At 73.7% G+C, this 57,671-nt stretch carries 12 protein-coding genes (2 of these 12 running past the window's edge); 3 read left to right on the forward strand and 9 right to left on the reverse strand.

Going from position 1 to position 57,671, the window contains the following annotated elements; translation table 11 throughout:
- From AW274_RS42515 to AW274_RS00710, 4 genes are all read right to left on the reverse strand, one after another.
- Nucleotides 1-12,794, reverse strand: the 5' portion of a protein-coding gene (locus tag AW274_RS42515; RefSeq protein ID WP_269750539.1) for a non-ribosomal peptide synthase/polyketide synthase. 12,748 nt of this gene lie to the left of the window's left edge; 12,794 of the gene's 25,542 nt are visible here — the first part of the coding sequence; it begins with the start codon at nt 12,792-12,794; its stop codon lies beyond the left edge, outside the window.
- A complete protein-coding gene (locus AW274_RS00700) occupies nt 12,794-46,789 on the reverse strand; it encodes a non-ribosomal peptide synthetase (protein WP_062428309.1) in 33,996 nt (11,331 codons plus the stop codon). The genes AW274_RS42515 and AW274_RS00700 overlap by 1 nt, the downstream gene beginning before the upstream one ends.
- Before the next feature lie 183 nt (nt 46,790-46,972).
- Complete coding sequence (locus AW274_RS00705; RefSeq protein ID WP_062428310.1) at nt 46,973-49,270, reverse strand: ABC transporter permease; 2,298 nt, start codon at nt 49,268-49,270, stop codon at nt 46,973-46,975.
- The gene (locus AW274_RS00710; protein WP_198168961.1) at nt 49,255-49,968 is read right to left on the reverse strand and encodes an ABC transporter ATP-binding protein; all 714 of its coding nucleotides are present in this window, start codon (nt 49,966-49,968) and stop codon (nt 49,255-49,257) included. Before AW274_RS00710 ends, AW274_RS00705 begins: the two co-directional genes overlap by 16 nt.
- Nucleotides 49,969-50,068: 100 nt before the next feature.
- Between AW274_RS00710 and AW274_RS00715 the strand changes: the two genes are divergently transcribed.
- Nucleotides 50,069-50,863, forward strand: coding sequence for a sulfotransferase domain-containing protein (locus AW274_RS00715; protein ID WP_062428312.1), 795 nt, complete (start codon nt 50,069-50,071; stop codon nt 50,861-50,863).
- Complete coding sequence (locus AW274_RS00720) at nt 50,860-51,678, forward strand: sulfotransferase domain-containing protein (protein ID WP_062428313.1); 819 nt, start codon at nt 50,860-50,862, stop codon at nt 51,676-51,678. Before AW274_RS00715 ends, AW274_RS00720 begins: the two co-directional genes overlap by 4 nt.
- Here AW274_RS00720 and AW274_RS00725 read toward each other — a convergent pair.
- From AW274_RS00725 to AW274_RS00745, 5 genes are all read right to left on the reverse strand, one after another.
- Nucleotides 51,675-52,868 (reverse strand): ABC transporter permease, encoded by a 1,194-nt coding sequence (locus tag AW274_RS00725; RefSeq protein WP_062428314.1) that lies wholly within the window; start codon nt 52,866-52,868, stop codon nt 51,675-51,677. The two genes, AW274_RS00720 and AW274_RS00725, sit on opposite strands and share 4 nt — an antisense overlap.
- Nucleotides 52,865-53,566, reverse strand: coding sequence for an ABC transporter ATP-binding protein (locus tag AW274_RS00730; protein ID WP_062428315.1), 702 nt, complete (start codon nt 53,564-53,566; stop codon nt 52,865-52,867). The genes AW274_RS00725 and AW274_RS00730 overlap by 4 nt, the downstream gene beginning before the upstream one ends.
- Entirely contained in the window at nt 53,563-54,705 is a 1,143-nt protein-coding gene (locus AW274_RS00735) for a peptidoglycan-binding protein (protein ID WP_198168962.1), read from the reverse strand. The genes AW274_RS00730 and AW274_RS00735 overlap by 4 nt, the downstream gene beginning before the upstream one ends.
- Nucleotides 54,706-54,864: 159 nt before the next feature.
- Complete coding sequence (locus AW274_RS00740) at nt 54,865-55,665, reverse strand: alpha/beta fold hydrolase (RefSeq protein WP_062428320.1); 801 nt, start codon at nt 55,663-55,665, stop codon at nt 54,865-54,867.
- Nucleotides 55,666-55,671: 6 nt separating this feature from the next.
- The gene (locus AW274_RS00745) at nt 55,672-57,264 is read right to left on the reverse strand and encodes an MBL fold metallo-hydrolase (protein ID WP_062430059.1); all 1,593 of its coding nucleotides are present in this window, start codon (nt 57,262-57,264) and stop codon (nt 55,672-55,674) included.
- 201 nt (nt 57,265-57,465) lie between these two features.
- On the opposite strand from AW274_RS00745, the gene AW274_RS00750 reads away from it, so the two are divergent.
- Nucleotides 57,466-57,671, forward strand: partial view of an MbtH family protein gene (locus tag AW274_RS00750; RefSeq protein WP_030455519.1) — the 5' portion only. The gene runs 7 nt beyond the window's last position; only the first 206 of its 213 coding nucleotides appear in the window; its start codon is at nt 57,466-57,468; the stop codon falls past the right edge of the window.

Below are 57,671 nucleotides of genomic sequence, written 5' to 3' on the forward strand. Positions count from 1 at the left end.
AGGTCGCGGGCCAGCGGGCGCATCGACCAGCCGTCGGCGGCGATGTGATGCAGCACCAGCACCAGCGTGTGCTCCCCGTCGCCGGTGAACAGCGACGCCCTGATGGGGATCTCGGCCGACAGGTCGAAGGCGTGCTCGCGGGCCGCCGCGACCGCCCCGGGGTCGAAGGGCTCCACGTGCAGCGCCCAGTCGAGCTCCGCCGGGTCGAGGATGTGCTGATACGGCTCGCCGTCGACCGCCGGGAAGACCGTCCGGAGCGACTCGTGGCGGGTGACGACGTCGCGCAGGGCGGCGTCCAAGGCGGCCACGTCCAGGTCACCGGCCATGGGGATGGTCGTGGGCATGTTGTACGTCGGGCTCGGCCCGTCGAGCTGCGCGAGGAACCACAACCGGCGCTGGGCGAACGACAGCGGCACGCGCTCCGGCCGCGTCCTCGCCCGCAGCGGTGTCCGGGCCGGTTCGGCCTCGGCCAGGTGGGCGGCCAGTTCGGCCACCGTGGGGGCCTCGAAGACCGCGTGGAGGGGGATCTCCGCGCCCAGCACCACCCGGACGCGTGACACCAGCCGCACGGCGAGCAGCGAGTGGCCGCCGAGGGCGAAGAAGTCGTCGTCGACGCCGACCGACTCCAGCCCGAGGACGTGGCAGAAGGCGCCGCAGAGCAGCTCCTCCCTGACGCCGGCGGGCGCGCGGCCCTCCCGGGGCGCGGTTCCGGGCGCGGGGAGCGCGCGGCGGTCGAGCTTGCCGTTCGGGGTGAGCGGCAGCGCGTCGAGGGTGACGAAGGCGGCGGGCACCATGTAGTCGGGCAGCCGCCGTGCGGCGAACTCGCGCAGGCCGTCGGTCTCGCCGACGACGTAGGCGACGAGCCGCTCGCCGTGGGCGGCCACGGCGGCCTGCACCACCGCGGGCGAGGCCAGGAGCACGGCCTCGACCTCGCCGGGCTCCACCCGGAAACCGCGGATCTTGACCTGCTCGTCGACCCGGCCGGCGAACACGAGCCGCCCGTCGGGGGTCCACTTCGCCAGGTCGCCGGTACGGTACATGCGCTGCCCGGCGTCGAAGGGCGAGGCGGTGAACCGCTCCGCGGTCAGCCCGGGGCGGCCGACGTAACCCCGCGCGAGGGGTGTGCCGGCGACGTACAGCTCGCCGGCGACGCCGGGCGGGACCGGCCGCAGGTCCTCGTCCAGCACGTACGAGCGGCTGTTGGCGATCGGCGTGCCGATGACCGGTTCGGCGCCGGGTTCGAGCGGCGGCGACATCGACGCGCACACCGTCGTCTCGGTCGGACCGTAGGCGTTCACGAACCGGCGTCCCGCCGACCACCTGGCCGCCAGACCAGCGTCGATCGCCTCTCCGGCCGAGACGAGGGTGGTCACCGAGGCGAGGTCCTCCTCTCGGAGGGTGCCGAGCACGGCCGGCGGCAGGGTCGCGTGCGTCACCCCCGACAGATCACCGGTCAGCACCTCGTCGGTGGACGTCATGACCAGCGTCGCGCCCGAGCACAAGGCCATCACGATCTCGGATACCGCCGCGTCGAACCCGATCGACGCGAACTGCAGCACCCGCGAACCCGGCGTCACCGCGAAATGGTCCATCTGCGCGACGGCCAGGTTCACCAGCCCGGAGTGCTGGACTGACACGCCCTTGGGCGTCCCGGTCGAGCCCGAGGTGTAGATCACGTACGCCGCCGACGCGGGCAGCGGCCCGCCCAGGTCGGCCGAGGCGTCGCCGATCTCGTCGAACCAGACGACGGGGCCGGTCAGGGCCGCGCCGGTGTCCCTGGCCGCGACGACCAGCGACGCCCTGCTGTCGGCCAGCATGAACCCGATCCGCTCGGGCGGCAGATCCGGGCCGATCGGCAGATAGGCCGCGCCCGCCTTCCACACGCCCAGGATCGCGGTGACCAGGTCGAGGCCGCGCGGCAGGCACAGGCCCACCACCGTTTCGGGGCCCGCGCCCGCGGCGCGCAGGTGCCGGCCGACGCGGTCGGCCGCGGCGTCGAGTTCGGCGTAGGTCAGCGTGGCGTCTCCGGCGGCGACCGCGACCGCCTCGGGGACGGCCGCCACCCGCCGGGCGAACAGGTCGAGGACGGTCCCGGCCGGGAGCGTGGTCCCGGGGCCGTTCCAGGCGCGCAGCAGCAGGTCGCGGTCGGTGTCGTCGAGGACGTCCACGGTCCGGAGTTCGCGGTCGCCTGGCAGCGCGGCGAGGAGGTTCTCCAGCGTGACGAGGACCAGCCGGGTGACCATGTCGGCCGCGACGTGGCCGCCGGCGTTGACGTTGACGCTCAGGTCGCCGGTGCCGGGGTCGTTGACGGCCACGCTCAGCGGATAGTTGGTGTGCTCGTGGGTGCTGAGGGTGCGGACGCCGGTGACCTCCCCGCCCTCGGCGCGCTCGGTCCGCCCGCCGCCGGTGTGGCGGTAGTTGAACAACGACGTGAAAAGAGGGGTTCCGCCCTCGAGTCCGGCCGCCTGCTGCGCGAGGGCGAGGGGCGCGTGCTCGTGTTCGAGCAGGGCCGCGAGTTGGGCCCGCATGTTCTCCACGGCCTGTTTCGTTCCGGTACGGCCGGATCGCACCCGTACCGGAAGGGTGTTGATGAACGGGCCGACCACCCGATCGGAGCCCGCGCCCGCGTTCATGCGCCCGAAGAGCACCGTGCCGAAGACGACGTCGTCGCGGCCGGAGACGGCGGCCAGCACCCGCGCCCAGACGACGTGCATGATCGTCGCCGTCGTCACGCCGAGCCGCCGCGCCGCCTCCCGCAGCGCGGCGGCCGTCTCGCGCGGCACGGGGACCAGCGAGGTGGTCATGCCGCTGCCGTCGCCGTGCACGTTCATCAGGCCGAACGGCGCGGTCGGCTCCGTCACGCCGTCGAGCAGCGCGGCGAAGAACTCCTCGTGCGCCGCCCGCGAGACACCGCCACGCGCCTGCGCGACGAAGTCGCGGAACGGCGGGGCGGGGGCCGGTTCCCCGCCCCCGAGGACCGTCCGCAGATCCCTGACCAGCACGTCCATGCCCTGGTGGTCGGAGACCATGTGGTGCATCCGCAGTACCCCCAGCCAGCGGCCGTCGGCGGCGGGGGCGACGTGCAGGTCGGTCAGCGGAGCCCGGCTCAGGTTCATGGCGGTGCCGACGAGCTGGGCCAACGCCTCGCCCGACTCCTGTGGCGCGTGTTCGGCGACCGGCAGGTCGGCGTGCCGCCACACGACCTGGACGGGCTCGCCCAGACCGTCCCAGACGACGCCGGTGCGGTAGATGTCGTACCGGTCCACGACCTGGCGCAACGCCGCGGCGAAGGCGTCCACCCTGGTTCTGGAGTCGAACTCCAGAACGTGGACGGTGACGTAGGCGTCGACGCCGTCGCCGGCCAGCAGGTGGTGGAAGAGCATGCCCTCCTGGAGGGGGGCCAGCGGGTAGACGTCCTTGACGTTGGCCGCGCCGCCGTCGACCGAGGCGACGACCCGGGCGAGTTCGGCCTCGGTGAGGTCGACCAGCGGGAGCATGTCCGGGGTGATGTGCTCCGCGTCCTCGGGGATGCGGTTCGGGGGAACCTCGATCGCGGCGCTGCCGGTGGTCAGGGCCAGGCGGGCGGGGGTGGAGGCTTCGAAGAGCGCCCGGACGAGGACCTCGACGCCGCGCTGCCTCAGGAGTTCGACGAGGCGGACCGCCAGCAGGGAGTGCCCGCCCAGGCGGAAGAAGTCGTCGTCGACGCCGACCCGCTCCAGGCCCAGGACCTCGGCGAACGCCGCACAGAGGATCTCCTCCCTGAGGGTGGCCGGGGGACGGCCCTGGCCGGGGGCGAACTCGGGGTCGGGCAGGGCGCGGCGGTCGAGCTTGCCGTTGGGAGTGAGGGGGAGCTCGTCGAGCGTGACGAAGGCGGCGGGGACCATGTAGTCGGGCAGCCGCTCGGCGGCGAACTCCCTCAGGCCCTCCGCCTGGCCCACCACATAAGCGACCAAACGGTCGTCGCGGGCGATCACGGCAGCCTGCGCGACCTCCGGATTCTTCAGCAGGACGGCGGCGACCTCGCCCGGTTCGACGCGGAACCCGCGGATCTTCACCTGGTCGTCGGCGCGGCCCTGGAAGACCAGCCGGCCGTCCGGGGTCCATTTCGCCAGGTCGCCGGTGCGGTACATGCGCTGGCCGGCGTCGAAAGGCGAAGCCACGAACCGCTCACCGGTGAGATCAGGGCGGCCGAGATACCCTCGCGCCAGACCGAGCCCGGCGACATAGACCTCACCCGCGACCCCCGGCGGAACCGGCGCGAGCCGGTCATCGAGCAGATAGATCCGCGAGTTGGCGATCGGCCGCCCGAACGAGATCGGCCCCTCCTCATCGGCATCGACCTCCCCGGCCGCGACGATCACCGTGGCCTCAGTCGGGCCATAAGCATGCACCAGCCGCCGACCTTGAGCCCAGCGGCGGGCGACGGACTCGGTGATGCCCTCCGCGCCGACCACGATCGGGCCGATGTGCGAGAAGTCGTCCGGGTCGAGCACGTTGAGCAGCGAGGGGACCACACTGGCCGCCCCGACCCCGGTCAGGTGCTTCAGCGCCTCCGGCTGGCGGCGCTCCTCTTCGCCCGGCACCCACAGGGTCGACCCGGTGCCGAGGGCCACCACCACGTCCAGCACCGAGGCGTCGAACCCGAACGAGGCGAACTGCAACAACCCTGTACCCGGCCCCGCGCCCAGAACCGGCCCGAACACCTCGACCAGATTGACCAGACCGCGGTGACTGACCGCCACCCCCTTCGGAGTGCCGGTCGATCCGGACGTGTAGATCACATACGCCAGCGAATCCGGCTCCACCCGGACACCCGACAACCCGCCGCTGTCCGAAAGGCCCGCCTCATCCCCGCTCCCCGCAAAGGGATCCCTGCTCCCCGCAGAGGAATGCCCGCTTCCCACAGAGGAATCCCCGCTTCCCGCAAAGGGATCCCCGCTCCTCGCAGAGGGATCCCCGCTCCCCGCAGAGGGCGGAGCCGCAGAATCCCCCGTGCTCGTGCCCGCGAGAACGATCTCCACCCCGGCCGGGACCAGATGCCGGGTTTCGGGACAGGCCAGCACGCACGCCACCCCGGCATCGGCCAGCACCGCACCCACCCGCTCAGCCGGATTACCAGGATCAACCGGCAGATAAGCCGCGCCCGCCTTCCAAACCCCCACGATCGCGACGATCACCTCCGCGCCACGCGGCAGGCACACCCCCACGATCGACTCCGGACCCACACCCACAGCGAGCAACCGCCGGGCCAGCCGGTCCGACCGGCGATCCAGCTCCCCATAGGTCAGTTCACCCTCGACCGCGAACGCGTCAGGGGCCTGCCGGGAGATCAGGTCCACGATGCTCGAAGAGGGCACCTCGCGGGCCGTGTCGTTCCAGCCCCGCAGGACCCGCTCCCGCTCACCCTCCTCCAGCACGTCCACCGCGTGAACCCGCACGTCAGGGTCGGCCGCCACCCGCGCGAGCACCGCCGCGAAGCGGCGGGCGAGCAGTTCGGCGGAGTCGGTGTCGAACAGGTCCACGGCCGCGTTGACCGCGCCGCGCAGCCCGGCGGGACGGCCGTGCTCGTCGAAGGTCTCCACGAGGGCCACGTCGAGGTCGAACTTGGCGGTCGACGGGCCGCCCACGTCGGTGCGGTCGTCGGCCGGTTCGGCGCGTTCGATGTTCTGCATGGTCAGCATGACCTGGAACAGCGGGTGCCGGGCGAGCGATCGGACCGGCGCCAGGGTCTCCACCAGGCGTTCGAACGGCACGTCCTGGTTCGCGAGCGCCCCCAGGCTCGCCTCCCTGACCCGGCCGAGCACCTCCCGGAACAGCGGATCGCCCGACAGGTCGGTCCGGATGACCAGGGTGTTCACGAAGAAGCCGACCAGGTTGTCGAGCGCCTCGTCGGTCCGGCCGGCCACGGCCGTGCCGATCGGGATGTCGGTCCCGGCGCCGAGACGCGACAGCGTCACCGCCAGCGCCGCCTGGACGACCATGAACACCGTCGCCCCCTCGGCGCGGGCCAGGTCGGCCAGCCGTTCGTGCGCCTCGGCGGGGATCCGCACGGGGGTCGCGTGTCCGGCGTGGGTGGCGACGGGTGGGCGCGGACGGTCGACCGGCAGGGTCAGTTCCTCGGGCGCGCCCGACAGCGCGTCGCGCCAGTAGCCGATCTGGTCGGCCAGCAGCTCGTCGTCGAGGAGTTCCCGCTGCCAGAGGGCGTAGTCGGCGTACTGGACGGGGAGGGGGGTCCATTCGGGGGCCCGGCCTTGGAGGCGGGCGGCGTAGGCGGTGGCGACGTCGCGGCTCAGCGGGCCCATCGACCAGCCGTCGCCCGCGATGTGGTGGATCACCACGACCAGGGTCCGGCCGCCGAACAACCACGCCCGGATCGGGATCTCGTCCGCCAGGTCGAAGGTGTGGGAGGTCGCCAGGGCCACGTCCTGCGAGTCCTCCCGTTCAAGGGCCCAGTCCAGGTCGTCGAGGTCGAGGACGCGCTGGTAGGGCTCGCCGTCCACCGACGGGAAGACGGTGCGCAGCGACTCGTGCCGGCCGATCACGTCGCGCAGGGCCGCGTTCAGCGCGGTGACGTCGGCGTCGGCGGGGAGGCGGACCGGGATCGGGATGTTGTACATCGTGTTCGGCCCGTTGAGCTGGGTGAGGAACCACAGGCGCCGCTGCGCAGGCGAGAGCGGGACCCGCTCGGGGCGGTGTCCCGCCCGTACCAGCGGCCGGGCCGCTCCGGCGCGCGGCAGCCGCACGGCGAGCTCGGCCGCGGTCGGCGACTCGAACAGGGTGCGCAGCGGCAGTTCCACGCCGAGTGTGGCGCGGATGCGCGACACCAGCCGCACGGCGAGCAGCGAGTGCCCGCCCAGATCGAAGAACCCGTCGTCGACCCCGACGCTCTCCAGGCCGAGGACGTGCGCGAACGCGGCGCAGAGCAGCTCCTCCGTGAGCGTCGCCGGCGCCCGGCCCGTCCCGGCCGCGAACTCGGGGGCGGGCAGGGCGCGGCGGTCGAGCTTGCCGTTCGGGGTGAGCGGCAACTCGTCGAGCACGACGAACGCCGCCGGCACCATGTAGTCGGGCAGCCGCTCGGCCGTGAAATCCCGCAGGCCCTCGGTCTCGCCGACGACATAGGCGACCAGGCTGTCGTTCCGGGCCACGACCGCCGCCTGCGAAACACCCGGAGATCTCAGGACGACGGCGGCGACCTCGCCGGGCTCGACCCGGAACCCGCGCACCTTGACCTGCTCGTCGGCCCGGCCCAGGAAGACGAGCTGACCGTCGGGGGTCCACTTCGCCAGGTCGCCGGTACGGTACATGCGCTGCCCGGCGTCGAAGGGCGAGGCCACGAACCGTTCGGCGGTCAGAGCGGCCCGGGAGACATACCCCCGCGCCAGACCGGCCCCCGCCACGTACAGCTCCCCGGTCACGCCGGGCGGAAGCGGCTGAAGGTCCTCACCCAGGACATAGGCGCGGCCGTTGGCGATCGGCGTGCCGATGACCGGCTCGTCTCCCGGTTCGAGCGGCGGCGACATCGACGCGCACACCGTGGTCTCGGTCGGACCGTAGGCGTTGACGAACCGCCGTCCCGCCGACCACCTGGCCGCCAGACCCGCGTCGATCGCCTCACCGGCCGAGACGAGGGTGGTCACCGAGGCCAGATCCTCCTCCCGGAGGGTGCCGAGCACGGCCGGCGGCAGCGTCGCGTGCGTCACCCCCGACAGATCACCCGCCAGCACCTCGTCGGTCGACGTCATGACCAGCGTCGCGCCCGAGCACACCGCCATCACGATCTCCGACACCGCCGCGTCGAACCCGATCGAGGCGAACTGCAACACCCGCGAACCCGGCCTGACGGCGAAGTGCGCCATCTGGGCCACGGCCAGGTTGACCAGACCCCCGTGCTGAACCGCGACGCCCTTGGGCGTCCCGGTCGAACCCGAGGTGTAGATCACATACGCCAGCCCATCAGGAACAGGGTCGCCGTCGACCGGCGTGTCCGGGCTCATGGCCACCAAGGGATGGTCGATGGCCACCAGCCTGACCCGGCCCGCCGGAAGGTCCCCGAGCACCTCGTCGGTGCCCAACACCAGCTGGGCTCGGCTGTCGGCCAGCATGAACGCGATCCGCTCCACCGGCAGCCGCACGTCCAGCGGCAGGAACGCCGCACCCGCCTTCCAGACGCCGAGGATCGCCGCCACCAGATCGGCGCCACGCGGGAAACACAACCCGACCACCGACTCCGCGCCCACCCCCGCACCACGCAGATAATTCGCCACCCGGTTCGCGCGGGCGTCCAGCTCGGCATAGGTGAGCGAACCGGCCACCGCGACCGCGCCGGGAGCCTCGACCACCCGGCGCTCGAACAACTCGACCACCGTCGAGGCCGGGACCTCGGCCGCCGTGGAGTTCCAGCCGGTGACGACGTGCTCGCGTTCACCGGCGTCCAGCAGGTCGACGGCGTGCAGGCGGGTCGCCGGGGACGCGGTCACCTGTTCGAGCACGCGCCCGAACCAGCCCATGAGCCGTGCCACGGTCGCGGCCTCGAAGAGGTCGGCCGAGCCGGTCAGCGTGCCGCGCAGCCCGGCCGGACGCCCCTGCTCGTCGAACGTCTCCCCGATCATCACCTCGAGGTCGCACTTGACCGGCGCGAGCCCCGCCCCGTCCGCCGCGGGCGCCGTCCCCGGCCGCACGCCGGGCATCCCCATCCCCGCCCGCTCGACGTTGTGCAACGTCAGGATCGCCTGGACCAGGGGATGCCGGGCCAGCGACCTGACGGGCGCGAGCTCCTCCACGAGCCGCTCGAACGGCACGTCCTGATGCTCCAGCGCCCCCAGGCTCACCTCACGGACCCGCGCCAGCACCTCGCGGAACTCCGGATCACCCGACAGATCGGTCCGGATGACCAGCGTGTTCACGAAGAACCCGACCAGATCGTCGAGCGCCTCGTCGGTCCGCCCCGCCACCCCCGACCCGATCGCGACGTCGATCCCGGCGCCGAGCCGGGACAGCGTCACCGCCAGCGCCGCCTGCAGCGCCATGAACACCGTCACGCCCTCGGCCCGCGCCACGTCCAGGAGACGCCGGTGGACCTCGGCGGGAACGTGCAGGTCGGTGGCGTGCCCCAGATGACTGGGCGCGGCCGGGCGCGGCCGGTCGACGGGCAGCGCCAGTTCCTCGGGCAGCCCGGCCAGGGTCTCCCGCCAGTAGCCGACCTGCTCCGCCAGCAGTTCCTCACCGAGCAGGTCGCGCTGCCAGAGGGCGTAGTCGGCGTACTGGACCGGCAGCGGCGACCACTCGGGCGCGCGGCCCGCGAGCCGGGCGGTGTACGCCGCCGAGAGGTCCCGGCCGAGAGGCGTCAGCGACCAGCCGTCGCCGGCGATGTGGTGGATGACGACGACGAGGGTCCGCCCGCCCAGGAGCCAGGCCCGGATCGGCACCTCGTTCGCCAAGTCGAAGGTGTACGAGGTCGCCCCGTCCCCCGAGTCCTCCAGCTGGAGCGCCCAGTCGAGGTCGTCCAGGTCGAGCACGTGCTGGTAGGGCTCGCCGTCCACCGACGGGAAGACCGTGCGCAACGCCTCGTGGCGGCCGATCACGTCCCGCAGCGCGGCGTTCAGCGCGGTCGCGTCCACGTCTTCGGCGAGCCGGAGGACGACGGGCACGTTGAACGTCGGGCTGGGCCCTTCGAGCCGCTCCAGGAACCACAACCGCCGCTGGGCGAACGACAGCGGCACCCGCTCCGGCCGCACGGCGGCGCGCAGCGGCGGACGGGCGGGGCCGGCGCCGATCTCGGTGAACCGGGCGGCCAGGCCGGCCGGGGTGGGCGTCTCGAACAGGACCTTCAGCGGCACCTCGACGCCGAGCGCGGCGCGGATGCGGGAGGCCAGCCGGACCGCGAGCAGCGAGTGGCCGCCCAGCCCGAAGAAGTCGTCGTCGGCGCCGACGTGGTCGAGGCCGAGGACACCGGCGAACGCCTCGCAGAGCCGCCTCTCCTGGATGGTGGCGGGGGCGCGCCCGGTCCCCGCGGGGAGCTCAGGATCGGGCAGCGCCCTCCGGTCGAGCTTCCCGTTGGAGGTGAGCGGGAGGGCGTCCAGGGAGACGAAGACGGCCGGGACCATGTAGTCGGGCAGCCGCTCGGCCGCGAACTCCCGCAGGCCCTCGGTCCCGCCGACGACATAGGCGATCAGGCGGTCGTCCCTGGCCAGGACCGCGGCCTGTGAGACGTCCGGGTGTCTCAGGAGAACGGATTCGACCTCGCCGGGCTCGACCCGGAAACCCCGCACCTTCACCTGTTCGTCGGCCCGGCCCAGGTAAACCAGCCGCCCGTCGGCGGTCCATCGGGCCAGGTCGCCGGTACGGTACATGCGCTCCCCCGCCTCGATCGGCGAGGCCGTGAAACGTTCGGCCGTCAGGCCGGGGCGGCCGCTGTAACCGCGGGCGAGTCCGGCCCCGGCGACGTACAACTCCCCGATCACGCCGACGGGGACGGGCTGGAGGGCGTCGTTCAGCACGTACAGGCGGGTGTTGGCGATGGGCCGCCCGATGGGCACCAGACCTTCGAGGGGCTCACCCGCGCGGATCTCATGGACCGCGCAGCCGACCACGGTCTCGGTGGGGCCGTACTCGTTGACGACGACGGTGTCGGGGGCGGCCGTCAGGAGCCGCGCCACGTCGGCCGGGGGCAGCGCCGCGCCGCCGACGATCCAGCGGCGGGCCGCGCCCGCGATCCGGGCTGCGGGCACCGTCTCCGCGAGGATCGGCAGGTGGGCCGGCACGACCTTGACCAGGTCGAATCCCTCGTGCCGGGAAAGCAGACCGGCCAGCCCGTCGGGGCCGCCGGTCGGGTCGGCCACGACGGTCGCCCCGGCCGCGAGCGGCACCAGGAGACTGGTCACGGTCAGGTCGAACGCGGGCGAGGAGAACAGCGGTGCGCCGCCCCGGCCCACCTCGTAGGCGTCGGCGGCCCAGGCCACGTAGTTGGCCAACCCGCCGTGGGTGACCGCGACGCCCTTGGGCGTGCCGGTCGATCCTGAGGTGTACATGACGTAGGCGAGGTCGTGCGGGTGCGCGCGCGGTACGGGCTGATCGTCGACCGGAGGCAGGTCGGCGACGGCCACGCCCCCGTCGCCGAGCAGCACCGAGGCGCCGCTGTCGGCCAGCAGGAACGCGGTTCGCTCAGCCGGGTCGGCGAGGTCGATCGGCAGGTACGCCGCCCGCGCCCGCCACACGCCGAGCACCGCCGCGACGAGGTCGGCCCCGCGCGGCAGGCGGACGCCGACGACGTCGCCCCGGCCCACCCCGAGGCCGGTCAGCAGCCCGGCGACCCGTTCGGCGCGCTCGTCGAGGTCGGCGTAGGTGAGGGTCCGGGTCTCGTGGACGACGGCGGTCGCGTCCGGCGTGCGGACGGCACGGCCCCGGATCATCTCCGGCACGGTGGCGGCGGGCGGCGGGGCGGCCGTGTCGTTCCACGCCCGCAGGACGAGATGCCGCTCGTCCTCCTCGACCACGTCGACCCGGCTCACCCGCAACGCGGGGTCGCCGGCGACCAGGTCCAGGACCCGCCGCCACGCACGTCCGATCCGCCCGGCGGTCGCGGCGTCGAACAGGTCGTCCGAGGCGATCACCGACCCCCGCATTCCCGAGGGCCCCCGCTCGTCGAGCGTCTCGTAGACCGCCACCTCCAGGTCGAACTTCGCGGGCACCATGCTGAGCCTGACTGCGTCGTCGCCGCCCCCGCGCGGGCTCTGCTGCACGCTCAGGGACACCTGGAAGAGCGGGTGCCGCGCCGTCGACCGGGCCGGGGCGAGCTCGGCGACCAGCTTCTCGAACGGCACGTCCTGGTTGTCGAGCGCTTCGAGGGTGCGCTCCCGCACGCGGCGCAGCACCTCGCGGAAGTCGGGGTCGCCGCCCAGGTCGGTGCGGATCACCAGGGTGTTGACGAAGAAGCCGACCATGTCATGGAGCGCCTCGTCGGTCCGGCCCGCGACGACGGCGCCGATCGGCAGGTCGGCGCCGGCGCCGAGCCGCGACAGCGTCACCGCCAGCGCCGCCTGCAGCACCATGAAGGTGGTCGCCCCTTCGGCGCGGGCCAGCTCCGCCAGCCGCCCATGGGTCTCGGCCGGCACGTGGAACGGCACCTCATGGCCGCGGTGCCCGGCCGTCGCCGGGCGCGGCCGGTCGGCGGGCAGCGTCAGCTCCTCGGGAATCCCGGCGAGTGCCCGCCGCCAGTAGCCGACCTGGACCGACAGCAGGCTCTCCGGGTCGGACTCGTCGCCCAGCAGTTCGCGTTGCCAGAGCGCGTAGTCGGAGTAGCGCACCGGCAGCGGCTCCCACTCCGGCGCCCGGCCGCGCGCCCGCGCCGCGTACGCCGCCGACACGTCCCGCGCGAGCGGCGTCAGCGACCACCCGTCGGCGGCGATGTGGTGCACGACGAGCACGAGCACCCGCTCGCCCGACCCGGCCCGCAGCAGCCACGCCCGGAAGGGCGCCTCGGCCGCCACGTCGAAGGTGTGCCACACCAGCCGGTCGGCCGCCGCGGCGAGGTCGCCGTCCGGGACGTCGCGCACCTCCAGCGCCCAGTCCAGGTCCGCCATGTCCAGCACCCGCTGATGGGGCTCGCCGTCCACGGCCGGGAACACCGTGCGCAGCGACTCGTGGCGGGTCATCACGTCGCGCAGGGCGGCGCCGAGGGCCACCGCGTCCACGTCGCCCGGCACCGGCACGATCACCGGGATGTTGTAGGTCGGGCTCGGTCCCTCCATCTGGCCGAGGAACCACAACCGGCTCTGCGCGTACGACAGCGGAATCATCACGGGGTCTCCTTACGCATCGGGCGCAACGCCGGACGTGCCGACTTCTGGGTCCCAAGGGCCGCTGCGAGCAGCGCCGGGGTCGGTGCCTCGAACAGCATTCGGATCTTGACCTCCACGCTGAACTCGGCCCGGATCCGCGACAGCAGCCGGATCGCGAGCAGCGAGTGCCCGCCGAGGTGGAAGAAGTCGTCGTCGACCCCGACCGACTCGCGGCCGAGGACGTGCGCGAACACCGCGCACAGCGCCGCCTCCCGCTCGTCGGCGGGCTCCCTCCGGACGACGGGGCGATCGGGCTCGGGGAGGGCCCGGCGGTCGAGCTTGCCCGAGGCGGTCAACGGGAGCTCGTCCAACGTGACGAAGGCGGCGGGGACCATGTAGGCGGGCAGGCGCTCGGCGGCGAACTCCCGCAGCCCCTCGGTCTGGCCGACGACATAGGCGATCAGGCGGTCATCCCTGGCCAGGACCGCAGCCTGTGAAACATCCGGACATCTCAGCAGAACGGATTCGACCTCACCGGGCTCGACCCGGAACCCGCGCACCTTGACCTGGTCATCGGCCCGGCCCAGGTACACGAGTCGCCCGTCTGGGGTCCACCTCGCCAAGTCGCCGGTACGGTACATGCGCTCCCCCGCCGCAAAGGGCGAGGCCACGAACCGTTCGGCGGTCAGAGCGGGCCGGGAGACATACCCCCGCGCCAGACCGGCCCCCGCCACATAGAGCTCCCCGGCCACCCCGGGCGGGAGCGGGCTGAGAGCCTCATCCAGCACATACAGATGCGTGTTGGCGATCGGGGTGCCAAGCTCGACGTCGGCGGTAAGTTCCGCAGTGGTCACGCCGATGGTCGTCTCGGTCGGCCCGTAGTGGTTGAAGACGCGCCGGCCCGTGGCCACCAGCTCGGCCACCCACTCCGCCGAGGCCGCTTCCCCACCCAGGACCAGCGAATCGGCCGGCATCAACCGCTCGACCCCCACAACCGAGGTCAGCGCCGCCAGATGCGAAGGCACCGCCTTGAACGCGTCGATCCGATGCTCGGCCAGATACGCCGCCACCAGTTCGGGATCGGTGACAGCCTGTTCATCCAAAACGTGCAACACGCCGCCGGTCGCCAGGCTGATGAACACCACCGTGTTCCCCAGATCGGTCACCTGAGGCTGAAGCAGCGCATACCGGGTACCCGGCTCACTCCAACCCAGCCGGGCCGACACCGACGCGACGTAGTTGGCCAACCCCGCCTGAGTGACCGCCACCCCCTTCGGAGTCCCGGTCGAACCAGAAGTGAAGATCACATAAGCCAGATCGCCGTCACCTTCAGTCAGGTCCCCGGCCCCGGCTTCGGCCTCTACCTCAGGAAGGTCGGACAGGTCGTCCAGCACCATCTCCACTCCGGCGTCGGCCAGCATCGCCTCCACCCGCGAGACGGGCAGATCGGGATCGATCGGCAGATACGCGGCGCCGACCTTCCACACACCCAGAATCGCCGCGATCATGTCCGCGCCACGCGGCAACCGCAACCCCACCACCGTCGCACCCGCCACCCGGGCCGCGACCCTCCGGGCGCACTCGTCGAGTTGCCGATAGGTCAGCTCACGGCCGCCGGCGACCACGGCCACCGCGTCCGGACGCAGCGCCACCTGCCGCTCGAACAGCCGCAGCACCGGCTCCGCCGCCACGTCGGACGCGGTGTCGTTCCAGGTGCTCAGGAGCGCACGGACCTCGTCGCCGAGCACGTCCACCGAGCTCAGGGCCGGGTCGGGGGCGCCGTCCAGGGTCTCGGCCAGGGCGGCGGCCACGTTCGCCGCCGCCACGCACATCAGCCGCCCGACCTCGCGCCCGTCCGTCTTCCCCGAGGTCAGGACGCTCAGGCTGAGCCCGGCCGGGCCCCGGTCGTTCACGGACACGGTCAACGGGTAGCTGTTCTGGACCCGCGAGTAGACGTTGCGCACCCCGTCGATCGACACCCGCCGGTCGGCGGCGTCGGCCTCCGTCCCGCCGATGTGCCGGTAGTTGAACAACGAGGTGAACAGCGGCGTGTTGCCCTCCAGGCCCGCCGCCTGCTGAGCCAGGGCCAGCGGCGCGTGCTCGTGTTCCAGCAGACCGGCCAGCTGAGCCCGCATCCCCTCCACGGCCTCCCGGACACCGGCACGACCCGAACGCACCCGCACCGGAAGGGTGTTGATAAAAGGCCCCACCACCCGATCCGAACCCTCACCCGCGTTCATCCGCCCGAACAACACCGTCCCGAACACCACGTCGTCGCGGCCCGACACCACTGACACCACCCGCGCCCACGCCACATGCATGATCGTCGCCACGCTCACGCCGAGGTCCCGCGCCGCAGCGCGGAGCACGGCGGTCGTCTCGGCCGGGATCGGGACCTGTTCGGCGACGACGTCGCCGCCGTCGCCGTGCACGTCGGTCAGGCCGTAGGGGGCCGTGGTCTCGGTGACGCCGTCGAGCAGGTCGGCGAAGAAGCGTTCGTGCTCCTCGCGGGAGACCCCGCCGCGAGCCTGGGCGACGAAGTTGCGGAACGGGAGGGCCGGGGCGAGTTCGCCGCCGCCTTCGAGGACCGTCCAGAGCTCCTGGACCAGCACGTCCATGCCCTGGTGGTCGGAGACCATGTGGTGCATCCTGACCAGCCCCAGCCAGCGGCCGTCGGCCGAGGGTGCGACGTGGAGGTCCATCAGGGGCGCCCGGCTGAGGTCCATGCCCGGCCCGGCCGCCGCGAGCAGGGCCTCCACCGGCTCCCCGGTCAGCGTGTGCTCGGTCACCGGCAGGGAGGCCCGCCGCCACACGACCTGGACCGGCTCACGCAGCCCTTCCCACACCACGCCCGTCCGGTAGACGTCGTGGCGGTCGACGACCTGCTGAAGTGCGGCGGCGAAGGCGTCGAGCCGGGACCGCGTGTCGAACTCCAGCATCTGGACGGTCACGTAGGCGTCCACGCCGTCTCCGGCGAGAAGGTGGTGGAAGAGCATGCCCTCCTGGAGGGGGGCCAGCGGATAGACGTCCTTGACGTTGGCCGCGCCGCCCTCGGCCGAGGCGACGACCCGGTCCAGCTCCGCCTCCGTCAGGTCGACCAGCGGGAGCATGTCGGGCGTGATGGTCTCCGCGCCGTCGGGGATGCGGTTGGCGGGCACCTCGACCGTCTCGGCTCCCGCCGTGCGCGCCAGCCGGGCCGGGGTCGGCGACTCGAACAGCGCCCGGACCGACACCGAGACGCCGTGCGCCCGCAACTCCTCGACGAGGGAGACGGCCAGCAGGGAGTGGCCGCCGAGCTGGAAGAAGTCGTCGTCGACGCCGACCGTCTTCAGGCCCAGGATCCGGGCGAACGCCGCGCACAGCAGCTCTTCCTGCGCGGTCTCCGGGCCGCGTCCCCCGCCTGAGGTGTATTCGGGGGCGGGCAGGGCGCGGCGGTCGAGCTTGCCGTTGGGGGTGAGCGGCAGCTCGTCGAGCACGACGAACGCCGCGGGGACCATGTAGTCGGGCAGCCGCTCGGCCGTGAACTCCCGCAGGCCCTCGGTCTCGCCGATGACATAGGCGACCAGGCTGCTGTCACGGGCGACGACGACGGCCTGCGAAACGGCCGGATGCCTGAGCAGGACGGCGGCGACCTCGCCGGGCTCGACCCGGAACCCGCGCACCTTGACCTGCTCGTCGGCCCGGCCCAGGAAGACAAGCTGACCGTCCCGGGTCCACTTCGCCAGGTCGCCGGTACGGTACATGCGCTCCCCCGCCGCAAAGGGCGAGGCCACGAACCGTTCGGCGGTGAGTGCGGGGCGGCGGAGGTAACCCCGCGCGAGGGGTGTGCCGGCGACGTACAGTTCCCCGGTCACGCCGGGCGGGAGCGGCTGAAGGTCCTCCCCCAGGACGTAGGCGCGGCCGTTGGCGATCGGCGTACCAATGACCGGCTCGTCCCCCGGTTCGAGCGGCGGCGACATCGACGCGCACACCGTGGTCTCGGTCGGGCCGTAGGCGTTGACGAACCGCCGCCCCGCCGACCACCTGGCCGTCAGACCCGCGTCGATCGCCTCACCCGCCGACACGAGGGTGGTCACCGAGGCCAGATCCTCCTCCCGCAGGGTGCCCAGCACCGCGGGCGGCAGCGTCGCGTGCGTCACCCCCGACAGATCACCCGCCAGCACCTCGTCGGTCGACGTCATGACCAGCGTCGCGCCCGAGCACAACGCCATCACGATCTCCGACACCGCCGCGTCGAACCCGATCGACGCGAACTGCAACACCCGCGAACCCGGCGTCACCACGAAATGGTCCATCTGCGCGACAGCCAGGTTGACCAGCCCGGAGTGCTGAACCACGACACCCTTGGGCGTCCCGGTCGAACCCGAGGTGTAGATCACATACGCCGATCCCCGTGGATCGACGTCCCCCTCCACCGGAGTGGCCGGGCCCATGGCCAGCAGAGGATGGTCGATGGCCACCAGCCTGACCCGGCCCGCCGGAAGGTCCCCGAGCACCTCGTCGGTGCCCAACACGAGCTGGGCGCGGCTGTCGGCCAGCATGAACGCGATCCGCTCCACCGGCAGCCCCGCGTCCAGCGGCAGGAACGCCGCACCCGCCTTCCACACGCCGAGGATCGCCGCCACCAGATCGGCCTCACGCGGGAAACACAACCCCACCACCGACTCCGCGCCCACCCCCGCACCACGCAGATAATTCGCCACCTGATTGGCGCGGGCGTCCAGCTCGGCATAGGTGAGCGAACCCGCCACCGCGACCGCGCCGGGAGCCTCGACCACCCGGCGCTCGAACAACTCGACCACCGTCGAGGCCGACACCTCGGCCGCCGTGGAGTTCCAGCCGGTGACGACGTGCTCGCGTTCACCGGCGTCCAGCACGTCCACCTCGTGGAGCCGGACGTCCGGCCGGGAGGTCACCGTGTCGAGCACCCGCCCCCAGCGCCGGATCAGGCTCTCGGCCGTGGCGGCGGAGAACAGGTCGGCGGAGGCCGTCAACGAGCCGCGCAGCCCGGCCGGACGCCCCTGCTCGTCGAACGTTTCCCCGACCATCACTTCGAGATCGGCCTGTATGGGCGCGAGCTCCGCCCCGTCCACGACGATCGCGGACTCCCGCCGGACCCCCGGCAGCTCCAGCCCGGCCCGTTCGGTGTTCTGCAGCGTGAGGATGACCTGGACGAGCGGATGCCGGGCCAGCGACCTGACGGGCGCGAGCTCCTCCACGAGCCGCTCGAACGGCACGTCCTGGTGCCCGAGCGCTTCGAGGCTCACCTCACGGACCCGCGCCAGCACCTCGCGGAACTCCGGATCACCCGACAGATCGGTCCGGATGACCAGCGTGTTCACGAAGAACCCGACCAGATCGTCGAGCGCCTCGTCGGTCCGCCCCGCCACCCCCGACCCGATCGGGATGTCGGTGCCCGCGCCGAGCCGGGACAACGTCACCGCCAGCGCCGCCTGGACGACCATGAACACCGTCACGCCCTCGGCCCGCGCCAGCTCGGTCAGCCGCCGGTGGGTCTCCGCCGGCAGCCTGACCGGGAGCCGGTGCCCGACGTGGCTCAGGGTCGCCGGACGCGGCCGGTCGACCGGAAGCACCAGCTCCTCGGGCAGCCCCGCCAGGGTCTCCCGCCAGTAGCCGACCTGCTCCGCGAGCTCCCCGCCGAGGAGGTCGTGCTGCCAGAGGGCGTAGTCGGCGTACTGGACCGGCAGCGGCGCCCACTCGGGGGCCCGGCCCTCGACGCGGGCCGCGTAGGCCGTGGACAGGTCACGGGCGAGCGGCGCCGACGACCAGCCGTCACCGGCGATGTGGTGGATGACGACGACGAGGGTCCGCCCCTGGAAGAGCCAGGCCCGGATCGGCACCTCGTTCGCCAGGTCGAACGTGCAGGCGTCCGCCAGGGCCGTGTCCTCCGAGTCCTCCAGCTGGAGCGCCCAGTCGAGCTCGTCCAGGTCGAGCACGTGCTGGTAGGGCTCGCCGTCCACCGACGGGAAGACCGTGCGCAACGCCTCATGGCGGCCGATCACGTCCCGCAGCGCCGCGTTCAGCGCGGCCACGTCCAGATCGCCGGCGAGATGGACGGGCATCGGGATGTTGTAGGTCGTGTTCGGCCCCTCAAGCTGATCGAGGAACCACAACCGTCTCTGCGCGAACGACAGCGGCGGCCGCTCGGGCCGCTCCCCCGCCACGAGCGGTGCGCGCGTCCGTCCGGTGGCGGTGGTCACGATCCCCGCCAGCCCGGCCGGGGTCGGCGACTCGAACAGCGCCCGCAGCGGCACCTCGACCCCGAGGACGGTCCTGATGCGGGAGACGAGCCGCGCGGCGAGCAGGGAGTGCCCGCCCAGGTCGAAGAAGCCGTCGTCGACCCCCACGGACTCCAGGCCCAGGACCTGCGCGAACGCGGCGCAGAGAATCTCCTCCTGGACGGTGGCGGGCGCCCTGCCGGAACCGGTGACGTGCTCGGGTTCGGGCAGCGCCCGGCGGTCGAGCTTCCCGTTCGGCGTGAGGGGGAGCTCCTCCAGCGTGACGAAGGCGGCCGGGACCATGTAGTCGGGCAGCCGCTCGGCGGCGAACTCCCGCAGGCCCTCCGCCTGGCCCACCACATAAGCGACCAAACGGTCCTCGCGGGCGACCACGGCAGCTTGCGCGACCTCCGGATGCCTCAGCAGAACAGCGGCGACCTCACCGGGCTCGACGCGGAACCCGCGGATCTTCACCTGGTCGTCGGCGCGACCCTGGAAAACCAGCCGGCCGTCCGGGGTCCACTTCGCCAGGTCGCCGGTGCGGTACATGCGCTGACCGGCGTCGAAAGGCGAAGCCACGAACCGTTCGGCGGTCATACCCGGCCTGGCGACATACCCCCGCGCCAGACCCAGCCCGGCGACATACACCTCTCCCGCCACACCGGGCGGAACCGGCGCGAGCCGGTCATCAAGCAGGTACAGCCGGGAGTTGGCGATCGGCCGCCCGAACGAGATCGGCCCCTCCTCGCCGGCGTCGACCTCACCGGCCGCGACGATCACCGTGGCCTCAGTCGGCCCGTAGGCATGGACCAGCCGCCGGCCCTGAGCCCAGCGGCGGGCGACGGACTCGGTGATGCCTTCCGCGCCGACCACGATCGGGCCGATGTGCGAGAAATCGGCCGGGTCCAGCACGTTCAGCAGGGAGGGAACCACGCTGGCTGCCCCAACCGAGGTCAGCTCCCGTAGCAGCTCGGGCTGGGCCCGCCTGCCCTCATCGGCGACGACCAGCGTCGACCCGGTCGCCAGCGCTACGACGACGTCCAGCACCGAGGCGTCGAACCCGAACGACGCGAACTGCAACAACCCCACACCCGGCCCCGCACCCAGAACCGGCCCGAACACCTCCACCAGGTTGACCAATCCGCGGTGACTGACCGCCACCCCCTTCGGAGCCCCCGTCGAACCCGAGGTATAGATCACATACGCCAGCGAATCCGGCTCCACCCGGACACCCGACAACCCGCCGCCGCCCGAAAGGCCCGCCTCATCCCCGCTCCCCGCAAAGGGATCCCCGCTCCTCGCAGAGGAATCCCCGCTCCCCGCAAAGGGATCCCCGCTCCCCGCAGAGGGCGGAGCCGCGGGATCCCCCGTGCCCGCGAGAACGATCTCCATCCCGGCCGGGACCAGGTGGCGGGTTTCGGGACTGGCCAGCACGCACGCCACCCCGGCGTCGGCCAGCACCGCACCCACCCGCTCAGCCGGATTACCAGGATCAACCGGCAGATACGCCGCACCCGCCTTCCACACCCCCACGATCGCGACGATCACCTCCGCACCACGCGGCAGGCACACACCCACGATCGACTCCGGACCGACACCCACCGCGAGCAACCGCCGGGCCAGCCGGTCCGACCGAAGATCCAGTTCCCCGTAGGTCAGCTCACCGTCCACGGCGAACGCATCAGGGGCCTGCCGGGTGATCAGGTCCACGATGCTCGAAGAGGGCACCTCGCGCGCCGTGTCGTTCCAGCCCCGCAGGACCCGCTCCCGCTCCCCCTCCTCCAGCACGTCCACCGCGTGAACCCGCACGTCAGGGTCGGCCGTCACTCGTTCCAGCACCCGCAGGAACCGGTCGACCAGGCTCTCGGTCGTGGTGGCGTCGAACAGGTCGGTCGCCGCGGTCACCGAGCCGCGCAGGCCGGCGGGCCGTCCCTCGTCGTCGAAGGTCTCCGCCAGGGCCAGGTCCAGGTCGAACTTGGCCGCCGCGACGCCGCCGCCCACACCGGCCCCGCCGACCGTGACGCCCGGGAGCTCCACCCCGGCCCGCTCGACGTTCTGCAACGTCAGCGCGACCTGGAACAGGGGATGCCGCGCCAGCGACCGGGTGGGCGCCAGGCTCTCGACCAGCCGCTCGAAGGGCACGTCCTGGTGCGCCAGCGCTCCCAGGCTCGCCTCCCTGACCCGGTGGAGGACATCCGCGAAGGCGGGGTCGCCCGACAGGTCGGCCCGGACGACCAGGGTGTTCACGAAGAAGCCGACCAGGCCGTCGAGCGCCTCGTCGGTCCGCCCGGCCACGACCGTGCCGATCGGGATGTCGGTCCCGGCGCCCAGACGCGACAACGTCACCGCCAGCGCCGCCTGCAGGGCCATGAACACCGTCGCGCCCTCGGCGCGGGCCAGCGAGGCCAGCCGTTCGTGCACGTCGGCGTGGACGCGCACCGACACCGTGTGACCGGCGTGGCTGCTCACCGGAGGGCGCGGGCGATCCGCGGGCAGGGTCAGCTCCTCGGGGGCGCCGGCCAGGGTCTCGCGCCAGTAGGAGATCTGGGCGGCGAGTTCGGCCTCGCCCAGCAGGTCGTGCTGCCAGAGGGCGTAGTCGGCGTACTGGACGGGGAGCGGTTCGAAACGCGGCGCCACGCCGGTGACACGCGACGCGTAGGCGGTGGACAGGTCGCGGCCGAACGGGCCCATCGACCAGCCGTCGCCCGCGATGTGGTGGATCACCACGACGAGGATCCGGCCGCCGAACAACCACGCCCGGATCGGGACCTCGTCGCCCAGGTCGAAGGTGTGGGAGGTGGCCGCGGCGACGTCCCCCGAATCCGTCGCTTCGAGGGCCCAGTCGAGGTCGCCGAGGTCCAGGACCCGCTGGTACGGCTCGCCGTCCACCGACGGGAAGACGGTGCGCAGCGACTCGTGCCGGCCGATCACGTCGCGCAGGGCCGCGTTCAGCGCGGCCACGTCCAGGTCGCCGGTCAGGCGGGCCACGAGCGGGATGTTGTAGGTCGCGTTCGGGCCCTCGATCTGGTCGAGGAACCAGAGCCGCCGCTGGGCGAACGACAGCGGGATCCGCTCGGGGCGGGCCGCCGCCCGTACGGGCGGGCGGGCGGTGCCCGAACCCGGCAGCCGGGCGGCCAGCCCGGCCGCGGTCGGCGTCTCGAACAGGGCGCGGAGGGGAAGTTCGACGCCGAGCAGGGTCCGGATGCGGGACACCAGGCGTGCGGCGAGGAGCGAGTGGCCGCCGAGCCGGAAGAAGTCGTCGTCGACGCCGACCGACTTGCGGCCGAGGACGTCGGCGAACGCACCGGCCACGATCTCCTCGCCGGGCGTCGCCGGGCGGCGTCCGGCCGTGGTGGTGAACGCGGGCGCGGGCAGGGCGCGGCGGTCGAGCTTGCCGTTGACGGTCAGCGGGAGCCGGTCGAGCAGGACGACGGCCGACGGCACCGCGTAGGCGGGCAGCCTTCCGGCGAGGTGGTCCCGCAGCTCGGAGGGGAGGTCGTCGCGGGGGCTCTCCGGCACCACGTAGGCGACCAGGTGGCCGTCGCGGGCGACGACGGCGGCCGACACGACGTCGGCCGATGTCAGGAGGGCGGCCTCGACCTCGCCGGGCTCGACGCGGAAGCCGCGGATCTTCACCTGGTCGTCCGCGCGCCCGAGGAAGGCGAGCCGGCCGTCGGCGGTCCACTTCACCCGGTCGCCGGTACGGTACATGCGCTCGCCGGGCTCTTCGGGGCAGGCGACGAAGCGTTCGGCGGTGAAGGCCGGGCGGCCGACGTAGCCGCGGGCCAGGCCGGCGCCGGTGACGTAGAGCTCTCCGGGCACGCCGGCCGGGACGGGCCGCAGGTGCCCGTCGAGGACGTGCACGCCGCCGTTGGCGACCGGGCGGCCGATGGAGACGCCGCCGTCGAGACCGTCGGGGCCGACCGGGCCCGTGGTGGTGAAGACGGTGCACTCGGTCGGGCCGTACACGTTGGTGAGCACGGTCCCGGGCAGTTCGGCCAGCACGCGGGCGCAGTGGGCGGGCGACAGCACGTCGCCGCCGGCCCAGATCTCCCGCAGTCCGGCGAGCGCGCCGACGTCCCCGTCGACGACCTCGTGGAACAGGCCGGCGGTCAGCCAGGCGGTGGTGACGCCGAAGGCGCCCATGAAGTCGCGCAGCTCGGCGGGGGACGCCTCGCCGGTCGGCGGGATCGCCAGGGTGGCGCCGTTGAGCAGCGCGCCCCAGACCTCCAGCGTGGCGGCGTCGAACGACACCGAGGCCAGCTGGCTGACGACGTCGCCGGGGGTGACGTCCACGTGCCGGGCGACCCGGTCGACGCCCTGGTGGAGGATGACGGCGCCCTTCGGAACGCCGGTCGAGCCCGAGGTGTAGACGACGTGGGCCGGATGCCCGGGGAGCAGGTTCCGGGCGGGCGGGCCGGCGGGCGCGGCGAGCACGGCCGGATCGCCGAGCGTCACGACCGGCAGCCCGAAGTCCTCTGTGGGCGCGTCGGCGATCACCGCGACCGCGCCGGAGTCGCGCAGCATCAGGGCGACCCGTTCGGCCGGGTAGGCCGTGTTGACGGGCACGTACGCGCCCCCGGCCTTGAGCACCCCGAGCCAGGCCGCCACGACCCCGGGCCCGCCCGCCACCGCCACGCCGACGGCCGACTCCGGCCCCACTCCGAGGCCGACGAGGTGGTGGGCCAGCCGGTTGGCCTGTTCGTCCAGGTCCCGGTACGTCGTCGCGAAGCCCGGCCCGACCAGGGCGAGGGCGTCGGGGGTGCGGGCGGCCTGCGCCTCGAACCGGTCGGGGACCGTCTCCGGACCGCCGGCGAGGGGTCCGCGGCTCCAGTCGCGGGCGATGCGCTCGCGCTCGCCGGGGTCGGCGACGTCGACCCGGCTGAGCCGGACGCCGAGGTCGCCGGTCATCGTCTCCAGCACGTGCAGCCACGCCCGTACGACCCGCTCGACGGTCGCGGGGTCGAACAGGTCGGCCGCGCCCACGATCACCCCGCGCACCCCGGCGGGGGCTCCGCGGGGGTCGGTGACCTCGTCGACGAGCACGTCGAGGTCGAACTTGACCGCCGCAGTGCCGCCGGCGGGCCGGGTCTCCCCCGTGCCGACGACGTTCTGCAGCGCGAACACGATCTGGAACAGCGGATGCCGCGCCGCCGACCGGTCGGGCGCGAGCTCCTCGACGAGCCGCTCGAACGGCACGTCCTGGTGCTCGTACGCCGCCATGCCGGCCGCCCTGACCCGGCCCAGCAGCGTGCCGAGGGTCGGGTCTCCGGTCAGGTCGGCCCGGACGACCAGGGTGTTGACGAAGAACCCGACGAGTTCCTCCAGCGCCTCGTCGGAGCGTCCGGCCACGGCGACGCCGATCGGGACGTCGGTCCCGGCGCCGAGCCGCGACAGGGCCGCGGCGAGGGCGGTGTGCAGGACCATGAACAGGGTCGCGCCCTCGGCCCGCGCCACGTCGATCAGGCGGCGGTGCAGGTCGGCCGGGATGTCCACGGGCACGCCGTGCCCCTTGTGGCCGGGCTCGGCGGGACGCGGCCGGTCGTAGGGCAGGTCGAGCTCCTGCGGGACGCCGGCGAGCGCCTCCCGCCAGTGGGCGACCTGCGCGGCGAGGGTCTCCTCGCCGAGCGTCTCGCGCTGCCAGAGGGCGTAGTCGGCGTACTGGACGGGCAGCGGCGCCCACTCGGGGGCGCGGCCCTCGACGCGGGCGGCGTAGGCGGTGGCCAGGTCGCGGGAGAAGGGGGCGTTCGACCAGCCGTCGGTGGCGATGTGGTGGGTCAGCACGACGAGGGTCCGCCCCCGCAGCAGCCACGCCCGGATCGGGATCTCGGCGACCAGGTCGAACGTGTGGGCGGTGATCTCGTCGACGTCGTCCGAGTCCTCCAGCCGCAGGGCCCAGTCGAGCTCGCCGACGTCGAGGATGCGCTGGTAGGGCTCCCCGTCGACCGAGGGGAAGACGGTGCGGAGCGACTCGTGGCGTCCGATGACGTCGAGGAGCGCGGCGTTCAGCGCGGTGGCGTCGACCTCGCCGTCGAGCTGGGTGACCAGCGGGATGTTGTACGTCGTGTTCGGCCCGTCGAGCTGCCCCAGGAACCAGAGCCGTCGCTGCGCGAACGACAGCGGGATGCGGCCGGGCCTGGCGACCGGCCGGATCGGCGGGCGGGCCGTCCCGGTGTCGGCCAGCCGCGCCGCCAGCGCGGCCACGCTCGGCGCCTCGAAGAGGGTCCGCAGCGGCACCTCCACGCCCATCACCGTGCGCAGGCGCGACAGCAGCCGGACGGCCAGCAGCGAGTGGCCGCCGAGGTCGAAGAACCCGTCGTCGACGCCGACCGGCTCGCGGCCGAGGACCTGGGCGAAGATCCCCGCCAGCACCTCCTCGCGGGGCGTCGAGGGCGCCCGGCCGCCGCCTGCCGGGGTGCCGGGGGCGGGCAGCGCGCGGCGGTCGAGCTTCCCGTTCGGGGTCAGCGGCAGCGCGCCGAGCGGCACGACGCCGGCCGGGACGAGGTGCGCGGGCAACCGCGCGGCGGCGAACCGGCGAAGGCCGCCGGTCTCTCCCACGACGTAGGCGATCAGCCGCTCGTCGCGCACGGCCACCGCCGCCGCGGTCACTCCGGGCGCCGTCAGCAGGACGGCCTCCACCTCGCCGGGCTCGATCCGGAACCCGCGCAGTTTCACCTGGTCGTCGGCCCGTCCCGCGAACACCAGCTCGCCTTCGGGCGTCCACCACGCCAGGTCGCCCGTCCGGTACATCCGCTGGCCGGGGTCGAACGGGGAGGCGGTGAACCGCTCGGCGGTCATACCGGGACGGCCGGCGTAGCCCCGGGCCAGGCCCGGTCCGGTCGTGTAGAGCTCGCCGGTCACCCCGGGCGGGACCGGGTTGAGCGCGGCGTCCAGCACGTAGGCGCGGGTGTTGGCGACGGGGGTGCCGATCGGCACGACGGCGGAGCCGGCGTCCAGGGGGCGGCTGATCGTGGCGTCGACGGTCATCTCCGTGGGCCCGTAGGCGTTGACCAGACGCCGGCCGGGCGCCCAGCGGGCCACCAGCGCGGGCGGGAGCGCCTCGCCGCCGACCACGACGGTCTCCACCGTGGCGGGCAGGTCGTCGAGGCCGGCCAGCACGGCGGGCGGCAGCGTCACGTGCGTCACCGCCCGGCCGGCGATCAGGTCGGGCAGCCCGTCGAGCCGTCCGCCGGCCGGCACGAGGACGGCCCCGGCGGTCAGCGCCATCAGGACCTCGGAGACGGCCGCGTCGAACCCGAACGAGGCGAACTGGAGCACCCGCGATTCCGCGCCGACCGCGAACCGCTCGCGCTGCGCGGCGATCGTGTTCACCAGTCCGCCGTGGGTGACGGCCACGCCCTTGGGCGTGCCGGTGGAGCCGGAGGTGTAGATCACGTAGGCCAGCCCGGCCCGCCCGACGGGCACGTCCGGCGCGGCCGCCGGTTCGTCGCCGAGGTCGGGCAGGGTGGTGAGCACCGGCGACGCGCCGCTGTCGGCGACCAGGAAGGAGACCCGCGCCTCCGGCAGCGCCGGGTCGATCGGCAGGTAGGCCGCGCCGGCCTTCCACACGCCGAGCATCGCGGTGACCATGTCGGCGGCGTCGGGGAGCGACAGCCCGACCACCGACTCCGGGCCGGCCCCTTGGGCGCGCAGGTGGCGGGCCAGCCGGTCGGCCCGTTCGTGCAGTTCCCGGTACGTGATCCGGGCGTCGCCCGTGTCGACGGCGACGGCGTCGGTGCGCGGGATCAGGTCGAGCACCGTGGCGGGTCCGGCCGGTGCGCCGGTGGCGTTCCAGCGGCGCACGACCGTGTCCTGGCCGTCGGCGTCGAGGACCCTCACCCGGCTCAGCGGGGTGTCCGGAGCCGCGGCGAGGAGGTCGCCGAGGGCGGTGACGAGCAGGCGGCCGATCAGGCCGGGGTCGATGGCGGCGACGGTCTCGACGCTGAGGCTGAGCCCGGCCGCGCCGAGGTCGTTGACGGACACCGACACCGGGTAGTTGGTGCGCTCGCGGATGTAGGCGGTCCGCACCCCTTCCAGCGTCTGCCGGGGCCCGCCCTGCCGCGCCATGTGCCGGTAGTTGAACAACGAGGTGAACAGCGGGGTGTTGCCCTCCAGGCCGGCGGCCCGCTGAGCGAGGGCCAGCGGCGCGTGCTCGTGTTCGAGCAGACCGGCCAGTTGCGCCCGCATCCCCTCCACGGCCTCCCGGACACCGGCACGGCCCGAACGCACCCGCACCGGAAGGGTGTTGATGAACGGCCCCACCACCCGATCCGAACCCTCACCCGCGTTCATCCGCCCGAACAACACCGTGCCGAACACCACGTCATCGCGGCCCGACACCACCGACACCACCCGCGCCCACGCCACATGCATGATCGTCGCCACGCTCACGCCGAGGTCACGGGCCCTCTCGCGGAGCGCCGCGACGGTCTCGCCGGGCACCGGGACCAGCGCGGAGACCGCGTCGCCGCCGTCGCCGTGCACGTCGAGCACGCCGAAGGGGGCGGTCGGCTCGGTGACGTCGCCGAGCAGGTCGGCGAAGAAGCGTTCGTGCTCCTCGCGGGAGATCCCGCCGCGGGCCTGGGCGACGAAGTCGCGGAACGGCGGCGCGGGGGGCGGCTCCTCGCCGTCGATGATGGCCCGCAACTCACTGACCAGCACGTCCGTGCCCTGGTGGTCGGCGATCATGTGGTGCATCCGGAGCAGGCCCAGCCAGTGCCCGCCGGGCGCGGGGGCGACGTGCAGGTCCATCAGGGGCGCCCGGCCGAGGTCCATCACGGCGCCGACGGCGCGGGCGAACGCGGCGCCCGACTCCTGGGGCCCGTGCTCGACGACCGGCAGGTCGGCGTGCCGCCACACGGCCTGGACGGGTTCGCGCAGCCCCTCCCAGACGACGGCGGTCCGGTAGATGTCGTGCCGGGCCACGACCTGCCGCAGCGCGCCGGCGAAGGCGTCGAGGCGGGCGCGGCCGTCGAAGTCGAGCACGTGCATGGTGACGTAGGCGTCGGCGCCGTCGCCGGCGAGGAGGTGGTGGAAGAGCAGGCCCTCCTGGAGCGGGGCGAGCGGGTAGACGTCGGCCAGGTTGGCCGCGCCGCCCTCGACCGTGGCGACGACCCGTTCCCGTTCGGCCTCGGTCAGGTCGGCGAGCGGGGCCGTCGCCTCCGGCCGGACGGGGGCGGCGGCGCGGGCCAGGCCCGCCGGGGTCGGCGACTCGAACAGCGCCCGGACCGACACCGGGACGCCATGCGCCCGCAGCGTCTCCACCAGCCGGACCGCCAGCAGGGAGTGCCCCCCGAGGCGGAAGAAGTCGTCGTCGACGCCGACCGTCTCCAGGCCCAGCACCTCGGCGAACGCGGCGCAGAGCCGCTCCTCGCGGGCCGACTCGGGGGCCCGGCCCGATCCGGCGGCGAACGTGGGTTCCGGCAGGGCGCGGCGGTCGAGCTTGCCGTTCGGGGTGAGCGGCAGCGCGTCGAGCACGACGAACGCCGCCGGGACCATGTAGTCGGGCAGCCGCTCGGCGGCGAACTCCCGCAGGCCCTCGGTCTCGCCGACGACATAGGCGACCAGGGCGCCGTCACGGGCGACGACGGCGGCCTGCGAGACGCCCGGATGACCCTGCAGGACGGCGGCGACCTCGCCGGGCTCGACCCGGAACCCGCGCACCTTCACCTGGTCGTCGGCCCGGCCCAGGAAGACGAGCTGGCCGTCCCGGGTCCACTTCGCCAGGTCGCCGGTACGGTACATGCGCCCGCCCGCGCCGAACGGGCAGGCCACGAAGCGCTCCGCCGTCAGCCCCGGCCGCCCGGCGTACCCGCGCGCCAGTTGCACCCCGGCGACGTACACCTCACCCGCGACCCCGGCCGGGACGGGCCCGAGCCCGTCGTCCAGCACGAACAGCCGGGTGTTGGCGATCGGGCGGCCGAACGGCACCGGGCCGGGACGGTCGGGGTCGACCGGGGAGGCCGCCACCATGACCGTGGCCTCCGTCGGGCCGTAGGTGTTGATCAGCGCCCGGCCCCGCGACCACGCCCGCGCGGTCTCCGTGCCGATCGCCTCGGCGCCCACCAGGATGGTCTCGACGTGCGGCAGCCGATCCGGGTCGAGCACGCCGAGCAGCGACGGCACCACGCTCGCGGCGGTCACCCCGGTCAGCTCGCCGAGCCGTTCGGGCTGGCGGCGCCGGGGCTCGTCGGCCACCCACAACGCCGCGCCGTGGGTGAGCGCCACCGCGACGTCGAGCACGGAGGCGTCGAACCCGAACGAGGCGAACTGCAGCATGCCGGCGCCGGGCTCGACACCGAGGATCGGCCCGAAGACCGACACCAGGTTCACCAGGCCCCGGTGGGCGACCGCGACGCCCTTCGGCGTCCCCGTCGACCCCGAGGTGTAGATCACGTACGCGAGCCCGCGCGGGTCGATCGCCACGTCCGGCCGGGTGTCGTCCAGGGGCAGATCCCGCAGGTCGGCCGGGGTGAGCACGCAGGCGGGCGCCGCGTCGGCCAGCACCGCCGCCACCCGTTCGGCCGGGTTGGCGGGGTCGATCGGCAGGTACGCCGCCCCGGCCTTCCAGACGCCCAGGATCGCCACGACCATGTCGGCGCCGCGCGGCAGCCGCAGCGCGACCAGCGACTCGGCGCCCACGCCCTGGCCGCGCAGCCGGTTGGCCAGGCGGTTGGCCCGCGCGTCGAGGTCGGCGTAGGTCAGGCTCTCGCCGTCGGCGACCACGGCGACCGCGCCGGGGACCAGCGCGGCCTGCCGCTCGGCCATCGCCACCACGTCGGTGTCCGGGACGTCGGCGGCGGTGTCGTTCCAGACGTGCAGGACCTGGTCGCGTTCCCGCTCGTCGAGCACGTCGACCGCGTGGAGCCGCACGTCGGGGTCGCCGGTCACCTGCTCGATCACCCGGGTCAGCCGGCGGGCGAACACCGCGACCGACTCGGCGTCGAAGAGGTCGGCCGAGCCGATCACCGATCCGCGCAGCCCGGCCGGACGGCCCCGGTCGTCGAACGTCTCCGACAGCGTCACGTCGAGGTCGAACCGGGCCGTGGTCGTGCCGGTGAGGTCGGCGGCGCCGTCACGCACGGCCGTGCCGGGCAGCGCGAGCCCGGCCCTGGCGGTGTTCTGCAGCGTCAGCATGACCTGGAACAGCGGGTGGCGGGCCAGCGAGCGCTGCGGGGCGAGCTCCTCGACCAGCCGCTCGAACGGCACGTCCTGGTTGGCCAGCGCGCCGAGGCTCGCCTCCCTGACCCGGCCGAGCACCTGCCGGAACCGCGGGTCGCGGGCCAGGTCGGTCCGGACGACCAGCGTGTTCACGAAGAACCCGACCAGGTCGTCGAGGGCCGCGTCGGTCCGTCCCGCGACCGCCGAACCGATCGGGACGTCGGTCCCGGCGCCGGTCCGCGACAGGGTCACCGCGAGCGCGGCCTGCAGCGCCATGAAGACGGTGACGCCCTCGGCCCGCGCGAGGTCGGCCAGCCGCTTGTGCGTCTCGGCCGGGATCCAGGCGGCCACCCGGTGCCCGGTGTGCCCGGCGACGGCGGGCCGGGGCCGGTCGGCGGGCAGCGTGAGCTCCTCGGGTATCCCGGCCAGGGCCCTCCTCCAGTAGCCGACCTGCTCGGTCAGCAGGTCGCCGGAGAGGAGGTCGCGCTGCCAGAGGGTGTAGTCGGCGTACTGGACCGGCAGCGGCGCCCACTCGGGGGCCCGGCCCTCGACGCGGGCCGCGTAGGCCGTGGACAGGTCGCGGGCGAGCGGGCCCGACGACCAGCCGTCGCCCGCGATGTGGTGGAGGGTCACGACGAGAACGTGGTCGGCCGGCCCGTTCGTGAAGAGGGCCGCCCTGATCGGCACCTCATTGGTCAGGTCGAACGGCTCGTTCCCGGTCCCGGCGGGATCGACGGACAGGGCCCAATCGAGCTCCTCCGGTTCGACGACCCGCTGGTAGGGCTCCCCGTCCACCGACGGGAAGACGGTCCGCAGCGACTCGTGCCGGACGATCACGTCGCGCAGCGCCGCGTCGAGCGCCTCGACGTCGAGCGGCCCGGACAACCGGACCGTGGTCGGCACGTTGTAGACCGTGTTCGGCCCGTCGAGCCGTGACAGGAACCACAGACGCCGCTGCGCGAACGACAGCGGAACCCGCTCCGGCCGGGGTCGAGGAGCGAGCTGCTCCCTGGCCCGCCCCGTCTCGGCCAGCCGCGCGGCCAGCCCCGCCACCGTGGGCGCCTCGAACACCATCCACAACGGCACCTCGACACCCAGGACGACCCGGATCCGCGACACCAGGCGCGCCACGAGCAGCGAGTGCCCGCCGAACTCGAAGAAGTCGTCGTCGACCCCGACCGACTCCAGTCCCAGGAGCTGGGCGAACTCCCCGCAGAGGATCTCCTCCTGGACGGTGGCCGGCGGCCTCCCCGCGCTCGCGAACTCGGGGTCGGGCAGGGCGCGGCGGTCGAGCTTGCCGTTCGGGGTGAGGGGCAGTTCGTCCAGCCTGACGAAAGCCGCGGGGACCATGTAGTCGGGCAGCCGCTCGGCGGCGAACTCCCTGAGCCCGTCGACCCGGCCCACCACATAGGCAACCAGCTGGTCGTCACGGGCGATCACGGCGGCCTGCGCGACCTCCGGATGCCTCAGCAGGACGGCGGCGACCTCACCGGGCTCGATGCGGAACCCGCGGATCTTCACCTGGTCGTCGGCGCGGCCCTGGAAGACCAGCCGGCCGTCCGGGGTCCACTTCGCCAGGTCACCGGTGCGGTACATGCGCTGCCCGGCGTCGAAAGGCGAGGCCACGAACCGTTCGGCGGTCATGCCTGACCTGGCGACATACCCCCGCGCCAGACCTAGCCCGGCGACATACACCTCCCCCGCCACACCGGGCGGAACCGGCGCGAGCCGGTCATCGAGCAGATAAAGCCGAGAGTTGGCGATCGGCCGCCCGAACGAGATCGGCCCCTCCTCATCGGCATCGACCTCACCGGCCGCGACGATCACCGTGGCCTCAGTCGGCCCATAAGCATGGACCAGTCGCCGGCCCTGAGCCCACCGCCGGGCGACGGACTCGGTGATGCCCTCCGCGCCGACCACGATCGGGCCGACATGCGAGAAATCAGCCGGGTCCAGCACGTTCAGCAGCGAGGGAACCACACTGGCCGCCCCCACCCCGGTCAACTCCCGCAACAGCTCAGGCTGAGCCCGCCTGCCCTCATCCGCGACGACCAGCGTCGACCCGGTCGCCAGCGCCACCACCACATCCAGCACCGAGGCGTCGAACCCGAACGAAGCGAACTGCAACAACCCCACACCCGGCCCCGCACCCAGAACCGGCCCGAACACCTCCACCAGATTGACTAGACCCCGGTGACTGACCGCCACCCCCTTCGGAGCCCCCGTCGAACCCGAGGTATAGATCACATAAGCCAGCGAATCCGGCTCCACCCGGACACCCGACAACCCGCCGCTGTCCGAAAGGCCCGCCTCGTCCCCGCTCCCCGCAGAGGAATCCCCGCTCTCCGCTGAGGAATCCCCGCTCCCCGCAGACGAATCCCCACTCCCCGCAGAGGGATCGCCGCTCCTCGCAGAGGGATCCCCGCTCCCCGCAGAAGGCGGAGCCGCGGAATCCCCCACGCCCGCGAGAACGATCTCCACCCCAGCCGGGACCAGATGCCGAGTTTCGGAACACGCCAGCACGCACGCCACCCTGGCATCGGCCAGCACCGCACCCACCCGCTCAGCCGGATTACCGGGATCGATCGGCAGGTAGGCCGCACCCGCCTTCCACACACCCACGATCGCGGTGATCATCTCCGCCCCACGGGGCAGGCAGACTCCCACGATCGACTCCGGACCCACGCCCAAGGTCTGAAGACGCCGCCCCAGCCGGTCCGACCGGCGATCCAGTTCCCCATAGGTCAGTTCACCCTCGACCGCGAACGCATCAGGGGACTGCCGGGTGATCAGGTCCACGATGCTCGAAGAGGGCACCTCACGGGCCGTGTCGTTCCAGCCCCGCAGGACCCGCTCCCGCTCCCCCTCCTCCAGCACGTCCACCTCTGAGAGGGCGACGTCGTCGCAGGTCAGCGCCGTGACCAGGTTCTCCAGTGCGGTCCGCATGAGCACGGTCACGCCGGTCGCGCTCACCGAGCCCGCGGCGCGCACGTTGAGGCTGAGGCCGCCCCCGCCCCAGTCGGTCACCGTCATCGTCAGCGGGTAGTTGGTCCGCTCGTGGATGCCCGCCGCCCTGATGCCCTCGACCTCCCGGCCACCGGTCGTGGCGGCATACCGGTAGTTGAGCAGGGACGTGAAGAGGGGGGTGTTGCCCTCCAGGCGGCTGGCCCGCTGGGCCAGCGCCAGGGGCGCGTGCTCGTGCTGGAGGAGGGCGGCGAGCTGGGAGCGCATCTCCGCGACCGCCGTCCGCACGCCCATCTGGCCGGTCCGCACCCGGACCGGGAGGGTGTTGATGAACGGGCCGAGCACCCGGTCGGAGCCGGCGCCGGCGTTCATCCGGCCGAACAGGAGCGTGCCGAACACCACGTCGTCGCGGCGCGAGACCACCGACAACACGCGGGCCCAGGCCACGTGCATGAGCGTCGCCGGGCTGACCCCCAGCGTGCGGGCGGCGTCCCGCAGCCCGTCCACGAGGTCGCCGGGCAGGGGCAGCACGGCCGAGCCGACGTCGCCGCCGTCGCCGTGCACGTTCATCAGGCCGAACGGCGCCGTCGGTTCGGTCACGTCGCCGAGCAGGTCGGCGAAGAAGCGCTCGTGGTGCTCGCGGGGCACGCCGAGCCGGGCCTGGGCGACGAAGTCGCGGAACGGGAGGGCGGGCGCGAGGTCACGGCCGTCGAGGACCGCTCGCAGCTCCTCGACCAGGACGTCCATGCCCTGGTGGTCGGAGACCATGTGGTGCATCCGGATCAGGCCCCGCCACCGGCCGTCCTCCGCCGGGGCGGTGTGCAGGTCCATGAGCGGGGCCCGGCCCAGGTCCATCGCCGAGCCGACGGCCCGGACGAACGCGGCCTCGGACTCCTGCGGACCGTGCTCGACGACCGGCAGGTTTGCCTGCCGCCACACGACCTGGACGGGTTCGCGCAGCCCGTCCCAGACGATGCCGGTCCGGTAGATGTCGTGCCGGGCCACGACCTGCCGCAGCGCGCCGGCGAACGCGTCGAGGCGGTCGCGGGAGTCGAACTCCAGCGCGTGCATGGTCACGTAGGCGTCGACTCCGTCGCCGGCGAGGAGGTGGTGGAAGAGCATGCCCTCCTGGAGCGGGGCGAGCGGATAGACGTCGGCCACGTTCGCCGCGCCGCCCTCCACGGAGGCCACGACCCGGTCGAGTTCGGCCTGGGTCAGGTCGGCCAGCGGCAGCATGCCGGGGGTGAGGCGCTCGGCGCCCTCGGGGATCGCGGTGGGCGGGACCTCAACCGGTTCGACCCCGGCCGTCCGGGCGAGGCCGCCCGGGGTCGGCGACTCGAACAGCGCCCTGACCGACACCGAGACGCCGCGGGCCCGCAGCACCTCCACCAGCCGGACCGCCATCAGCGAGTGCCCGCCCAGCCGGAAGAAGTCGTCGTCGACGCCGATCAGCGGCCGGTCGAGCACCTCCGCGAACGCGGCGCAGAGGATCTCCTCCTGGACGGTCGCGGGCGCCCGCCCGGAGCCGCTCGCGAACTCCGGCTCGGGCAGGGCCCGCCGGTCGAGCTTGCCGTTGGGGGTCAGCGGCAGCTCGTCGAGCGCTACGAAGGCCGCCGGGACCATGTAGTCGGGCAGCCGGGCGGCGGCGAACTCGCGCAGCCCGTCGGTCTCGCCGACGACGTAGGCGACCAGGCTGTCGTGCCGGGCCACGATCGCCGCCTGCGAGACACCCGGAGATCTCAGGACGACGGCCGCGACCTCGCCGGGCTCCACCCGGAAGCCGCGGATCTTGACCTGGTCATCGGCCCGGCCGTGGAAGACCAGCCGGCCGTCCGGGGTCCACCTCGCCAGGTCGCCGGTACGGTACATGCGCTCCCCCGCCGCGAACGGCGAGGCCACGAAGCGCTCCGCGGTGAGGTCCGGCCGCCCGAGATACCCCCGCGCCAGGCCCAGACCGGAGACGTACACCTCGCCCGCGACCCCGGGCGGAACCGGAGAGAGCCGGTCGTCGAGCAGATACAGCCGCGAGTTGGCGATCGGCCGCCCGAACGAGATCGGCCCCTCGTCGTCGGCGCCGACCTCACCGGCCGCAACGATGACGGTCGCCTCGGTCGGGCCGTAGGCGTGCACCAGCCGCCGGCCCCGGGCCCACCGCCGGGCGACGCCCTCGCCGATGCCCTCGGCGCCCACCACGATCGGCCCGATGTGCGAGAAGTCGTCCGGGTCGAGCACGTTGAGCAGCGAGGGGACCACACTGGCCGCCCCGACCCCGGTCAGCTCCCGCAGCGCCCGGGGCTGCAGCCGCTCCTGCTCTCCGGGCACCCACAACGTCGACCCGGTCGCCAGCGCGACCACCACGTCCAGCACCGAGGCGTCGAACCCGAACGAGGCGAACTGCAACAACCCCGCACCCGGCCCCGCACCGAGAACGGGCCCGAACACCCCGACGAGGTTGACCAGCCCGCGATGGCTGACCGCGACGCCCTTCGGAGTGCCGGTCGACCCGGACGTGTAGATCACGTACGCGAGGGAGTCGGGGTCGATCTCGATCCCGGGTGCGGTCGCCCGCAGGTCGTCCAGGAGCAGCAGGTCGAGCACGACCACCCGGTCGGCCGTCACCTGGTCGCGGAGCTCGTCGGCGGTCAGCACGCACGCCACGCCCGCGTCGGCGAACACCGCCGCGATCCGCGTGGCCGGGTTGGCCGGGTCGACCGGCAGATAGGCCGCCCCCGCCTTCCACACGCCCATGATCGCCACGATCATGTCGGCGCCGCGCGGCAGGCAGACGCCCACGACCGACTCGGGCCCGACGCCCAGGCGGCCCAGGTGGCGGGCCAGCTGGTTGGCGCGCCGGTCGAGTTCGGCGTAGGTCAGTTCGTCCCCCACGGCGAACGCGCCGGGGGCGGCGGCGGCCTGCCGCTCGAACAGGGCGACGACGTCGCCGTCGGGCAGGTCGGCGGCGGTGTCGTTCCATTCGCGCAGGAGCCGGTCGCGTCCGGCGGCGTCGAGCACGCCGACCGCGCCGAGTGCCCGGCCGGGCTCGTCGTCGAGGGCCTCCACCAGGTTGGCCACGGCGGTCCGGAGCAGGCGGCCGACGGCGGCCGGGTCGATGGGGCTGACCGCGTCGACCTTGAAGGCCAGGTCGTCGGGCCCGGCGTCGTTGACGGCCACGTTCAGCGGATAGTTGGTGTGCTCGTGCACCCGGACGGTCCGGATGCCGGCGAACGACCCGGTCTCCTCGTCGCCCGGCAGGACGTGCCGGTAGTTGAACAGCGAGGTGAACAGCGGCGCGCCGCCCTCCAGCCCGGCCGCCCGCTGGGCCACGGCCAGGGACGCGTGCTCGTGTTCGAGCAGCGCGGCCAGCTGCGACCGCATCCCCTCCACGGCGGCCCCGACCCCCTGGCGGGCGTCGCGGACCCGTACGGGAAGGGTGTTGATGAAGGGGCCGACCACGCGGTCGGAACCCTCGCCGGCGTTCATCCGCCCGAACAGCACGGTTCCGAACACCACGTCGTCCCGGCCGGAGACCGCGGAGAGCACCCGCGCCCACGCGACGTGCGTGATCGTCGCCGCGCTGACCCCCAGCCGCCGTGAGGTCTCCCGCAGCGCGCGGGCCGTGTCCACCGGGAGGGCCACGAGGGCGGTCCGCACGCCGGAGCCGTCGCCGTGCACGTCGAGCAGCCCGTAGGGCGCGGTCGGCTCGGTCACGTCGCCGAGCAGGTCGGCGAAGAAGTCCTCGTGCCCGGCCGGGTCGAGGGTGCGCGCGACGAAGTTGCGGAACGGCGCGACCGGCGCCAGGTCGGCGGGCCCGCCCGACAGGAGCGTGCGCAGCTCGTCGACCAGCACGTTCATGCCGTGGCGGTCGGAGACCATGTGGTGCATCCGGAGCAGCCCGAACCAGCGGCCGCCGGTCCCCTCGGCGATGTGCAGGTCCATCAGGGGCGCCCGCGCCAGATCCATGGCCGGGCCCGCCGCCGCCAGGAGCCCGTCGGCGGGGTCGCCGTCGAGCACGTGCGCGGTCACCGGCATGACGGCGTGCCGCCACACCACCTGCACGGGTTCCCGCAGGCCGCGCCAGACGATCGCGGTGCGGTAGATGTCGTGCCGGTCGACGACCCGCTGGAGCGTCGAGACGACGGCGTCGAGCAGGTCCCGCGACGCGAACTCCAGCACCCGCGCGGTCACGTAGACGTCCGCGCCGTCGCCGGCCAGCAGGTGGTGGAAGAGCATGCCCTGCTGGAGCGGGGTCAGCGGATAGACGTCGGCCACGTTGGCGGCGCCGCCGTCGACCGACGAGACGACGGTCGCGATCTCCTCCTCGGTCAGGGCGGCGAGCGGCACCATGTCCGGTGTGATCTCCCGCGCGCCGTCGGGGATCAGGTTCGCCGGCGCCTCCGGGGCCGCGGCGCCGGCCGCGCGGGCGAGCCCGGCGGGGGTGGGCGACTCGAACAGCGCCCGCACCGGCACCGGCAGCCCGCGCGCCCGCAGCCGCTCCACCAGCCGGACGGCCAGCAGCGAGTGCCCGCCGAGCCGGAAGAAGTCGTCGTCGACGCCGACCGACTCCAGGCCCAGGACCTGCCCGAACACCTCGCACAGCAGCTCTTCCCGCACGTTCTGGGGCGCCCGCCCCTCCCCCGTCCGGTAGACCGGGTCGGGCAGCGCGCGGCGGTCGAGCTTGCCGTTCGGGTTCAGCGGCAGCGCGTCGAGCGTGACGAACGCGGCCGGGACCATGTACTCGGGCAGGCGGGCGGCGGCGTACTCGTGGAGGCCGTCGGCGCCGCCGACGACGTAGGCGACGAGCCGGTCGTCCCGGGCGATCACCGCGACCTGGGCGACGCCGTCGTGCCCCGACAGGACCGCCTCGACCTCGGCGGGCTCGATCCGGAAGCCGCGGATCTTCACCTGGTCGTCGACCCGGCCGCCGTACAGGACCTGTCCGTCGGCGGTCCATCTGGCCAGGTCGCCGGTACGGTACATGCGCTCGCCGGTCTGGAAGGGCGAGGCGACGAAGCGTTCGGAGGTGAGCGCGGGGCGGCCCGCGTAGCCGCGGGCGAGCTGCACTCCGCCCAGGTAGAGCTCCCCGGTGACGCCGGGGGGCACCGGAGCGAGCCGGTCGTCCAGCACGTAGAGGCGGGTGTTGGCGACGGGCGCGCCGATCGGCACCGGGCCCTCCGTCTGGGCGGGGTCGCAGCGCCAAGCGGAGACGTCGACGGCGGCCTCGGTCGGGCCGTAGAGGTTGTGCAGCTCCGCGCCGGGGAGCACGGCGGTGAAGCGGGCCTGGGTCGCCAGCGGCAGCGCCTCACCGCTGCTGACCACGAGCCGGAGCCCGGTGAGCCCGGCGGCCGCGGGGTCGAGCAGGAAGGCGTCCAGCATCGACGGCACGAAGTGGGCGATCGTGACACCGGCCTCGCGCACCAGCCCGGCGAGGTAGGCGGGGTCGCGGTGCCCGCCGGGACGGGCCACCACCAGCGTCGCGCCCGCGACGAGCGGGCAGAACAGCTCCCACACCGAGACGTCGAACACCGTCGGCGTCTTCTGGGCGACCCGGTCGTCCGGCCCGATGCCGAAGTGGCGGCGCATCCACTCCAGCCGGTTGACGATGCTCCGGTGGGAGACGACGACGCCCTTGGGCCGCCCCGTGGATCCGGAGGTGTAGATCAGGTACGCGGCGGAGTCGGCGGCGGCCCGGCGTACGGCCACGCCGCCGTCGGTCGTGGCGAGCCGGGCGACCTCGGCGGGGTCGTCCAGCACGACGACCGGCGCCGCGTCGGCGAGCAGCAGCGCGATCCGGTCGGCCGGGTTGCCGGGGTCGACCGGGAGATAGGCGGCCCCGGCCTTGAGCACGGCCCAGAGGGCGACGAGGAGCTCGATCCCCCGGTCGAGCACGACCGCGACGACCGTGTCGGGGCCGGCGCCCCGCGCGGCCAGGTGCCGGGCCAGCCGTTCGGCGCGGGTGTCGAGTTCGGCGTACGTGACCTCCGTGCCCTCGAAGACGACGGCGACCGCGTCGGGCGTGCGGCGGGCCTGGGCCTCGAACAGCTCGTGCAGCAGGAGGGGCGGCATCTCCTCGGCCGTGTCGTTCCACCCGGTGACGACCTGCGCCAGCTCCGCCTCACTGAGCACGCGCACGTCGTGGAGCCGGACGTCCGGGTCGGCGGTGACCTGGTCGAGCACGCGGGTCCAGCGCTCGGCCAGGGTGTGGGCGGTGGCCGGGTCGAACAGGTCGAGCGCGACGTCGAGGGTGCCCCGGAGCCCGTCGGCGGTCTCCCTGAGGTGGATCTCCAGGTCGAAGCGGGCCGAGGGCGGCCCGGCGGGCAGCGGCTCGGCGGTGACGCCGGGCAGGTCGAGGGCGACGGTCCCGGTGTTGCGCAGCGTCAGCATCACCTGGAACAGCGGGTGGCGGGCGAGCGAGCGTTCGGGCGCCAGCTCCTCCACGAGCCGTTCGAACGGCACGTCCTGGTTGGCCAGCGCCCCCAGGCTCGCCTCCTTCACGCGGGCGAGCACCCGCCGGAAGTCCGGGTCGCCCGCCAGGTCGGCCCGGATCACCAGCGTGTTCACGAAGAAGCCGACCAGATCGTCGAGCGCCTCGTCGGCACGGCCCGCGACGGCCGACCCGATCGGCACGTCGGCGCCCGCCCCGAGCCGCGACAGCGTCACCGCCAGCGCGGCCTGCAGGACCATGAAGACGGTCGCGCCCTCGGCCCTGGCGAGCTCGGCGATCCGCTCGTGGACGCGCTCGGGCACGTGCAGCGGCACGCCGTATCCGGTGTGCCCGGCGACGGGCGGGCGAGGGCGGTCGGCGGGCAGCGCCAGCTCCTCCGGGATCCCGGCCAGCGCCTCCCGCCAGTAGGCGATCTGGGCCTCCTCGGCGAACACGTCGTGCTGCCAGAGGGCGTAGTCGGCGTACTGGACCGGCAGCGGCGACCACTCGGGCGCGCGGCCCGCGAGCCGGGTCGTGTAGGCGGCGGACAGGTCGAGGCTCAGCGGCGTGTGCGACCAGCCGTCGGTGGCGATGTGGTGGATCACCAGCACCAGCACGTGGGCGTCGCCGTCGGGGTACAACCAGGCCCGGACCGGCACCTCGGTCCCCAGGTCGAAGGCCACGTCTCCCAGCTCCGCGGGCTCCCCGCGCAGGAGCGACCAGTCGATCTCGTCCTGGTCGAGGATCCGCTGGTACGGCTCGCCGTCGACCGAGGGGTAGACGGTGCGCAGCGGCTCGTGCCGGGCGATCACGTCGCGCAGGGCCGCGTCGAGCGCGGCCACGTCGAGGTCGCCCGTCAGCCGGATCGCCAGCGAGATGTTGTACGTCGCGCTCGGCCCCTCCAGCCGGTCGAGGAACCACAACCGCCGCTGCGCGGACGAGAGCGGCGGCCGTGCGGGGCGCGGCCCGGCCGTCAGCGGCGGGCGGACCCGGTCGGCCCGGGTCAGCCGGGCCGCCAGCCCCGCCGCCGTCGGCGCCTCGAAGAGGGTGCGGATCTTGACGTCGGCGCCGAGCCGGGCCCGGATGCGCGACAGCAGCCGGATGGCCAGCAGCGAGTGGCCGCCCAGGTCGAAGAAGTCCTCGTCCGGCCCGACCGAAGCGCGGCCGAGGACCTGGGCGAACACCTCGCACAGGGCGGCCTCGGCCTGAGTGGCCGGGACGCGGGTGACCGCGGCGGTCGCATCCGGGTCGGGCAGCGCGGCCCGGTCGAGCTTGCCGTTGGAGGTCAGCGGCAGCGCGGGCAGCGTCAGGAACGCCGACGGGACCATGTATTCGGGCAGCCGCCCGGCGGCGAACTCCTTGAGCCCGTCGGCCACGCCGACCACGTAGGCGACGAGCCGGTCGCCGCGGGCGAGCACCGCCGCCTGGGTGACGTCGGGGTGGCTCAGCAGGACGGCCTCCACCTCGCCGGGCTCGACCCGGAAGCCGCGGATCTTGACCTGGTGGTCGGCCCGGCCCGCGAACACGAGCCGGCCGTCGGGGGTCCATCGGGCCAGGTCGCCGGTGCGGTACATCCGCTCGCCCGACCCGAACGGGCAGGCGACGAACCGTTCGCCGGTCAGGCCGGGGCGGCCGACGTAGCCGCGGGCCAGGGGGGCGCCGGCGGCGTACAGCTCGCCGGAGACGCCGACCGGGACCGGCGACAGGCCGTCGTCGAGCACGAACAGGCGGGTGTTGGCGATCGGCGTGCCGATCGGCGGCGTCCCGGTCCCCCCGAGTTCGGCGGTGGCGACGCCGACCGTGGTCTCGGTCGGGCCGTAGTGGTTGAACACGCGGCGGTCCCCGGCCTCGGCCAGGAGCGCGGCCACCCAGCCGGGGTCGGCCGCCTCGCCCCCGAGCACGAGCGACCGGGCCGGGAGCACGGCCGCGTTCCCGGCGCCCGCCGACAGTGCGGCCAGGTGGGACGGCACGCCCTTGACGTGGTCGATCCGGTGGTCGCGCAGATAGGCGGCGACCGCGGCCGGGTCGGTGACCACGTCGGCGTCCGGCACGTGCAGTTCCCCACCGGTCGCCAGGCTCGCGAACAGCACCGTGTTGCCCAGGTCGGTGACCTGCGGCTGGAGCAGCGCATAGCGGTCTCCGGGCGCCGTCCAGCCGAACCTTCCCGACACCGAGGCCACGTAGTTGGCCAGCGACCCCCGGGTCACCGCGACGCCCTTGGGCGTCCCGGTCGAGCCCGAGGTGTACATGACGTACGCCAATCCGGCCGGGCCGACCGGCGCGGAAGGATAGGCGGGCGCGGGCGACGTGGTCAGGGCGTCCTCGAACCAGACCACCGGCACACCCAGCGGCCCGGGGGCCGGGTCGTCCCGGGAGGCCAGCAGGAGCCCGGCACGGCTGTCGGCCAGCATGAACGCGATCCGCTCGGCCGGGAGCCGGGCGTCGATCGGCAGGTACGCCGCCCCCGCCCGCCACACGCCGAGGATCGCGGCGATCGTCCGCGCACCCGGCGGCAGGCACAGGCCGACGACCGACTCCGCGCCCACGCCCAGTTCGCGCAGGCGCGCGGCGATCCGGGACGCGACGCCGTCGAGTTCCGCGTACGTCAGCCGGGTCCCCCCGGCGACGAGCGCGACCGCGCCGGGGGTCCGCGCGACCTGCGCGGCGAACAGTTCGAGCAGGTCGGCGGCCTCGGCGGCCGTCGCGGTGTCGTTCCACCCGGCCAGGACGCGCTCGCGCTCCCCGGCGTCGAGCACGTCCACGGCGTGCAGCCGCACGTCGGGCGCGGCGGTCACCTGCTCCAGCACCCGGGTGAACCGGGCGGCGACCTTCACGGCGGTCGAGGCCTCGAACAGGTCGGCCGACAGGTTCACGTACCCGCGCAGCCCCGCGGGCCGGCCGCGGTCGTCGAAGGTGTCCTCCACCATGACGTGCAGGTCGTAGCGGGCCGCGGAGAAGACCTCGCCGCCGGACGCCGCCGTGCCCTCGCCGACGTGCACGCCGGGCAGGGTCAGCCCGGCCCGCTCGACGTTCTGCATCGTGAGCATCGTCTGGAACAGCGGGTGGCGGCTCAGCGACCGCGTCACGGCCAGCTCCTCGACCAGCCGCTCGAAGGGCACGTCCTGGTGGGCCAGCGCGCCGAGGGTGGCCTCCCTGACCTGGGTCAGCAGCCGCCGGAAGGCGGGGTCGCCGGACAGGTCGGTGCGGATCACCAGCGTGTTCACGAAGGTGCCGACCAGGTCGTCGAGGGCCTCGTCGGTCCGGCCGCCGACCGGGGCGCCGATCGGCACGTCGGTGCCGGCGCCGAGCCGCGACAGCAGCACCGCGAGCGCGGCCTGCAGGATCATGAACGGGGTGACGCCCTCGGCCCGCGCCAGCCCGGCCACCCTCTCGTGGACGTCGGCCGGGACGCGGAACGGCACCCGGTGACCCCGGTGCCCGGCCAGGACGGGCCGGGGGTGGTCGAGCGGCAGCCGCAGCTCCTCGGGCGCCCCGGCCAGGGTGTCGCGCCAGTAGGCGACCTGCCGCGACAGCGGGCTGTCCGGGTCGCCCCGATCGCCCAGCAGGTCGCGCTGCCAGAGGGCGTAGTCGGCGTACTGGACCGGCAGCGGGGCCCAGCCGGGCGCCTCGCCCCTGGTCCGGGCGGCGTAGGCGGCCGAGATGTCGCGGCCCAGCGGGGTCATCGACCAGCCGTCGCCCGCGATGTGGTGCAGGACCAGCACGAGCGTGTAGTCGTCGCCCGCGGTCTGGAACAGGACGGCCTTGATCGGCGGCTCGGCCGCCAGGTCGAAGGTGTGCCGCGCGGCCTCCGCGACCGCCTCGGTCAGCCGGTCGGGGGCCACGTGGGCCGCCTCCAGCTCCCATCCGGCCGCGTCGGCGTCGAGCACCAGCTGGTAGGGCTCGCCGTCCGCGCTCCGGTAGACCGTGCGCAGCGGCTCGTGGCGGCCGATGACGTCGCGCAGCGCCGCCGCGAGGGCGGGCACGTCGAGGTCGCCGGTCAGCCGGAGCGAGGCCGCCTGCGTGTACGTCCGGCTGGGCCCCTCGACCTGGTCGACGAACCACAGGCGGCGCTGCGCGAACGACAGGGGCGGCCGTTCGGGGCGCGCCCGCGGCGCCAGTTCCGGCCGCACGGGCCCGGTGCCCGCCCCGGCGAGCCAGGCGGCCAGCCCGGCGACGGTGGGCCGCTCGAACAGCACCCGCAGCGGCAGTTCGGCGTCCAGCACCGCCCGGATGCGCGACACGAGCCGCACGCCGAGCAGCGAGTGCCCGCCGAGCTGGAAGAAGTCGTCGTCGACGCCCACGCGGGCGAGGCCGAGCACCTCGCCGAACGCGCCGCAGAGGATCTCCTCCTGCACGCTGGAGGGCCCCCGGCCCGGCCCGGCCGGATATTCGGGCACCGGCAGCGCCCGCCGGTCGAGCTTGCCGTTGACGAGCGTCGGCAGCTCCGGCAGCGGCACCACCGCCGACGGCACCATGTACGCGGGCAGCCGCGCGGCGACGTGCTCGCGCAGCACCTCGGGCAGCGCGGTGGCGTCGGGCCCGGCCGCGACCACGTAGGCGACGAGCCGCTGGTCGCCGGGCACGTCCTCCCGGACCACCACGGCGGCCTGGGCGACGTCGGCGCGGGCGCGGAGCACCGCCTCGACCTCTCCGGGCTCGACCCGGAACCCGCGCAGCTTCACCTGGTCGTCGGCCCGGCCCGCGAACACGAGCTGCCCGTCGGCGGTCCACCGCACCAGGTCGCCGGTGCGGTACACGCGCTCGCCGGGTTCGAAGGGCGAGGCCACGAACCGCTCGCCGGTCAGGCCGGGCCGCCCGGCGTATCCCCGGGCCACGCAGACGCCGCCGACGTAGAGTTCCCCGGCCACGCCGACCGGGACCGGGTCGAGGCGCTCGTCGAGCACGTACACGCGGGAACCGCCGATCGGCCGCCCGATCGGCACCGGGCCGGGGCGGGCGGGGTCGAGTTCGGCGACGGTCATGGTGACGGTGGCCTCGGTCGGGCCGTAGGTGTCGAACAGCCGCCGCCCGGGGGCGGCCCAGGCGCGGACCACGTTCTCGTCGACCGGCTCCGCACCCATCTGGAGGGTCCGCAGGCCGGGCAGGTCGGCGGGGTCGAGCAGGCCGAGCACCGAGGGCAGCAGGAACGCCGACCGCAGTCCGGGCAGCCGGGAGAGCAGTCTCGGCTGGGCGCGCTCCTCGGCGGTGGCGACGAGCAGCGTCGCGCCGGCCGCCAGCGCGACGCACGTCTCCTCGACCGAGACGTCGAAGCTGAACGAGGAGAACTGGAGCACCCCGACGCCGGGCGCCGCGCCGTACACGGGCTGGAGGGCGATCACCAGGTTGGCCAGCGACCCGTGGGTGACCGCGACGCCCTTCGGCCGCCCCGTCGACCCCGAGGTGTAGATGACGTAGGCCAAATCGAGCGGGCCGGGCGCCTCCTGTGCCACAGGCTCGGTGTGCGGCGCGAGGGTGGCGGGGTCGTCGAGCCAGGCCACGGGCGCGGGCGTGGCGGCGGCCAGGACGCCGAACTCGGCGCGGTCGGCCAGCACCAGCCGGACCCCGCCGTCGGCCAGCATGAACGCGACCCGGTCGGCGGGGAGCTGCCCGTCGATCGGCAGGTAGGCCGCGCCCGCCTTCCACACGCCCAGGATCGCGGCGATCATCCCCGCGCCGCGGGGCAGGCAGAGGCCGACCACGTCCTCGGCGCCGACGCCGCGGGCGCGCAGCAGTGCGGCCACGCGGGTGGCGCGGGCGTCCAGGTCGGCGTACGAGACCTGCTCGCCGCCGCAGGCCACGGCCACCGCGTGGGGGGTGCGCCGGACGTGCCCGGCGAACATCTCGGGGAACGAGCCGGCCACCACCGGCGCGCGGGTGGTGCTCCAATCGGTCAGCATCCGCCGCCGCTCGTCGGGGCCGAGCACGTCGACGGCGTGCAGCCGCACCTCGGGGGCGGCGCCGACCTGGTCGAGCACCCGCACGAACCAGCCCGCGATCCGCCGCACGGTCTCCTCGTCGAACAGGTCGGCGGCGCCGACGAGCTCACCGGCCAGCCCGTCGGCGCTCTCGCGCAGCGTGACGTCGAGGTCGAACTTGGCGACCGGCAGGTTCGAGGAGAGCGGCCGCACCGACACCCCGGAGAGGTCGAGCACGCCCTCGGCGGTGTTCTGCAGGCTGAGCATGACCTGGAACAGCGGGTTGCGGGCCAGCGACCGGGCCGGGGCCAGCTCCTCGACGAGCCGCTCGAACGGCACGTCCTGGTGGGCCAGCGCCTCGACCCCGGCCCGCCGCACGCGGGCCAGTACCTGGCGGAACTCCGGGTCGCCCGTCAGGTCGGTGCGGATGACCAGCGTGTTCACGAAGAAGCCGACCAGGTCGTCGAGCGCCTCGTCGGTCCGTCCCGCGATCGTGGAGCCGATCGGGATGTCGGTCCCGGCGCCCAGCTTCGACAGCAGCGTCGCCAGCGCGGCCTGGGCGACCATGAACAGCGTCACGCCCTCGGCCCGCGCCACGTCCAGGAGCCGCCGGTGGACCTCTCCCGGCACGTGGAACGGCACCCGGTGCCCGCGATAACTCGCCGCCGCGGGCCGCACCTTGTCGGCGGGCAGCGGAAGTTCCTCGGGAATTCCCGCGAGAGTACGCCGCCAGTAATCCATCTGAACCGCGCCGCGGCTGCCCGGATCGGAATCCGCGCCGAGTAGTTCACGCTGCCACAAGGCGTAATCCGCGTATTGCACGGGAAGCGGTTCCCAGCCCGGTTCCACGCCTTGCGAACGGGCCGCATAAGCGGCCGAAAGGTCACGCGCGAGCGGGCGGTTCGACCACGCGTCGGTGGCGATGTGGTGGACCACGATTATGAGCAGATGGTCGCCGGGAGAACGGCGCAGGAGCGACGCCCGGATCGGCACGTCGGCCGACAGGTCGAACGCGTGTTCGCCCGCCCGCCGCACCTCCGCGTCGGTCGCGTCCGCGTCGACGTCCCGTACGTCGAGCTCCCACCGCAGCTCATCGAGGGCGAGGATGTGCTGGTGGGGCTCGCCGTCGACGGTCGGGAAGATCGTGCGCAGCGGCTCGTGGCGCCCGATGACGTCACGCAGCGCGGCGCCGAGGGCCGCCGCGTCGAGCGGCCCGCGCAACTCCAGCGCGATGACGTTGTTGTAGGTGGCGCTCATTCCCTCCAGTTCGGCGATGAACCAGAGCCGGCGTTGCGCGAACGACAACGGGATCATTTGTGCGTCTCCTTAAGCAGCGAACGCCGCGCCGAAGAAACGCCCGGTTGTCGATTCGAATAATCCCGTACGTTTCGGCAGCCCCCGGTAGACCTCGACATTCCAACGCACGACCGGCGGGAACACAAGAAAGACGACCTTGTTCAACCACGGCATCGCCGCAGTTGAACAAGGCCGGAGAGGTCACTCGCTGCGGAGTACCGAGGCGGTCGGCATCGCCGCCGCCCGGCCGGCGGGCGGCCACGCGCCCACGACGGCCAGCAGTGCGCCGGAGGCCGCCAGCGGCACCAGCAGCGGCCAGGAGTAGACGTCGATCCACGAGCGGGCCATCCCGCTGCCGAGCAGGCCGCCGGTGTAGCCGACCACCGCGTGGTGCGCCAGCACGCCGAGCGGCACGCCGACGACGCCCCCGGCGAGGCCGAGGGAGGCCATCGAGACCAGCATCATCAGCACGACCTGGCCCGGCGCCATCCCGATCGCCTTCAGCACGCCCAGGTCCCGGCTGCGCTCCCGGGTGCTGAGCACGACGCTGTTGACCACCCCGATCGCGGCGGCCACGCAGATGACCACGGAGAAGACCAGGAAGAGGGTGCTCAGCACGGCGCCGTTGCCCAGGTCGGGGGCGCTGATCCTGGCCCGCATCCCGGGCGGCATGACGGCGTTGGCCCGCGCGACGTAGGCGGCCGGGTCGAGGCTCGGGTCGACGATCACCGAGACCGCGGCCGACATGGAGAGCAGGCCGGGCTGGGGGAAGGTGGCGGCGTCGAGCATCAGCCGGTCGATGTCGGGGTGGGCGAACGAACCGACGATCCGGACCGTCGTCTCCGTGCCGCCCGCCGACAGGACGAGCTCGTCGCCGACGTCGAGCCCGTGGAGCCGGAGGAACCCCTCGGCGGGCACCACCTCGCCGGGAGCGGCGAACCACCGCCCGCGGACGAGGTTGTCACCCAGGAACGGGCCGTAGTCACCCAGATAGCCCTCGACGGTCATCTCCGACGGCAGGCCGGGGATCGTCGCGGTCAGGTTGCCCTGGCTCATCACGGCGGCGGTGCCGGGCAGCGACCGCGCGAACGCGGTCACCTCCTCCTGGCCGGGGCGGCTCTCCTCGGGCACGCCCGGGTCGACGCCGACCTTCACCGAGGTGTGCCCCTCGGTGTCGGCCAGCCCGATCCTCATCACCGTCTGGTGGAGGCCCAGGCCCATCGTCACCGCCGTCACCCCGAGGCAGAGCCCCGCGAGCGTGAGCGCGGTCCGGGCCGGCCGGGCGAACGGCAGGCTGAGCCCGAGCGCGACCGGCGCGGGCAACCGGGTGCGGGCCAGCCGGCGCTGGGGGCCGCGCCCCCGTCCGGCCCGCGAGACGGTCCCGGCGCTGATCGCCTGCACCGCCGGGAGCCGCCCGGCCCGCGACGCCGGGACCAGCGCGGCGAGCGCGACCAGGGCGAGCACGCCCGCCCCCGCCGCCACGGCCAGGAGGACGGAGATCCCCCCGGCCGAGGGAAGCTGGAAGCTCCCGGCCAGCCCGGCGGCGGTCCGCGCGGCGACGACCCCGCCCGCGACCACGCCCACCAGGCAGCCGGCCGCCGCCGGGACGGCCACCATCAGCACGTAGCCGGAGGTGACCTGGCCCGGGGTGAACCCGAGAGACTTCATCACGCCGATGTGCCGGAAGCCGGCGACCACCGCGCCGCTGACCACGTTGCCGACGATGAACACCGACACGGCCACGGCCAGCAACCCGAAGACCCCGACGAACGGGATCATCTCCTGGAACCGTTCCTGGAACGCCTGCCGGGTGGCGATGTAGGACTCGTTGCCCGTCATCGGCAGCCCGGCCGTCGCCTGGGCCAGGCTCCGCTGCACCTCGGGTGAGTCGGCGGCCCGCTGGAACCGGTACAGCATCTGGTACGCCTCGGGGGGGACGGCGTCGAACTGGGCGGGCGTCACCCATCCGCCGACCCCGCCGGTCGCCGAGGTGGCGAACCCGACGACGGTCAGCTCGGGCAGCCCGGACGAGCTCAGCACCGCCCCGAGCCCGAGCCCGGCCGACGGAGAGCCGCTGAGCACGACCTCCCCCGGCGCGCTCACCCAGCGTCCGGCGGTCACGCTCAGCCGGTCGACGGGACCGCCGGGGTCCGGCCGCCCCGCCACGACGAGGCTGAAGGCGCGGCCCGCCCCGCCGATCCCGGGGAACGTGGCGACCGGGAACGGCCCGGCCGCGGCCGTGACGCCCGGCGCGGCCGCCGTCGCGGCCAGCTGTCCGGCGCTCACCTCGGCCGGGTCGAAGCGCGCGGTGGCGTGGGCGCCCGCGGCCCGCTCGAACGCGTCGTCGAAGAGGGAACCGGCCCGGGTCACCAGGCCGAGGCCGAAGATGAGGGTGGTGGTGGCCAGGGCGACGACCAGGGCGATGCTGACCGTCTGGAGGCGGCGGCGGCGCACGCCCGCGCGCGCGACCGTCCAGACGGCGCTCAGCGGGCGTGCCACGACCGGCCCCTGTCGAGCTGGGTCTGGCCGACGATGCGGCCGTCCATGAAGTCGACCTGCCGGGTCGCGCACCGGGTGACCAGCCACTGGTCGTGGGTGACCAGGAGCAGGGTCTGGCCGGTGCGGTTGAGGTCGAGCAGCAGGTCCATGATCTGCTCGCCGGTCCGGCTGTCGACCGCGCCGGTCGGCTCGTCGGCCATGAGCAGGGCGGGCCGGTTCATCAGCGCGCGGGCCACGCCGACCCGCTGGCGTTCGCCGCCGCTCAGCGTCGCCGGGTAGGCGTCGCGCCGGTCGGCGATGCCGAGCCCGTCGAGCAGCTCCAGCGCCCGGGCGCGGGCGCCGCGCGCGGGCACGCCGACGAGCCGCGCCGCCAGCGCGACGTTCTCCAGCACCGGCAGGTCGTCGAGCAGGTTGAAGAACTGGAAGACGATCCCGATGTGGCGGCGGCGGAACCGCGCGAGCGCCGCCTCGCCCATGGCGGTCAGGTCCTCGCCGTTGACCACGACCGAGCCCGACGTGGGCCGGTCGAGGCCCGCCACCATGTTGAGCAGCGTCGACTTGCCGCTGCCCGACGGCCCAACGACCGCGACCGCCTCGCCGGGGGAGATCTCCAGAGTCACGTCGTGGAGGGCGGCGACGCCGCCGTAGACCTTGCGGACCGCGTCGAGCCGGATCACCGCTCCCTCGCCTTCGTTCATGCTCCCACCATGGTCGCCGGAAGGTTGCATCCGAGTGACCGTCCGCGTTAACCCTGTCCTTATCCGGCCCGCTCCCCCCACCGTGGAAAGAGGACTCATCATGCCGCTGGCCTGGGTCGCCTCCTATCCCAGATCGGGCAACACCTGGACGCGCATATTGCTGGCGAGTTACCTGAGGGACGCGGCCGTCAGTTTCAAGGTCGCCGAACTGGGCGTCCTCGACGAGGCGGTCACCGACCTGATCGACGTCTTCGAGCACGGCCGGGCCCTCCCCCTCGACCGGCCCGGCACCCTGGCGGTGAAGACCCACTTCCTGCCCGGCGCCGACGTCCACCGGCCCTACCGGGACGCGGTCGGCAAGGTGCTCTACCTGATTCGCGACCCGCGCGACGTGCTGCACAGCGCCGAACGGTTCCTGCGGGTCGGCCCCGGCCACCGCGAGGCGTTCGCCCATCACTTCGTCGCCCATCGGGGCGCGCGGGCGTGGGAGAAGGTCGGCTACGGCTCCTGGCCGGCCAGCGTCCTGGAGTGGACCTCGCCCGACCGGCTGCACCGCCACTTCCCCGGCGCCGAGATCAGCGTCGTCCGCTACGAGGACCTCAGGCGCGACCCCGTCGCGGTGCTGCGCGAGATGATCGTCTTCCTGGGGTTCGACGACGACCCCGACCCCGGGCGGGTCGAGCGGGCCGTCGCCAACTCGCGCCTCGACGTGCTGCGCGGCGTCGAGAAGAAGGACGACACGCGCGGCGCCCCGGCCGAGCCGTTCTTCGGCGACGGCCTGACCAGGCGCAGCCTCGCGGGCTACGGCTCCGGCGTCGAACAGGCCTACGCCCGCCTGCTCGACGGCGACGCCGAGTTCGCCGGCCTGGCCCGCGACCACGGATACGCCTCATGAGCCCGCTCGCCTGGATCACGTCGTGCCGCCAGTCGGGCTCGGCCACCGCCCACCTGCTGCTCGTCGGCTACCTGTTCGACGCGCCGCCGCACGAGGTCTCCCAGGAGGCGGCGCTGGCCGCGGCCCCCGACCTCTTCCAGCTCTGCAACTGGGGCCGGACGGTGCCGCTCGACGAGCGCCGCCCCCACGTGGTGCGCACCTACGCCCTGCCCGGCGAGCAGATCATCGCGCCCTACCGCGCGGTCACCGGCAAGGTCGTCTACGTGGTCCGCGACCCGCGGTCGCTGATCTCGGCCATCGTGCACGGCGGGCGGGTGAAGCCGGGCGACCGGGCCAGGACGGCCGTCGAACTGGTCGGCGCCCTCGGCGCGATCCCCGGCTTCGGCCCGTCGAGGGCCACGTGGGAGGACCACGTCGCCGAGTGGGCGACGCCCGAACGGGCCCGCGCCCACTTCCCCGGCCTGAGCGAGATCTGCGTGGTCCGCTACGAGGACCTGACGAACGACCCGGCTGCGGTCCTGCGCCGTCTCGTCGCCTTCCTCGGCACGATGGGGCCGGTCGACGACGACCGGATCGAGCGGACCCTGGCCGCCTGGACGCCCGACGCCGTCAGGGAGGCCCCGATCTCCTCGCCCCTCCCGGGCATCGAGGCGTTCCGGGACGCCCGTCCCCGGCCGGGGAAGGCGCCGGACGAGCCGCCGGCGCTGGCGGAGATCAGCCCCGACGCGGAGGAGGCCTACCGGCGGCGGCTCGCCCGCGACGCCGCGTTCGCGGCGCTGGTGAAGCGGTTCGGCTACCTGCCCCAAGGGGTCTAAACGGTCGCGAGCGCCTCGGTGGGGGTGAGGCGCGCCGCCCGTCTGGCCGGGTAGAGGCCGGCGACGGCGCCGATGGCCACCGAGGCGAGCGCGCCGCCCGCGATGGCCTGGACCGGCAGCTCCAGCGGCCAGCCCTTGAACGCGGCGTACCCGAAGCAGATGACCAGGCCGATGCCGACCCCGGCCGCACCGCCGAGCGCCGACAGCGTGACCGCCTCGGTGAAGAACTGCATGCGGATCTGCCCCCGGGTCGCCCCCAGCGAGCGGCGCAGGCCGATCTCCTGGCGGCGCTCCAGCACCGAGATCACCATGATGTTGGCGATGCCGACCCCGCCCGCCACCAGCGCCACCGCGCCCAGGCCGAAGAACAGGGCGTTGAAGGCGTTGTTGGCCGCGGCCTCGGCGGTCAGCGCGTCGGACGGGCGGCTGACCTTCACCTCTTCGGGGTGCGCCGGGTTGACCGTGTGGCTGAGCCGGTCGCGGACGTACTGCACGGACTCGTTGCTGGAGCGTTCGTACAGGGTGGTGGCGTAGCCGTCGAAGCCGAGCTGGCGGGCGTAGTCCCAGCCGATCAGCGCCGACCGGTCGATCTCGGGCGCGAGCTTCACCGCGTCGAGGATGCCGACCACCATGAACCAGCGCCCGGCGATGTAGACGTGGCCGCCCGCCTCGCCGATGCCGAGCCAGTTCGCCGCGCTGGCGCCGAGCACGACGGCCGGATAGCGGCCGGTGGCCTCGTTGAGGAACGTGCCCGACTTCACCGTGCCGCCCAGCGCGCCCAGCAGGTCGGTACGGGCGGCCTGCACCGCCACCCCGCTGGTGTTGGACGACGGGATCTTGTCGGTGCGCCGGACGGTGGCGTCGTCGATCAGGCCGACCGCCGTGACGCCCTCGACTCCGGGGATCCGGGCCACCATGCTCTCGGCCTCGGCGGGCAGCCGGGCCTCCTCGCCGAGCAGGGTGGTGCCGGCCTCGACGGTCAGCATGTTGGTGCCGAGCTGCCGGATCTCCTCCATGAGTCCGGCCATGCTGATCGTGCTGATGCCGACCAGGCCGACCATCGACGCGACGCCGATGGCGATGCCCAGCGCCGACAACACGGCCCGCGTCATCCGGCCGCGCAGCCCTTCGAGGCCGACCGCCACCAGGTCGCCGCCGCGCAGCCGGACCGGCTCGGGAAGAGTGATCATGCCGGGACCCCCGTCTCCACTCCGCGCACGTCGGCCTGGATCCGGCCGTCGCGCACCTCCAGCCGCCGCGGCAGGGCGGCGGCGACCTCCATGTCGTGGGTGATGACCACGATGGCGGTGCCGTCGCGGTTGAGCTCGGCCAGGAGTTCGAGCACCCCGGCGCCCGAGACCGAGTCGAGGTTGCCCGTGGGCTCGTCGGCCAGCAGCAGCGGCGGGTCGCTCACCACGGCCCGCGCGATGGCGACCCGCTGCTTCTCGCCGCCGGACATCTGGTTGGGCCGGTGGTCGAGACGGTGGCCGAGGCCGACCCGCTCCAGCGCCACGCGGGCCCGCTCGCGGCGGTGCCGCGGGGCGACGCCGTGGTAGAGCAGGCCGGTGGCGACGTTGTCGACGGCCGACAGGTAGGGGGTGAGGAAGAACTGCTGGAAGACGAACCCGATCCAGCGCGCCCGCACGGCCGCCAGCTGCCTGTCGGCGAGCGTGGCGACGTCGTGGCCCTGGATCAGGACCCGGCCGGTGGTCGGCCGGTCGAGCGTGCCCATCAGGTTGAGCAGGCTCGACTTGCCCGATCCGGACGGCCCGACGATCGCCGCCAGCTCCCCCGGCCCGATGGTGAGCGAGACGTCGCGGACCGCCTGCACCCCGCCGGGGTAGTTCTTGGTGACACGCTCCACCTCGATGACCGGTGTCGGGCTCATGTGCGGGCCACCTCGACGTTCATCCCCGGCTCCAGGTCGCCCTTGACCTCGACCTTGTCGCCGTCGAAGATGCCGAGCTCGACCGGGACCGAGCGGACCGCCCCCGAGGCGTCCCTGACGTTCACCGAGTAGGCGCCCTCGCCCGAGGCGAGCAGGGCGTTGACCGGCACGACCAGCACGTCTTCGTGGACGGTGCTGGAGAAGCCGACCGTGGCGGGGGCGCTGTCGAGACGCCCGGCGCTGCTCGCCTTGTCGAGCGTGACGGACACCGGGATCGTCGCGTTCTCGGTGCCCTCGCCGGTCTGCGACTTGGCGTTGGTGGCGCCCGCGGTGGCGACGGTCCCGATCGAGGTGATGCGGCCCGTGGTGGCCTTGCCGCCGGGCAGCGTGACCCTGACCTCGGCGCCCTTCTCGGCCAGCCCCTGGTCGTTGACCGGCAGGTCGACGGTGACCGTGCGGCCCAGGCCGCTCGCGGTCAGGACGGTGCCGCCGGCGTCGCCGCCCAGCAGGCCCTTCACGTCGGTGACCCGGATCGCGCCGGGCTGCACCACCGCCGTGTCGAGCGTGAAGACGCCGGTCTCCGGCAGGTTCACGTCGTCCTGCCAGGCCATGACCGCCTGGGCGGTGGCCCAGGTGAAGGTGCGGTCGACGGTGACGTACTTCCCGTAGCCGAGCGCTTCGAGGTTGCGCTCCAGCTGGAGCACGTCGCGGCCGGTGCGGCCCTGCTGGAGGTCCCGCCAGAACGGCGTCGCGCCGTAGAACAGCGGGACGGTCACCCCGTCCTTGCCGTAGACGCGGTCGCCGCGCCTGATCACGTCCCCGGCCTCGGGCAACCAGGTGATGCGGCCCTTGGCGCCCAGGACGGTGTAGGTCCCGGCGTAGCCGAGCGTGCCGTCGACCTCCCGCACGTTGACCATGTCGGTGCGCTCCACCGCGACCGTCGGCAGCGTCGAGACGACCGCGGGCGGGGGTTCGGCGCGGTTCTGCAGCGCGTAGACGGCGGCGGCCGCGCCGACCACCAGCACGACGGCTCCACCCATGAGCACGCGCCGGCGGCCCCTGCGGTTCCGCGACGGGGCCTCCCCGGGTGGCACCGGGGCCGTCCGCGCCGCCGATGCCCCGATCTCGGAATCCAGCATCATCGGCTCCCTCCGTTTAGACGAACTCCTGCCATCCGAACTCTGGCCTCCGGGCGGTTTCCGCCCGGTGACCGCAAGCGTTAACCACCGCCTTATGCGCGCGGCGGGGAGACGCGAAGCCCCCGCGCGGGCGTGCCGCGCGGGGGCCGGAACGGGCCGTCAGACCTTGTCGAAGAATTCCACGATCGCCTGGTTGACCTGGTCGGGCCGCTCCAGGTGGCCGAGGTGCCCGGCGCCGGGGATCTCGACCAGGTCGCAGTCGGGGATGAGGTCGGCCACCTCGGCGCCGAAGTGGGGCGGCGTGACGACGTCGTCGGCGAAGGCGATGACCCGGCAGGGCGCCGTGATCCGCCCCAGCACCGCGCGGCGGTCCTGGTCGGTGTCGATCCACTCCTGGCCGGAGGCGCCCGGCCCGCCGCCGCTCAGCTCGAAGACCTCCAGCCACGACGCCACGGCGTGGTCGTCGTTCAGCGTGCGGGGGGAGAGCATGGTGAGCACCGAGTGGAGCGCCCGGTACTCCGGCGGCAGCGCCACTCCGTCGCGCCGGAGGCTCAGCTCGGCCGCCGTCTGGGCCCGGCGCAGCATGTCCGACCGGGCCCGGGTGGCCATGAGCACGGCCGAGTGGACGAGATGGGGCGCCCCGGCGGCCAGTTCCTGCGCCACCATGGCGCCCAGCGACGTGCCGACGATCCGGCACGGCGCCAGGCCGAGCGCCTCGATCAGCCCCCGCGTGTCGGCAACCATGTCGGCCAGGGTGTAGCGGCCGGGCGGGGCGTCCGACGGCGGGATGCCGCGGTTGTCGAAGGTGACGGTGGCGTAGCCCGCCGCCCGCAGGGCGGGGGTCTGGTGCATGTCCCACTGGGTGCTGGACGCGCCGGACCCCATGACGAGCAGGACGGTGTCGCCCTGTCCCGACCGCTGGAACGACAGCCGGATCCCGTTGGCACGGACGAAGGGCATGCTCTCCTACCAGGTCCACTCACGGATGTTGAGCAGGTGCTCGGCGGCCACGTCGTGCTCCTTGCACCAGGTCATGAACTCCTCGATCTGCTTGATCTGGTAGGTGTCGGGCGTGTACGTGGTCGCCATGACGTGGCCCTGCCAGCTCTCCTCCCCCATGGCGTAGACATAGGCCTCGCGGGAGCCGAGTTCGGTCATGATGGCCGCGGCCTGTTCGGCGTTGGAGCCCGACAGCTTGCGCGAGTCGCTCATCTTCTTGGTCACCGGCCGGGTCAGCAGGCCCTGGTAGAGCCAGGTCAGCGGGGCGCCGTCGCACTCCATGCCGAGGAAGGCGATGTCGACCTCGCCCAGGTGGGAGCGGATGTACCGGTAGAGCGGCGGGGCGATGCCCGAGGAGTCGGCGCCGATGAACACCGACTTTCCGGCGAGCTGGACCATGTAGGTCGACTTGGCTCGGATGTCGAGGTCGGAGTGTTCGCCGAGGAACGGCGTCGCGACGACCTTGGCCCCGCCGGGCAGCGGGATCTCGTCGAAGTCGTCGACCTCGATCACGGTGAAGCCCATCGACCGCAGGTAGAGGCCGATCGAGGGGTCGCACAGGTTGCCCCGCGACGAGCGCGGCACGACGACCGCACCGGTGCGCGAGCGTAGCTGGAGCAGCGTCTCCAGGACGATGTGGTCCTGGTGACCATGGGTGATCAGCACCAGGTCGATGCGGTCGGGCAGGTCGTCGAGGGTGTAGCGGTCGCCATGGCGGTTGTCGGCGCTGATGAACGGGTCGGCGACGACGGCCGCCTCGGGCGTCTGGAGCACCAGGCAGGCGTGGCCGTAGTAGCGGATGCGGCCGCCGCCCTCGATGTGGCGATCGGGCGACAGGCGGGGCTCGGTTTCGAGCAGGCCGCGCATCAGGGCGGCCTGGGCGTCGTCGAGGTCGAACAGCTCGCGCAGGCGGGCCAGGGTGGTGCCCTCGATCCGGGCGCGGAACAGCTCGTCGAGTCCCGGGTGGTCGAACGCGATCGGCAGCTCCAGCACGCCGGGCATCGGCAGGCGCGGGGTGCTGAGGATGAACGGCCGCTCGACGCCGTCCTCCAGCGACAGCTGCACCGACTGGCGGCGGCGGTCGAAGGCCGGGCTGTGGTAGAGCAGCGGCTCCATGACGTGGAGCGAGGCCTGGTTGCTCGTGTCGTAGGCGAGCTCGACCAGTCCGTGGAGCGACGGGTGGAGCTTCGGGTAGAGCGGGGTCAGGTCGAAGCCGGTCGCGTTCTGCCGCAGCAGTTCGTCGGCGTCCTGGATCGCGGCGGCGAAGGTGAGCATGTCGGCCCGGTCGCGCTTGATCGAGTCGAGCAGGTCGCCGATCTCGGTGGCCCGCGACTCCTCGACGTTGACGAAGTAGCCGCCCCGGAGGGCGGGGTTGGTGCTGGCGGCTATGTGCACCTGCGGGGAGTGGAGATAGGACTCCAGCAGTGGCACCTGCACGTTCGCCAGGTTCATCGCCGCCTGGGCCGGCGCCACGATGTGCATCCAGGCGTAGAACCGGTCGACCAGCGGTTCGATGATCGCGTTCGAGCGGAGATAGAGACGCTCGCTGCTGTCGGGCATTCTGACCTCTCCCATTCTGGAATAAGCGATAACGCATCACGGCGCCGGGCGGCGCGTCAACGCCGGGTGTTCAACCGTCGCACGGCCGCGGTTGAACACCGATGCCGAAATCTTGAACGGCCTCGCGGCGCGTGCGATGGTGGGCCCCACTGCGACGCGAATAGCGCATCGCCTTTTTCGCCGACAAGTGAGGACGGTCCGGTGCCGAATCCGTTCGAAGATCCCGACGCGAGTTATCTGGTCCTGGTGAACGACGAGAACCAGCATTCCCTCTGGCCGGTTTTCATCGACGTGCCCGACGGCTGGACCACCGTTTTCGGGGAGGCGTCGCGGGACGAGTGTCTCGAATACATCGAGAAGTCGTGGACCGACATGAGGCCGAAGAGCCTCATCGAGTCGATGAAACA

The organism is Herbidospora daliensis (assembly GCF_001570585.1).
Classification (GTDB): Bacteria; Actinomycetota; Actinomycetes; order Streptosporangiales; family Streptosporangiaceae; genus Herbidospora; species Herbidospora daliensis.

Coding starts and splice junctions, on each gene's coding strand:
- AW274_RS00745 (WP_062430059.1), bottom strand. CDS start 57,264: ATGCCCGACAGCAGCGAGCGTCTCTATCTCCGCTCGAACGCGATCATC.
- AW274_RS00720 (WP_062428313.1), top strand. CDS start 50,860: ATGAGCCCGCTCGCCTGGATCACGTCGTGCCGCCAGTCGGGCTCGGCC.
- AW274_RS00725 (WP_062428314.1), bottom strand. CDS start 52,868: ATGATCACTCTTCCCGAGCCGGTCCGGCTGCGCGGCGGCGACCTGGTG.
- AW274_RS00700 (WP_062428309.1), bottom strand. CDS start 46,789: ATGATCCCGTTGTCGTTCGCGCAACGCCGGCTCTGGTTCATCGCCGAA.
- AW274_RS00715 (WP_062428312.1), top strand. CDS start 50,069: ATGCCGCTGGCCTGGGTCGCCTCCTATCCCAGATCGGGCAACACCTGG.
- AW274_RS00710 (WP_198168961.1), bottom strand. CDS start 49,968: ATGAACGAAGGCGAGGGAGCGGTGATCCGGCTCGACGCGGTCCGCAAG.
- AW274_RS00730 (WP_062428315.1), bottom strand. CDS start 53,566: ATGAGCCCGACACCGGTCATCGAGGTGGAGCGTGTCACCAAGAACTAC.
- AW274_RS00740 (WP_062428320.1), bottom strand. CDS start 55,665: ATGCCCTTCGTCCGTGCCAACGGGATCCGGCTGTCGTTCCAGCGGTCG.
- AW274_RS00735 (WP_198168962.1), bottom strand. CDS start 54,705: ATGCTGGATTCCGAGATCGGGGCATCGGCGGCGCGGACGGCCCCGGTG.